The organism is Streptomyces sp. NPDC043680 (assembly GCF_056436685.1).
In genome coordinates this window covers 1-56,453 of the sequence record NZ_JBWKCE010000023.1, presented here as the reverse complement: position 1 = coordinate 56,453, position 56,453 = coordinate 1, and the positions used below count along the sequence as shown (strand labels likewise).

The window sequence follows — 56,453 nt, the reverse complement described above, 5'->3', positions numbered from 1 at the left end:
CACGAGCGGGGTGCGGCCGCCGAGGCCGTCGTCCACGTAACCCACCGTGTCGCCCTTGCGGACGAGCGGGATGGACGCCAGGGCCGTCCGCACCGCTTCGATGATCTTCTTGCTGTTCGTCTGCACCAGGGCCAGGCTCTTGGTCGCGTTCGGGTCCGGGCCCTCCACGCGCTGCTCCATCAACGTGCCGAGGATCAGCGGGGTCTCGTCGCCGACCGACTTGTACGCCGCCCACATCAGTGCTCCACCGGCCGGTGTGCTGGAGCCGGTCTTGATGCCGCGTACGCTCAGGCCCTGCACGCCGAGCAACTCGTTGTTGTTGATGAGCGGCTGTGCCAGCCCCTTGATGGGTGCGCTGGGCATGGCGACGATCGCGCGGAAGACCTCGTCCTTCATCACCGCCTCGGCCAGCTTCAACTGGTCGGTGGCGGTGCTGACGGTGCCGGCGTCCAGGCCGCTGGGGTCCGTGTACGTGGTGTCGTTCATCCCGAGGTCCCTGGCGGCGGCGTTCATCTTCTCCACGAACGCGGCCTCGGAGTCACTGCCGGTGTCCCAGCGGGCCAGCAGTCGGGCCGCGTTGTTGCCCGACGGGATCATCAGCATCTTGAGCATGTCCTGCTGGCTGAACTTCGTCCCGGCCGTGAGCCCCTGGATCCGGGACTCGTTCTCGGCGTTGCCGTCGGCCACGGCCTTCGCGTCGATGGTGATGTCGGGACCGGGATCGTTCTTGCGCAGGGGGTGGCCCTTGAGGATCACGTAGGCCGTCATCACCTTGGCCACGCTGGCCGTGGGGACGGGCTTCTGCTCGCCGAACGTTCCGACGTCGCCGGAGCCGGGGACGCGGACGGCTCCCTGGCCCTTGGCGGGCCAGGGGATGGAGAACTGCCCGTCGACGGTGTCACCGGTCTCGGTGGCGACGACCTGGGGGGTGGGGAGCGGACGCAGCAACTGGGCGCCGGCGTAGGCCCCGGCGAGGAGCAACAGGATCGGCGTCCACACCTTGACGCGGCGCAGCGCGGTCCGGCGGGGGGTCTCCGGCGGGGCGGGGGTGGTGGTGAGCTCGGCCAGTAGGTCCAGCGGTGGCTTGGGCGTCGCGGGCGCGGGGGCCTGGGGTTGCGGCTGGGGCCGCGGAGCGGTGGGCGCCGGCACGTCGAGCGGCTTGAGGGCGACGAACTGGCTCGTCCGCTCAGGGTCGTGGTCCTGATCCTGAGCCCAAGCGGGCACCTTCCGTGCCTCACCCTCGGCCGTGGGCTTGGGCGTGGGCGTGGGCTTGGGCGTGGGCTTGCCCTTGGTGCTGGGGGCGGGGCTTGTGCCGGTGTCGGTGCTCGTGTCGGTGTCGGTGTCGCGCTGGTCACCAGGGGCGTCGGAACGGTCGCCCGGCTCTTCAGCGCTCTCTGCTCCGACCGAGGGCCGAGCTTCCTTGTTCGCATCGCGACGCGCCTTGCTGCCGTCCCCGGACGTCTCCGTCGCGGCGTCGGCTGTGGGTGCTGGAGCTGCCCCGGCCTTGGTCCCGTCATCCGGCGCTTCCGCGCGCGTCGCGGGCTTGGTTCCGGCCTTGGCGGTGTCGCGTGCCGGCTTGCTGAGCGTCAGCGTGCGGTCGGCCTTCTCGTCGGCCTCGGCCGTGGTCCCGGTGCGGTGCGCGGGCGCCTCGTCCGGCTCGGGCTCGGTGGGCCGGGAGTCGCACTCGGGTTCGCTGCTCGCCGCGGCGGCGTCGGGTGCGGGAGCCTCGGCGTCCGAGGCCGGCTTGGAACCGGCCCCCCCGATGTGGGATGTGGGCTTGGTGAGCGTCAGCTTGCCGTCGGCCTGCGCGTCGGCTTCGGTCTCAGGGGTGGGTCGATTCCCGCTCTTGGGCTTCTTGCCCGGTGCGGAGGCCTTGGGCTCGGGGGACGCGGCTCCCGCGTCATCGGCCCCGCTGTCGCTGTTGGGCTTGGCGGCGGTACGTACGGGCACGGCGAGAACCTGCGTGTCGTCGGCCCCCTGCCCGGCCTCGGCTTCGGTGTCCTTGTCCGCCGCGGCCGCGGCCGCGGCCGCGGCCGCGGCACCAGCCTCGGGCTCGGCCTCGGCGGCGGAAGGAGGTTCAGCCGCGTTGTCCGCCGTCGGCCGCGCCACGGCTGGGGAACGGTCGGTCGTTCCCCCGGATGTGATTTCGGCCTTGGCCTTGGGGGTGTCGGCGGGCGTGGCAGTACGGCGCGCGGACTGCGTGCCGCCGGTCGTCTCCCCGGTTTCGGTTGCGGCGTTGGTGCGGCTGCCGGCCGAGGACCCAGCCTTCGCCCCGCTGCTCGCGGCTTCGGTGCCTCCTGCGTCAGGCTGGGGTTCGGGCGTCGAGACCGCGCCGGTGCGGTCGGCCCCGGCCTCTGTCTCCTGCCGGGCGGTATCGCGCGCAGGCTCGGGCTCGCCGGCCTCGGCCCTGTCTTCGGGCTCATCGCCTGGTGCATCAGCACCGCGGGTGAGGAGCGCCCCATCGGCATCGGCATCGGCCTCTGTGACGTCCTCAGTGTCCTCTTCCCTGGGTGTGTCGTCGGGGCCCGCCCCTGTGGTGGTGGGTATCTCCAGCTCCGGGTCGTCCGAAGAACCGCCCGCCACCGTCATCGCCTTCATCCCAGCCCCGCCTTGCCGCTCACACTGTGCAGATACCGTGCGGCGATGCCCTACGGAGCTTCGCCGGACTGCTAGACGCACGCAGCGCACAGCTCGTTCCACCTGCTCGATCTTGGGATGGTTCGGCACCACATGCCGGACGAGTTCCGTTCCCGCGCCGCGGCGATGACGAGGCCGATGAGGCGGTGTCCTCCAGCCGCCCTGTCTTTACGTCACACGTCACCCGTCAAGCCGGCCGCCACCGTCGCGGGCGGGCGGCCCTGTGCGGCACGGCTTCCCGCCCGGTGGGCACGTGGTCGTCCTCGCAAGAAGAGGTGAACCGCCAGGCGACCGGCGCGCTTGACGGCAGGCTCTGGGCGAGGCCGGAGTCCACCACTGTGTCGTGCTCGACCAGTTCGACCTCGCCGCAGGAATCTCCAGGGATCTTCGAGAGGGCCCAGGGCCCCGCTGCAGAAAAGACGCCACTGCGGCGCAGCCCCGCCCGGCCCCGGCGATACCGCTCCCGGGGCAGCCGGGCCCAGACGCGATGCGCTGCCTGCAAGAATCGGCTGCGGCTGATCGACGAGCGATCGACCGCCTTCCGGCCCGCGGTCGCCTACGCGCCCAGCCTCGACATGCAGGTGCCCTCCTGCCCCGAGTGGACGCTGTTCGATCGGGTACAGCACCTTGGCGAGGGGCGCCGGTCCTGGGCCGCCACCGTCGCCGCGGGGCCCGCTTCGGCCAAGGCCGCGCCGGAGGGCGTCCCGGCTGCGCCCTGGGAGCGCGGCCCTGCCGGCCTGGTTGGCCGCATCGACGCAGCAGCTGCTGGACGCACTGCGGGAGGCCGGCCCGGATCGCGGTTGCTGGACGTGGTGGGGTTCGTCCCAGTCGCCGCAGACGAGCGGTGTCGACGAGTTCCTGTTCACCTGCTGCGCGACGACGGCCGCCTGGCCGCACAAGCCCGCTGCCGTCGACTACGGGGCATGGCCCGTCCCTCGTTCAGCTGGCGAAGGACTCGGGGCGGAAGCGGCCCACATGCGCAGGTCCACCCGCCGGGCCCCTCCCCCGAGCTGTCGGGCCGCGCACGGTGGAGCCGGGGCGGTGCGGCCACGTCGGTACGAGAAGGCTGCAGCCGCCGGCGTCGAAGGCCGCCTGGTGAAGCCCGGCCACGACGGGCCGAGAAGCCGAGAAGGGTGGGCCCGCCGGTCGGCGGCCGCCTCCGTCACCGACAGCGCGCGATACCTGTGACCGGTTTCGCGGGAAGGGGGTAGAGCACGCCGGTGAGCTGCTCCGAGAGGCTCCACAACCGGTGTGCCGTGGTGGGGTCCTGGATGGCGCGCTCCCGGCTGCGGAGGACGGGTTCGCCGCGGAGCTGGAAGGGCCCGTCGGGTACGACGTAGCTCCCTCCGGGCAGATCGGGGACGGTCGCGGCGTACAGGGAGGTCTTGGCGCCCTCCGGTGTGGGGCGGAAGGCGCTGCGCAAGAGCAACCGCATGAGGGTCGCGTAGGCGCGGCCCCGGGTGCTGTTGGCGCCGCCGGTGAGTACGTTGGAGCGCGTGAGTCCGGGGGCGACGGCCATGCTGCGCAGCCTCAGCCCGGCATTGTCGGCCCTTCTTTGCAGTTCCGTGGCGAAGTACAGGTTGGCCCGCTTCGACTGCAGGTAGGCGAACATCGCGCGGTAGCTGCGCTCGGCGTGGAGGTTGGTCATGTCGAACCGGGCGAATCGCTGGCCCTCGCTGCTGACCGTGACCACGCGCGGGTCCGGGGCGGTCAGCAGGTGCGGCATGAGGAGGCCGGTGAGCGCGAACGTGCCGAGGTGGTTGACGCCGAACTGGGACTCGAAGCCGTCGGCGGTCCGAGAGAACGGCACCATGGCGATACCGGCGTTGTTGACCAGGAGATCGAGCCGGTCGTGACTCCAGTCCTCGGCGAACCGACGGACGGACTCCAGGTCGGCGAGGTCGAGCAGGCGCAGTTCGGCGCGGGCGTTGGGGACTTCGGTCCGCAGCCGCTCCAGCGCGTCCTGCCCGCGCTCGCGGCTGCGGCAGGCGAGTACGACATGGGCGCCGCGGCGGGCGAGTTCGCGAGCGGTGACGTACCCGATGCCGCTGTTGGCGCCGGTGACCACGGCCCGGCGCCCGGATTGACCGGGGATGGAGTCCGGCGTCCAGCGTTCGCGCAGGGAGGCTCGGGCGGATGCCCGGAGGTGAGGGGTCATGGGACCTCGATCCGTGGGTGGGTCAGGGGCATGGGGGCGCAACAGGCTCACTAGGACGCAGGAGAGCGCAGGAGAGCGCAGGCGCATTGCAACTTCGAGTTGCAATATGCTGATGCTGTCGCAAGTCCGCCACTAACGCAACCAGGAGTTGCAATGGAGTCCTCCCGGTCGCCCTCAGGGCGTGGACCCGCTGTCGGGCGGGGCAACAAGATGCGTGCCGCCGTGTTGGAGGCGACCGTCACCGAGCTCACGGAGACCGGGTACGCCGCACTGACCGTCGAGGGCGTCGCCCTACGGGCCGGCGTGCACAAGACGACGATCTACCGGAACTGGAAGACCTCCGACGGCCTGATCGCGGACGCGCTGACCCGCCACTTCGCCACCGCCATCACGATCCCCGACACCGGGGCAGTGGAAAGCGACCTGCGCGCACTGGCCCGCTCGCTCGTCGCCACGATGACCTCACGCGCGGGCCACGCCCTGCTGGCCACCGTCCTCTCGGACGCCGGACGCCTGCCGCAGCTCGCCGAGATCAAGCGCGCACTCTTCGAGGACCGCTTCCGACGGGCGGAACCCGTGGTGACCCGAGCCGTCGAGCGCGGCGAACTGCCCACGGAAACCGACCCCGACGAACTCCTCAAGGCCCTCGTTGCGCCGATCTACTTCCGGCTCGTGTTCACCGACGAACCGGTCGACGAGACGACTGCCGATCGGGCAGTGGCCGTTGCCCTGGCCGCCGCGCACGCCCGCGCGCTGCCGGCTACATGACCGAACCCGAGCGCCGGGGCGAGGAGCTCGGCGGCGAGTGCGGGCGCAGCAGCGCGACCGGGGAGCGCACCGGCATTCGGAGCCGCGGTTCCCCTCACCCGCGCTGGTCCGCCCCGTCCGCATCGGCCGGCTTCCCGGTCCGTCAGGCGCGGCTCCGTGTCGTTTCCGGCTCGCGCAGCGGCGCTGCCGCGCGGCGCGGCAGCAGCAGGGGCGTCGCCAGGAGCAGTACGCCGGCCAGGCCGATGGCCGTACGCGGGCCGAGCAGGACGCCCAGCACGCCCCAGACGGCCGTCAGGAGCGCGGTCGAGGCCCTGGTCGTCACCGCCCAGGCGGACAGCGTGCGGGTCACCCGGTCGGACGCGGTGCGCTCAAGGCGGTAGGTGGCGTAGACGGGGTTGAAGACCGCGCAGCAGAAGATGATCCCGAACTCGACGCCCATCACCAGCAGCAGTCCCCCGGTACCCGGCCCCGGGAGGGCCAGCCCGATGGGCCAGAGCGCGCGCAGCGTCCCGGCCGCGACCAGGACCCGGTGCTGCCCGAATCGGGTGGCAAGCGGTCGGGCCAGCCGTGAACCGAGCAGGCCGCCGATGGAGGGCACGGCGAAGGCGAGGCCGTACTGCCATGGCGTGAACCCGAGTCGGCCGAGCATCAGGACGACCAGCAGCGGCTCGGCGGCCATCAGCAGGCCGTTGAAGCAGGCGGTGTTGAAGAACAGCGGACGCAGCGTCGCATCGGCGAGGATGTACCGCCAACCGTCGAGCAGGTCCCCGGCCCGCATGCGCGCGGCGTCCGGGCGCTCGGGCCGCGGCTCGTGGCCGCCCGTCGCGCGGATGCCCAGGGCCGAGAGCAGGTAGCTGACCGCATCGGCCGCCACCGTCGCCACCGGGCCGAGGAGCCCGATCGCCGCGCCGCCCAGCGGCGGTCCGATGATCGTGGTCGTCCAGGTCGTGGACTCGAACCGGGCGTTGGCGACGAGCAGGTCCTCGGCCGGCAGCAGCGTCTTCAGGTACGCGCCGGAGGCGGCGCGGAAGGTGATGTCGGCCGCAGCGACGACGACCGAGACCAGCAGGAGCTGAAGGAAGCCGAGCACGCCGAGGGCGAAGGCGGTGGGGATCGTCAGCAGCGCCGCGAACCGCACCAGGTCCACCGCGATCAGCACCGGCCGCTTGCGGCGGAACTCCACCCAGCGGCCGAGCGGCACCGCCACGGCCGCGCCCACCGCAGCCCCCGCGGAGGACAGCGCGGCGACTTCGGCCGGCCCGGCGTGCAGCACCTGGACGGCGATCAGCGGGAAGGCGCCGAAGGCGAGCCACGTGCCGAGCGCGCTGGTCCCGTACGCGCCCCAGAGCCACCCGAACCGCCGGCCCAGACGGTGTCCGAGCAGATGTCCCCGCCGTCGCCCGCTCCTCATGCCCGACACCCCCCGCCACTCACCCGCACGCTCATCCGCGACCGGAAGCATCAAAGCGGGCAACAGGCCTGGGGACCAAATGACCAGCCTGCGGACCAGACGACCAGAGGGAAGCGACCACGACCAACGGTTGTGTCGTGGAGGCATCGGCCTGCCGCATCTCGGCCGGCTGCCGCCCGGAATGGCGTGGTCGTCCCGGGCCGGGCAGGGTGGTGCTGCCCCCACGCCCTTCGCCTCGGACGTCTCGGAGGTACGTCGATGCCCCAGAAGGCAGTAGCGGTGCCCAGTCCGCCGAGCGCCCGGGCCGGCACCATCACGGTCCGCGGCCGCTCGGGCGACCTGGTCCGGCTGGGGTCCGTCGCCGCCGGGTACGCCGTCGTCCAGCTCCTCCTCGCCGTACCGGGCACCGGCCTGGGGTGGGATGAGACGGTGTACGTCAGCCAGGTGTCCCCCGCCTCCCCGGCCGCGTTCTTCAGCGCTCCCCGCGCCCGCGGAATCACCTACTTGGTGGCCCCGGTCGTTGCGATCACCTCCTCCGTACTGGCGCTGCGGGTCTACCTGGCAGTTCTGTCGGCCGCGGGACTACTGCTCTCGCTGTGGGTGTGGAGGCGGCTGCTTCCCACCCCCGTGCCGGCTCTGGCGGGCGCCCTGTTCGCGGGGCTGTGGACGACCGTGTTCTACGGCCCCCAGGCCATGCCCAATCTCTGGGTGGCCTTCGGGGCGCTTTTCACCGTCGGGTGCTTCCTGAGGGCCGCCCGCCATCCCGCGGACCGCCTTGCCCTGGCCGGCGTCGCCTCGGGGGTGGCATTCACCGCACTCATGCGGCCAGGTGACGCGGTCTGGCTGGTCCTGCCTCTGCTCTGCGTCGCCCTGGCCGTTCCCCCCTGGCGACGGGCCGCCCTTACGGCGGTGCTGGTCGTCGGCCTCGTCGCGGGCTGCGCGGAATGGGCCGTCGAGGCCCACCTCCGCTACGGCGGCGTCCTGCCCAGGCTGCGAAGGGCCAGTGAGATCCAAGGCGGTCTGGGCTGGAACCCGGCGTTCGCCGACCAGATGCGCTCGCTCGACGGGCGGACCCTGTGCCGCCCGTGCGATGTGCCGTGGTCCCGGCCTGTCACGGCCCTGTGGTGGTTCGCCGTGCCACCGCTGACCGCGGGCGGCCTCTTCGCCGCATTTCGCAGCGGGAGGCTGAAGCAGGTCGCCGTGCCCACTGCGGTCGCGCTGTTCCTTGCCGTGCCTTACCTCTTGATGATCGGATATGCGGCCCCGCGTTTTCTGCTGCCCGCATACGCACTGCTCGCCCTTCCGGTCGCACTGTGCCTGGCACGGCTGATCACCGCGTGCCGCACCCGCCCGCTGGCCCTGAGCGCGCTCTGTGCCGCCCTGGTCGCCCATCTGGCTCTGCAGTTCGCGATCGCCGGTGGCGCAGCGGCCCGCAGCCGCGCCGACCGGGCGGCATTCACGGCAGTCGCCGGCGAACTCCGCCGCCTGGGTGTGCGCCCGCCCTGCGTCCTCAGCGGCACGGAGGCGGTCCGTGCCGCGTTCGCCACCGGATGCGCCGCCCGGCAGGTGTACGGGGGCCACGACGGCAGCATCACCGCCCGCGGGCTCATCTCCCTGGCGCGGACCCGACCGACGGCAGTGCTGGTGTCGGGTGGCCTTCAACCGCCGCCTTGGGCTCACGACTGGCGCCCTCACCGGCTGCCCGACGTGCCGGGCCGGCCCGGTTACCGCGCGTACCTGGCACCCTGGGCGCGCCAGGAGCCCATGCCCGCTCCGACAACTGGGGCACCCACATGAGGGATGCGATAGGCTGAACGCGTTCAAATCGCCGAGGATCGAGGAACGCATGACAGTCGCCGCGGACACCGCATCGGGTGCAGGGCGAGCCGGCCGGTCGGGGGGCGGTGCCGCTCACCCGTGGCAGACGAGGATCGGGCTGACGGCTCTGGCCCTCCCGCTGCCCTGCGCCCTCGCGGTCGCCGTCGATGGCGGCCCCGTCTTCCTGCTCGTGGTCCCCGCGCTCCTGCTCGGCGTGCCGCTCATCCTCCGTGGGAACCGTGCCTGGTTCATGACGTCCTGTGTGGTCGCCGCCGTCCTGGTACTGGGGTGGTCGGTCATGGGCGTCCTCGAAGGAACCTGGATGTACCTGCCGTCGGCGCCCCTGCTGCTCTGCGCAAACTTCGCCGATCCCCGCGCGTACCGGACACCGGCGACGATCGCCACTGTCCTGGCGTGCCTGATCTCCGTACCGTGCGCACTGCTCGCCTACACCGCCGCCATGACGCTCATCAAGCCGTAGGACGGGGCGCTCACCGTCGGGGACCGGGACTGCTACCGCCTGGTGCTCTGCTCCCGTGCCGGGTGCTGAGCCGCGGGGGTCGACAGGCCCGCCTCCTGGGCGTCGATGAGCTCGTCCCAGTGCTCACGCGTCCACGCGCACGCCGCGTCGAGGGGGCCCAGCAGCCCGCGGCCGAGCGCGGTGAGCGCGTACTCGACGCGGCGCTCGGGTGTCTCGTGCTCGGTGCGGACGACGAAGCCGTCGCGCTCCAGCCCGCGCAGCGACTGGGTCAGCGACTTGGAGGTGATGCCGCGCAGCGGGACCTTCAACTCCGAGAAGCGGCGCGGGCCGCCCTCCAGGCAGCGGAGGACCAGCGTGGCCCACTTGTCGCCGATCCGGAACGGCACCAGCGGAGACGGGCAGACGGGGTCGAACATCTCTGGATGCAACGGCTCGCTCATGATCCACACGGTAGGCCGGTATCCGGTCGGTCACCAACCTCCTCGCGGCCCCTGTCCCGACGGCGCCGCCGTAACCGGGGCACCGGCTGCCATTTCACTCCGGCGAGGGATCGACGCCCGTCCTGCGCCGAACCCGGCGGCAGCGCGGCACGGCCACCGTGGTGGCACGCGGGCCGCGCCGCGCTGCCCGGCCGGGGGATCAGCCCCCGATGGGCCGGAAGATCCCGCCGGGAATGACCACCGGACGGTCGATCGCCTTGAAGCGGTACTCCATGCTCACGTCGTCGATCAGGAACGGCATCCGGTTCGCCGAGTCCTCGATCGCCATGAAGCTGATGTTCACCTTCTGCGGAGACGAACCGTAGAAGGCGTCGGGCAGCGTGACCGTCACCTTCTCGTAAGAACCGCTGGTGCCCGCCTTGTTCATGCGGTCGTGCAGCTCGTAGGGCGTGCCGTCCTCCGCCGTGGCCTCCACGATCAGCTGGCGGAAACCGAAGCCGCTCGCCCCGCCGCTGACCACGTCGCTGCGCACCCAGAACGACAGCACCGGGACCCGGTACGCCGGGACCGTGACCTGCTGCGAGATGCGGCTGACGCCGGTCAGGCCCTGACCGCCCAGCTCCGCCTTTCCGGTGCCCGAGTGGGCCGGCCACGCGGAGGCGTTGTTGATGGGGTGCCCTGCGAACGGGGTCACCTTCTCGTTCCAGGACAGGTTGCCGTTCTCGAAGCCGGGGTTCACGATCTCGGACGTGCCCGCGCTGGCGGTCGGTGCGGCCATGAACATGCCTGTGGCTGCGACGGCGGTGGCGGCGGCGAGAATGCTCGCTCTCCGCGCTCTCTTTCTCATGGGTCTCCTGGCTGTTTCTCGATTCCGAACGGGGACCCGCCGCAACAGCCGGGCGGCCGACCCCCGCACGCCCCTGACGACATGTCAAGAGGACGCTGCGGCGGGCCCTGCCCGAGGAGTACGGTGGTCAGCCGCCTCAGCCGCGGCGCACACTGTAACGCCTCGGTGTGACAATCCGGCCAGGAGCCCCGGTTGGCCGGTTCTGGCACTTGTCCTACCGGCCTCCAAGCCCGGCATGGCTTCTCCCCCGCCACTCACGGGAACGCAGGACGCGTGCGCCCGGTGTCACGGGCCTGAAGATGGGCACGAGCGGTTGCATGACTCTCTTGCTGCTGTTCCTGCTGCCTCTCGGGCTGGCCCTCGTGCTGCTGACGACCGGCGAACCGCACAAGCACGGCCGGCACCGCCACCCCCGCTGAACACCCGCCGGGACCTGTACGCGCCGCGCGCCGTCCGGCAGCCGCGTGGGGCCGGGCGCTGCGTGCTCGGGGATGGTGGCGGTCCTGCACAACCGGCCCCGGCCGCGGGCTCGGGGCGGCAGTGCCCTCGCCATGTCCGGCGGCGGCGGGACGCGACGGGTTCGGCCACGCGTCCTCGGCCGTGCCCCCGGCCCGGATCCACGCATCCGTGAGTGCGCGCTGCGCGGCCGCCGTCGCGGGCCGTCGGCTCGCCTTCGCCGTGAACGCAGCCGCTCCGCGGCTGCGAATCACCGACGAGCCAACCCAGCCGATAGGGCCGGGTTGGCCCGCGAGATCCTCGGTCAGGCGGTGCAGCGGATCATGGTCAGCGGCCGGTTCGCGGCGTAGTCCGTCCAGAAGTCCTCACCGAACTCCTCCACCCCGGCTTCCGAGACGTCCAGCGGAACCCACTCGATCCCGGTGAATCCGGCAGCCGTCAGCGTGTGCTCGTACGTCTCCTTCGACGGCGTGGTCGCCTCGAACGAGACCGGCGGATCCAGCAGGGCCGTGAGCCGGATCCCCCGGCCGATCTCGTTGTCCTTGCCGGTTGCCTCGCACAGGAACCCGTACTTGGCCAGCGACGGCCCGTCGAAGTCGAAGCCCGGGTCCTGCACGAACAAGAAGAACGCGCCGCCGGGAACGAGGCTGCGCCGGACGTTGTGCATCATCTGCTCGATCTCGGCAACGTCGCTCGCGTAGTTGAAGGCCTGTACGGCCACGGCGACGTCGAATGGTTGATCGAACTCTCGCAAGGCGACCGTGTCACCGACTTCGTATTCGACGCCGAGGGGCTCGGACTGCTCGCGGGCCTCGGCGGCGTCGATCATCGCGCTGGAGATGTCGAACCCGAAGACACGGGACGCGCCTCGGCGCTTGAGTTCGCGGCTGTAGAAGCCGGTACCACAGCCGACGTCCAGTACGGACTTGCCGGTGACGTCGCCGACCAGGGCGAGGAAGCCCGGTACCTCGGTATAACGAATGATGGGCAGGGTCTTGAAGCCTTCGAATGCTTCGCCGATGCCGTCGTACAACTGACCACTCATCGTGGTGTTTCCCCTCGATTTGTGGCGTCGGCTCCCAGAACGAGCCGCGGCCCTCGGCAGGAAGTCTCCTCCGTCATCCAGGTGACTTCGTACTGGTGGAAGGTACAAATATGCGGGGGGCATGACCGAGGTGAGTCCAAAAGGGTCCACGAGCAGGACCAGCAGAAGAAGGCGCTGTGGAGTGGGAGTTGGAGGAACGGCGCAAGACGCTCCTGGATGCGGCCGACGCCCGACGCCGCAGTGGTGTGGGAGCCCGGCCTTCCGTGGAGACGGACACACCTGACCGGACCCCGGCGTCCTCCGCTTCTGGAGATCACTGCAATGCTGCCGCCAGCAGCGCGGCCGCAGCGGCGATCAGCGGTTCATCGGCCGGCGCGGCGGGATCGTGGTGGGCGGAAAGGACCGCCATCGTGATCGGTCCGCGGCCGGGCGGCCAGGCGATACCCACGTCGTTGGTGGTGCCGTAGCCGCCGGTGCCGGTCTTCTCCGCCACGCTCCAATCCTTCGGCAGGCCGGCGCGCGACCGGTTGCCGCCGGTCGTGTTGCCCAGCAGCCACCCGGCCAGCCGCTCCCGATCCGGCGTACTGAGAGCATCTCCGATGGTGAGCCGGGCATAGGTGCGGCCGATGGCCCGCGGGCTCGTGGTGTCGGTCACCCTTCCCGGCTCGGCGGAGTTCAGTGCGGGCTCCCACCGGTCGAGCCGGGTCACCCGGTCGCCGAGGGACCGACAGAAGCGGGTGACCGCGTCCGGGCCGCCGAGCTCACGCAGCAGGAGATTGGCGGCGGCGTTGTCGCTGTGGTCGATGGCCGCCGCGCACAAGTCCTCGGCGGTCATACCGGCTTCGAGGTTCTCGGACAAACCTGTGACCGGCGCGTAGCCCGACTCCGTGACGTCCGTCTTCGTGTACCGGATGCGCTTGGCGAGAAACCTGCCGTCGCGGTCGAGGTCCCTCAGCACCGCGGCCACGGCGATCGTCTTGAAAGTCGAGCACATGGGAAACAGCTCGTCCGCGCGGTACAGCACTGCCCTGCCGGTGACCGCGTCGGCCGCGAAGACGCCCAGTCGTGCCGAATGCGCCCGCTCAAGCGCACGCAGCCGGCCGGTGATCCCGTCCTCCCCCGCGCCCTTCGCGAAGGCCCTTCCCCCCGTGGGGAGAGCGACAGCCAGAGCTGTCGCGGCAACCCCGCTGAGGACCCGACGCCGACCGGGGAGCACATCCATGAGCACTTCCTCTTGTTCGTGTGGCCGCCCGCGACCAGCCGTCCGTTTCTGGGCAACCCATCCCATTCATCCCCTATGGAGACGCGGCTCCACACGGAATCGTTCCGTCCTGTTGACTGCCGCAGCCCCTTCGCCAGACCCGACCGGGCGTACGAGCGCGGCCGGTGAGCCGACCGGCCCCAGGCCGGACCTGCGACGGCGCCCTCCCCCGTCCCCGGCCCTTCCTGTTACGTTGCCCGCTGTGGTGTTCACTGCTGTGGTGATCGGCTGCCGATGAGGGCAGCACACGGGTTGCCCGTCACGATCGTGGGTGCCTGTCTGCGGGACGGTCGCGGCGGGAGCCCGACCGCGGTGCTGGAGGAGACGGCGCTCGGTGACGACCAGCGCCGCCGTGTGCCGGAGCTGGCCGGGACTTCTCACGCCGTCTTCGTCTCCCCGCCCGGCCGCGGGCCGGACGGTGCTCCGGTCTCCTTGCGCTTCTTCACGTCCGAGAGGGAGCTGCCCGCCTGCGGTCACGGAACAGTCGCTGCGCTGGCCTACCTTGCCGCGAGGGCCGGGAGGGAGCGGTACCGGACGACCCTGCACGCTTCGGGGCGCGTCTTCGAGGGCTGGGCCACCTGGAACGGGACGGAGGCGAACGCCGCCTTCGCATCGGGTGCCGTGGACCTGCGGGAGCCCGTGGTCGGCGCGTACGAGGACGTGATCGCCGCCCTCGGTGTCACCGGGCGCACGCCGGAACCCGGCTCCGTGATCGCCTCCGTGGGACGGCCGCGTCTGCTGGTGCCGCTCACCAGCCGGTCCGCCGTGGCCACGCTCGCCCCCGACGTCGGCGCGCTCCGCGCCGCCTGCGACCGGCTCGGTCTCCTCGGCTGCTACGTCCACTCCCTGCCGGACCCGACGGGGCGGGCCGTTGCCCGTATGTTCGCCCCGTCGATCGGTGTCCCCGAGGACATAGCCAACGCCAACAGCACGGCCTGCCTCGCCGCCCACCTGGCCGGACAGGGCACGGCACGTATCGCCGTGGACATGGGCGACTCCCTCGGCAGCCCCGCCACGATCACCGCCGGCGCACGGTCCGGGCCCACGGGCCCGGTGGTCCACCTCGGTGGCACCGCCCGGCTCATCCGCGTGGTCCGGCTTGCCTGAGCGGGCTGCGCGGTGAGATGGGCTCTCCGGTGCTGTGGCGGTCCGGTTGTGCCGGCGCAGAGGCTCCGACACCGCGAAGCTGCGCCTCTTCAGGTCCGGCTCGGCAGGAGGGAATCAGCTCCGGTGCCGATCGATATCCTGCGCGGCATGATCACATCGTATGAGGGCCTTGACGATGCCGGGGTTGCGACGGCTGCGGTGCGTGCCGGGATGGACGTCGTGCGCGGCTCGTACGGCCGGCGGCTCAACCGCATCGACAAGGGCGCCGGAGACTTCGCCACCACCGCCGACGTCGAGGCCGAGAAGGCGATCCTCGGCGTCATCCACGCCGCTCGGCCCGACGACGCCGTGCTCGGGGAGGAGGGCGGCCAGCAGGGTGCTGCGGAGGCTGCACGCCAGTGGCTCGTGGACCCGTTGTGCGGCACGCTGAACTACGCCGTCGGCAACATGCTGGTGGCCGTCAACGTGGCGCTGCGCGGCGGTGCGGCGGCGGTGGGGGACCCGTTCAGCGGCGAGGTCTTCTGTACCGACGGTGCGACCGCCTGGGTGCGGCACGACGACGGCGACGCCGAGCTGGTGCCCACGCCCGCCACCCACCTCGTGGACGTCAACCTGGACCCGCCCTTTCCCGGCGCGCCGGCGTTCCGGGCCGTTGACCTCTTGGCCCACCCCGAGTTCATCGCACGTTTCCGGCCTCGGGTGGTCTCCACGACCCTCGCGTTGGCCTGGGTCGCCGCCGGCAAGCGGGCCGCGTACGTCACCGATGGCGGAGATCTGTCACAGAGCGTGCATTTCGCGGCCGGTATCGCTCTGTGTCGAGCCGCTGGCTGCGTGGTAACCGGAGTCGACGGCGCCCCGCTCGGAGAAGCCGGCCGCGGGCTCGTCGTGGCCGCCGACCTGGAGACCCACGAGCAGCTGATCTCGATGATTTCCGGCCGAGGCCGGCGCCGCGCCTGATGGGTCATCCCGCACGCGGGGCCCGTAGACCCGCTCCGGGCGGTCCGATGGCGCCGGTCAGCTGACGCCGCGCCGCCGACGGCGGCGTCGGCCGGCCTCGCGGGCTCCGACCGGGGTGACTACGCCACCGGGGTCGGTCCCGGACACCGCCCTGCCCGGAGTCTGACCGCGCGCAACCGACCGAGCAACCATGGCGGTATGGCAGCTGCGACGCGCGCCACGCCGCCGGACGGCGACGAGGCGGTGCACGTCCGCCGGACGCGAGGAGGAACGCCGTGATCGTCGACTGTGCGCACTACCGCGACGGGCGCCGGCAGCAGGAAGGCCCGATGTCGCTGGAGCAGGCGGCCGCATGCCGAGAGCAGGGCGGCTTCGTCTGGCTGGGGATCTTCGAACCCGGTCCCGAGGAGATGGACAAGGTGCGGGAGAGCTTCGGACTGCACGAACTCGCCGTCGAGGACGCCCGGACCTTCCACCTTCGCCCCAAGGCCGAGCAGTACGAGGACGGCACCGAGCTGATCATCCTGCGCACCGCACGCTACGACGACGAGCGCGAGGAGGTGGACACCGGCGAGATCAGCATCTTCCTCTCCGAGCGCTTCGTGATCACCGTGCGCCAGGGCATCGCCAGCGAGCTGCACGGGGCCCGCAGCCGGATCGAACGCCGACCCGAGCTGCTGCGTACCGGCAGCGTCTCGACCTTGTGGGCGATCCTCGACCAGGTCGTCGACAGCTATGCGCCGGTCGTCGCGGAACTCGACCGCGACATCGAGCAGATCGAGGCCACCGTCTTCTCCGGGGCGGTCGCCCCGACCGAACGGATCTACTTCCTGAGGCGTGAGGCCACCGACTTCTACCGCGCCGTGCACCCGCTGCTCGCGGTGCTCTCCCGCCTGCTCAAGCCCGGCAAGTCGCCCTCCGAACTCCTGCCGTACTTCCACAACGTGCACGACCACCTGCTGCTGGTCAACGAAGAGGTGGCCGCCCAGCGCGACCTCCTGGCCACCGTCCTGGAAGCGAACATCGCGGTGATCTCCGTCGAGCAGAACAAGATCAATCTGCGGCAGAGCGCCACCATGGAGCAGCTCACGATCCTCGCGACCGTCTTCCTGCCCCTGTCCTTCGTGGTCGGCTTCTTCGGCCAGAACTTCTCCTGGCTGGTCGGGCGGATCAGCGGCTTCACCGCGTTCTTCACCCTCACCGCCATCGGCCTGCTGCTGCCGTGCCTGGCGCTGTACGTCTGGCTCCGCCGCCGACGGCACCCGGCGGAGCCCAGCCCGGACATCCCGGCAGGACTGCGGGACGAACACCCGTAGTCCCGGTCGGCCGAGTCCCCCTCCGGAACGGGACAGGGCTTGGTCGGCGCGAGCCTGCCCCGGCGGCGGGCCCCGCGGTAGCGGCGCGGCCGGAGCGTCAGCCCCGGGCGGCGACCGCCGCCTCAAGGAAGGTCCAGCCGTCGAACCTCGCCTCCCGCCTCTCCCCCGGTTCCCACCCGCGGGCCAGTGCGGTGTCGAGCAGGAAGCGTACGGTGCCCGGTTCGTGGAGGTTGAGGGCGCCGACACCGACGGCCCCCACCTCGCCCGACCCCGTGGTGAAACCCGAGACGTACCGACCGGGGCCCTCGTCGAAGACGAAGCGCAGCAGGCCGCCGGCGCCCGACGGATGCGGGCGCAGGGTGAGGGTCTTGCGGCAGCCGCCGTTCTCCAGCACGCAGTGGCCGTGGCGGACCGTCCACAGGTAGGTGCGCCCGTCGGCGACGAGCCGGCGGGACTTCTTCGAAGAGCGGGGCATGCGGCCGAGCCTATGCGGGCGGGCGCGAAGTTCCCCAAGGGGTTTCCTCCACCGCCGAAGCGGCGCACCCGAGGTTCGGCACGATAGTCTGATGATCATGGCGGACTGGGGAATCCGGCCGGCTTCGGCGGCGGACGTCGAGGCGGTGGCCGAGTTGCGGGCCGTGGTACTGCGGGCGGATCTGGAACGGCTCGGGCGGTACGACGAGCAGCGGGTGCGGCAGCGGCTGCGGGAGGGCTTCGTTCCGATGCACACCTCGGTGATCGAGGTGGACGGCGCGTTCGCAGGATGCGTATCACTGCGGCCGGCGGAGGACGCCCACTGGCTTGAGCACTTCTACCTGGCCCCTCACCTGCAGGGCAGCGGTATCGGCGCGGCCGTGCTGCGGCAACTGCTGGAGCGGTGCGACCGCGAGGGCACCCTGGTCCGGCTGAACGTCCTGCAGGGCAGTCCGGCCCGGCGGCTGTACGAACGGCACGGATTCACAGGGGAGGCCGAGGATCCGGTGGACGTGTTCATGGTGCGCGAGCCGACCTCGACCGTGCACGGCTCCTGATCGGCATCGTCCTTCGGGCGGTACGACATCCGGCCACCGCTGCAAAAGGCAGGGCGGACACCGGATCACTTGTCGTCGTCGCAGCGGACGCTAGCCCAGGGGCGGCTTCGGCAGGGCTTCGCGCAGACGATCGAGGAGCGCCTGGGCCGCCGGGCCCGCGGGTCCGGTGGCCCGCCAGGCGAGCGCGATGCGGGCGCGCATCTCGGGTCGGACGATGCGCAGCGTGCGGAGCTGTCGTCCGTCGCGGGTCCGGTCGTCCTCGCCGGCCGGCAGCACCGCAACGCCCAGGCCGCGCCCGGCGAGCTGCGCGAGCACGTGGGGGGCTGCCGCCTCGAAGGTGACGCGGGGACGGAATCCGGCCTGCGCGCAGCCACGTTCGAGTGCAGCGCGCACTCCGGTGCCGCGCGGCAGGCAGATCAGGGGCCGGTCCCGCAATTCGGCCAGCGGCACACTCGTGCGGTCGGCGGGGTCGAGGAGGGGGTCTGCGGGTGCGACGGCGGCTGCCAGCGGAACGTCGATCACCGTCTGGAAGGCCACTCCGGGCGGAGGTGCCTCCTCTGTCGCCCCGAGGAGGGCGATGTCGAGCTCGCCGGCCAGGAGCGCGGCCTGCATCCGCTCCGAGGTGTCTTCGATGAGTGCGACCTCCAGAGTGGGATGGTCGTCGTGGAAGTCGGCGAGGAACGCGGCGATGTCGAAGGCGTGTCCGGCGGCGCCGGACACCAGCCCGAGCGTGACCCGGCCGCGTAGCAGCCCCGTGTACGAGTCCACCGTCTGCTGCACCGCATCCGCCGCGGCCAGTGCGGCGCGGGCGTAAGGCAGGACGGCCCGGCCCACCTCCGTCAGGGTCACCGACCGGGCGGATCGGTCGAGTACGGGCTGCCCCAGCTCCTTCTCCAGCTGACGGATCTGGGCGCTGAGACCCGGCTGGGCCAGGTGCAGCCGGGCGGCGGCGCGGGTGAAACCGCCCTCGTCGACGACGGTGACGAAGTAGCGCAGTTGTCTGAGCTCCATAACCAGGGATTCTAGGTCGGAGCAGAAACATCTATTGGAGATATCGAACGGCGGCCCGCACGCTGGATCACATGGAGAACGTGACTGCGCGCAAGGCGACGAAGGCCGAGGTGAGGGCCGCGATCGCGAGGGAGCGCCGGGAGCTGGCCGATGTGCTGGACGGCTTGCGGCCCGACCAGTGGAACGAACCGAGCCTCTGCACGGGATGGCGAGTGCGGGAGGTCGCAGCCCACATGTCGATGGGGTTCCGGCTCTCCCTGCCGGCGACGTTCGGCGAGCTGGCAAAGGCACGCGGGAGCCTGCACCGTATGACCGACCGCGTGGCACGCAGGGACGCGGCCGCCCACTCCACCGCCGAACTCGCCGCCTTCGTACGGGACAACGCCGACCACCGCTGGACCCCGCCGGTCGGCGGGGTCGCGGCGGCCCTCGGCCATGATGTGGTGCACGGACTGGACGTCACCGTCGCTCTCGGCCTCGACCGGCGCGTCCCCGAGGACCGGCTGCGGATCCTCCTCGACGAGGTCCGGCCCAGCAGCCTGAGGTTCTTCGGCGCCGACCTCGACGGCGTACGGATGTGCGCCGAGGACCTGGACTGGTCATACGGCTCCGGCTCGCCCGTGTACGGCGCCGCCCAGGACCTCCTCCTGCTGGCCTTCGGGCGCAGGCTTCCGGCCGGACGGCTCCGAGGTGAGCCGAGCAGCCGTTTCGTCCGAGCCGCCGCGGAGGGATGACCCATGGGCACCCCGAGGTCGGCCGTTCACCTGCCCCAGGGCAGTCGCGGCCCGTGGCCCTGGAGGTGGGAGACCGTGAGGACCGCGCCGATCCAGGCCATCACACCGCCCCACGCCAAGGGTTCGGATTCCACCAGACTCGCCGAAACGAGCAGCATCACCGCCGCCGGCAACAGCACTGCCGTCACGCCCAGACGACGTGCTCTGCCTGTTCCCGGACGTCGCGTTCGGGTGGACTCCGGCGCGGCGGAGCCATCGTCCAGCTCCGCGACCAGCTGGTCCCAGAGCGCGGATTCCCGTGCGGTCAGTTGGGTCCCGGCCATGTCCACCTCCTTGAACGCCACACAACGGCTGTGACGGAACGGATGCCCTCCATCCCCGGGCTCATGCCACGGCGCGCCCTGAAGACGCTTGTCGCGCGCCTCGTGGTGGGGCGCGCGGGGGTGTCACACGGCGGACGCCGGCCGGGTGCACTGCCGCGCACAACGTGCGACCGGTTGCGCGCCGTTGTGACGACATGGCTGGTTCCTTACCGTGCTGCGTGCCGGTCTGGCGGGGGAAGCGGATGCGCGCTGCGAGCCGCCGGCGGACCGTCGCGTTGACGGGAACCCAGGGGGACACATGCCGGAACCGCAGTCGACTCCGAGCGGCAGGCCGGAGCCACAGGAACCGCTCGTCCGGCCGCGGGGCCGGATCTTCCAGGCCTCCACCATGACGGCCATGCTGGAAGGCGTCTACGAAGGCACGACGAGCATCGCCGAGCTCTGCCGCCACGGCGACTTCGGCATCGGGACCTTCGACCGGCTCGACGGCGAGATGATCGTCCTCGACGGCCGGTGCTACCGACTGCGCGCCGACGGGACCGCCGGGGAAGCCGACCTCGCCGCGCGCACTCCCCTCGCGGCGGTCACCTACTTCCACGGCGAGTACGACTGGCGGGTGACCGAGCCCGTCGACGCCGCAGGGCTGAGGGCGGTGGTCGACAACGCGCTCCCCAGCCCCAACATGTTCTACGCGGTCCGTGTCGACGGACACTTCGACCACATGGTCACCCGCATGCTCCCCGAACAGCACCGCCCCTACCCCCGGCTGATCGACGCGGTCGCGGGTCAGATCATCTCCACCCACACCGACCTGCACGGGACCATCGTCGGTTTCCGCAGCCCGACCCACATGCTCGGGGTGGCCGCCGCCGGATACCACCTGCACTTCCTCTCCGGCTGCCGCACGCGCGGGGGACACGCCTACGACTTCGTGCTCCGCTCCGGGCGGGTACGGGTCGACGTGGGCTACGAGCTCGTCCTGCGCATGCCGCGCACGCAGGACTTCCACACCGCTCAGCTCGGCCGCGGTGACGTAGCGGGGGAGATCGAGGCGGCGCTCCAGGGCGGCCCGAAGCGGCCGTAGGCAACACCGCGTGCCTACGCGGGATCGCGGGATGACGGGGCCCAGTAGCCGACTCCGAGGCGCGTGCGGGAAACGGCGGTATGAACCGGCCGCGGTCGCTCGTCAACCAGTGTTGACACAACAGTGTCGTCAACGTAAGTTGACAGCATGACCGATGCGACCGATCTCGCCGCGCGGGCGGGCGACCGCGACCCTCGGGTCGGGTTGCGGGCCGTCTCCGCCCTACGGCGACTGCTGGAACAGCTGGAAGCCGTCCAAGTGCGCAGTGCGCGCAATCAGGGATGGTCGTGGCAGGAGATCGCGACCGAACTGGGAGTCAGCCGGCAGGCCGTCCACAAGAAGTACGGGAGGCAGTGATGTTCGAACGGTTCACGAAAGCCGCACGTGACGTGGTGAAGGGGGCGGTCGAGCACGCGGATCGGGCCGGAGCGGCGGCCGTCACCGAAGAGCACCTGCTGCTGGCCCTGCTCGACCGAGACGACACCCGGGCGGCAGCGGCGCTCCGGGAGCTGTGCCCGCCGGACCGCCGCCCGTCCCTGGCCACCGCCCTGGCCGACGCCAGGCGCCGGGCAGGCTTGTCCCGGGCGGACACGGAGGCGCTGGCGGACCTCGGCATCGACGTCGGCGCGATCGTGGCCCGGGTGGAGGAAACCCACGGCGCAGGCGCACTGACGGGCGATCGCAAGGACGCGGGGTGGCGGTCGCGGCGCCCGTCGTTCTCGCGGGAAGCCAAGACCGTACTGGAGAAGTCCCTCCGGGTGACGTTGGCACGCAAGGACCGGGAGATAGGCGACGAGCACATCCTCTTGGCGCTCACCACGACCGGCGGGATCGTTGCGGAGGCACTGGCCGACCATGGCGTGACGTACGCCTCCGTCGACGCGGCGGTCTCCAGCCCGGCCGCCCCCTGATCGAGGATGACCACCGGACCGGCGACCTGACGGGCAGGCGGAGGCCACCGCCCGATTCCACCGTTGATCACTCCACGGTCAGCGCGTCCAGAAGTTCGCGTCCGTGCGGCCACGCCCCCAGGCCACTGGCGGAGTTGAGGGCTCCGTACGCGCCCGCAAGGTCCGGCTATCGGACCGTGGTCAACCCGGCGGCACTCGGTCTGAACATCCACGCACTCCTACGGCTGCGCACCACCCACGCCCTCCTCTCCCGCGCCCTGGACTTCGCTTCGAAGACCCCGAGGTCACGTCCATCCTGGGAGTCACCGGGGAAGACTGCCTCATCTTCGACGTCCACTGCCTGCAGGCCGAACGACTCGAAGAGGTTGTCGACGCGCTGGCGCGCTACGGCCCCGTCACCCCATCTCTCGTACTCCGCAGCTATGCCCCGAAGCCGCTGCCGGACGCCGCCTCAACACCCTCATGACCCGCAACACCCGGGCATGTCCGGTTCCTCCGGATCATCCTCGCCCATGGTGCCTGCGGCTTCCTGGGCGGCCATGAGTTCGTCGCCGTGCTCGAAGGCCCATGCTCCGACGGCGTCGATGGGTGCCAGCAAGGTCTGGCCCAGCGAGGTGAGCCGGTACTCGACGCGCGGCGGCGTTCCGGGGTGTGCCTGCCGGTCCACGAGTCCGTTGGCCTGAAGACGTCGCAACGTCTCGGTGAGGACCTTGGAGCTGATCCCCCCGATCTGCTCGCGTAGTTCGACCGGGCGTCTGGGACCTTCGCGCAGTGCCCAGAGCACGACGGCGTTCCACGTGTTGGACAGGAGGTCGAAGGCGAGGCGGGCACGGCAGTCGGCGAGGAAGGCGTCGGTCGTCACGTACCACATGGTGCCTGACGGGCCTTCTAGCGTCGTGGCGAAAGGTCCGAGCAAGTTCTGAGAGGAAATGCGTGATGCGAATCGGTGTACTGGGCACGGGCAACATGGCGGAGGCGCTCGCCACCCACTGGGTCCGGGCCGGGCACGACGTGGCCGTCGGTGGACGGGACATGCACAAGGCGGAGCGGCTCGCGACACGGCTCGGGGGCAGCGCCAAGCCCGCCGGTCCGCGGGCGGCGGCCGACTTCGGGCAGGTGGTACTGGCCGCGCTGCCCTTCGACGCAGGCGCGGGCGTGGTGCGGGACCTGCGGGCGGCCCTGGACGGCAAGGCGCTGATCGACTGCTCCAATCCGGTCGGTCCCGGCTTCCGCCTGTTGACGCAGGGCGGCATCTCGGCTGCACGGCAACTGGCCGCAGCCGCACCGGAAGCCCATGTGGTCAAGGCGTTCAACCTCTGCCACGAGGACGTGTGGCGCATGTCGCCGCCCCTGTTCGACGGACGGCCCCTGGCCGTTCCGGTCTGCGGAGACGACGAGGAAGCCCTCACGCTCGTCCACCAGTTGGTGCGGGATGTCGGCTGCGAGCCCCTGGTCGGCGGCGGTCTCGAACGAGCGGGGCTCCTTGAGGCGACCGCCGCGCTCTTCATCGGGCTGTGGGTCGGCGAGGGAGCCGATGCCCAAGCCATCGCGCCTCCCCTGGCGTATGCCACCGGCCCGACACGCGAGGCAGGAGAAGAAGCCGCCGGCGTACTGCGTTGAGGGGTGCTCAGTCGCCTTCCCCGAGTCGCCGCCAGGCGTCATGGCCGGTCGTGGGGTGATGTGACCTCCACCAGGCGGGGGGTGGAGAAGCTCCAGCGCAGCCACAGCACTGACTCGACGTCCCAGTACGGCGCCACGGCCAGGCCGTCCGCCACCGGGATCCGGAACCCCTGGGCCGCGACGATCGCGCGCAGCGTCATGTGCACCGCGGCGAAGTCCCGGGCGGCCCTCGTCCAGTCGGGGTAGACGTCGTCGCCGCGGACGAGGGGATAGCGCGTGACGAAGGCCGCCCAGTCGCCCGCGCCGCCGACTTCGAGGATGTCGGTGGCGCGGGCGGTGACCGGCAGCTGCCACGTCTGCCAGGGCCGGGGATGGAGACTCGATCCGAGGTCGAGGTACATCCGCCACATGCCCGGCCCGTCAGACTGTGCCGTGGACGTGTAGAGCCCCAGGTGGAACGGCTTCGCGCTGGGTGGAGCCGGGTCCTGGCCCGGCGCGGTGAACCGCTCCCGGGCCAGCACTGGCTGCCGGTGGGGCACCAGTTCGTGGGGGCTGGTGCCGATCCAGTGCTGGCGGGCCCGGTCGAGGGGCCCCCGTACAAGGCTCTCCTCGTCCCGGGCGAGCCGGCCCAGCAGCAGGCAGCTGTCGGCGACCTCGTCCGCCTCCCCCACCTCGGAGGCGGCGAGGACCGCCGGACCGCCCGCCAGGGCCGTCATTTCGGGCTCGGTCCACCCCGTCATGACCGAGGTGAAATGGCGCAGACCGTGGTCCGTGTCGGCGGTGAGCTGCGCCGCGGTGTCGAGCTGCGCCACTCGCCGGCGCAGGATCCGGGCGGGGACGGGGCGCACGCCGGAACTCCTTCCTCGGCGGCGCGCCCGTGCACCACGGGGTTGCCCTGCCGACGGCCGCGGATCAGCAGCTGAGGGCCACTTCCTCGCCGAGGCCGTTGCCGGAGCCGGTCGGCGGCTGGTAGCCGGGCGGGAAGACGACCTTGAAGTACATCCAGCCGCGGTAGTTGCCGGGAGAGCAGCGCACCGCCGCGTTGTTCTGGCCGCTACGGGCGTTCCTCTGCGTCCTCAGCGCGGACTGGTTGACGAGCCGTCCGTTCTCGTAGAGGGCCGCCCGGGTCGTGATCTCCGACACCGGTGCGGTGCACGAGACCGTCACGACCACGTTGACGGTGCCCGGCACGTGGGTGGAGTTGTGCGGTCGCTGCACCTGGCCCTCGCAGCGGATCGCCGCGGAAGCATCGGCGTCCGAGCCGGACCTCCCGGCTTCGACACCGCCCTCGTGAACGGTCCCTGCGGACACGGTGGCCGAAGCGGAGGGGTTGGTCGCCGCCCCTGTCGCCGCGACGGGGGAGGTGGCGCCGATGAGCGCCAGGACCGCCATCGACGCGGCGCCGGCCGCCGTCCTCCATGTACGCATGACTGCTCCTCCGCGTTCGCCTGCTCATGACGTGTGCGAGCACACCAGAGAAGACCATACACAAAGTAATCGATCCAGCACCCAGGGTGACGGTGTGTTCGAGGATGCATCCGGCCAGTCCGATACGGATGCGCTCCGCTGCTGCGGGCGGGGGCCGGGACGGCCGCATGGGGGCTACCTCCCGCTTCCGAACTCGATGGAGCGCTGCACCCTGAACATCTCGGAATAGGCGGAGTCGTCGCCGAAGCGCTCGACGACCCGGTGGTGGACGTGCTGGCGGTACGCCACCGCCCCCAACTGCCGGAAGACGTCCATGTCCAGCTGCCGCTGCGAAGCGAAGGACTCCAGGGCCTTGACCTTCACGTCCATCAGCTTCTCCGTACCGACGAAGAACAAGTTCGGCTCGAATCCGGTGCTGTACGGGGAGCGGAAGTAGCGCAGTCCCAGTGCGTGTAGACGATGTCCGGTCTTGTAGAAGTAGTAGAGATGTCGGTGGTATCCGGGCTGGTGCACTACCACGCGCACGGCGGTCTCCCTGTCTCAGGCAGTACGTGTGTTGCCGGGCTCGGAGTGCTGCTCTGCGGCCACAACCGCGATCACGGTGAGGAACAGCCCCCGGCCGGCGGTCCAACGGTCGGCGAAAGCAGGACGGCGTCCGCGGGGTCGTGGAACGTCTCCGCGCCCACGACGGGCGGGAACAGGATGCGCTCCAGCCCCTCACACCTCCCCGCCCGGTGCCGCGAGCCGTGCATAGCGCCCGCGGTGCCGCAGCAGCGGGTCACCGCCCGAGGAGCCCGTGTGGTGCAGCCGGACGACGACGATGTGGTGGTCTCCGGCGCGGTGCTCGTCGACGACGGAGCACTCCGGTCACGCGACGGATCCCCCCAGCACGGGCATGCCGCCCGGTGACGGCGTCCACGACACGCGGGCGAACCGGTTCTCGGCGCCGGCGAACTGCCGGGAGAGGTCCTGCCGGCGCTCGTTGAGGATGCTGACGCACAAACCGCCGGCCGCTCGGAGCTGCGGCCACGTGCGGCTCGTGAGCGCCGGGCAGAACAGGGCCAGCGGGGGTTAGTCGGCTTTCCACTGCATGCGCGATCCCGCGAACCAGAGGGTGACCCCGGTGAGCCCCGCGAGGACGAGCAGGTCGACCCAGAGGCGTCCGGTCACCGGGCCCACCAGGACCTGCCGCAGCGCCGAGGCCGCGTACGTCGTGGGGCTGACATGGCTGATCGTCAGCAGCCATTGCGGCATCCGGCCGGCGGGGATGACCACAGGCCCGAAGAACAGCAGAAGCATGGTGACGAGCAGGGTGAACGAGCTGGACTCCTCCTGGGTGCGGGCCAGCACTCCGATGACCGCTCCGATTCCGGCGAGGGGAAGTACACACAGGGGAACGACCACGAGGACGAGCCAGCTCACGGAGAGACTCACACCGAGCAGCGTGGACCCGAGCAGCAGAGTGACCACGAGTGCCGGTGCGGAGAGCACGAAGAAGGCGAGAACCGTCGCCAGAATGACCATGTAACGGCGCACCGGGAGGGTACCCAGGAAATCCAGCGTCCCCATCGCCTTCATGAAGGCGAAGTTCTGCGCCACCTTGTTCTGGTTCTCGAACATCAGCGACAGCAGGATGCTGCCGGTGAGTACGTACGTGAGCGCTTCCTGGCCGCGCCCGTGGGCGAATGCTCCGAGCGCGGCGATGCTCATCATGGGAGCGAAGATTCCCGTGACGACCATGGCGCGCCAGGACCATCGCCAGTTGGACAGCTGCATGAGCCACAGGTCAAGGAACTGGGCTCCTATTCCCGGGCGTTCAGTCTGACGTCGCATAGTGAAGGTACAAGTCTTCCAGGGTTGCCGAGTAGAGCCGGTAGTCGACGGATTCGTGCAGCCGCAGTTCGGACAGCAGGGCCGGCGCGCGATCGCGCGGGACGGACAGGACGACGTTGTCGTCCGATTTCCAGTGCTGGGGGATGTCCGGCGGGAAGACGGGTGCCTCACCCGGAGCCAGCCATACTTCGAGACGCATGTGTTCCAATAGTCCACGCTTCAGTTGGGCAGGCTGACCGGTGGCGAGGAACCGGCCGTGGCGCATGATCCCGACCCGGTGGACGATCCGCTCCGCCTCGATTGCGTCATGGGTGATGAACAGGATGGTCGTGCCGTATTCGGCGTTGGCCTTCGTCAGCACTTCCCAGACGTGCTTCCGGTTGACCGGATCGAGGTCGTTGGTCGGCTCGTCCAGCACGACGACGGGCAGCCGTCCGGCCATGGCGAGGGCGAGCTGCAGCAGGCGCTGCTGACCGCCGGACAGGCGGGAGCTGGACTTGTCCCGTACCGCTCCCAGCTGCCAGGTCTCGATCATGGCGTCGCGCTCCAGGCGCGCGTCCCGGCGGGTCATACCGCGCAGGTGAGCAGCGAAGTAGATGGCCTCGCCCACCTTCAGCCGGTTGAGTGCACCGCTGCTCTGCGGCATGAAGGCGACGGACCGGCTCACGTGCAGCGGGTGCTGGGAGATGGGCCGCCCGAACAACCGGATCTCACCCGATGTCGAACGCAGTAGGTTGACCATCTGCCGTACCAGTGTGGTCTTTCCCGCTCCGTTGTCGCCGAGGATCCCGAACACTTCCCCGGTACGGATATCGAGCGAGACGTCATTGGTCGCGGGTTCGGTCTGGTGCGGGTAGATCTTCACGAGGTGTTCGATCTCGTATGCAAGGTCGGTCAATTGGCTCTCTTTCCGTCGGCGCACGGCACGAACGATCGCGAATCACAGTTCGTAGTAGACGCTGTGACTCTTGTCGAGGGCCAAACGGTCCTCGACGATGTGTTCGCTGTATTTCCGTGCCTGCTTCGCGTAGTGCTCGAACTTGAGATGCATGTCGATGTTCTCGGTGGCCACGAGTCCGAATATCTGGTTCGGTGTGATGTCCATCAGGTCGAACCGTTCGAGCGCCAGCGTCTTCTCGACCTCGGGGTTGTAGTAGTACCCTCCCTCGATCAAGCGGGTTTCCCGGCTGCCGGAGTCCATCATCCAGACGCGTCCGCCGAGGTCGATCTCCATCGCGATGTGCGCCGTGGACAGGCCGAAGCCCGGCACCCTCCGCTCGTGGTGGACGATGGTGGGCCGGATGCCGTGGTGCCGGAGCACCGCGGAGGCCACCCAGGTCCGGTCCGGGCAGGGGCCGAAAGCCGTGACGTCGCCATCGGCAAGGGTCATCGGCACCGTTCGGTTGCCGAAGGACTTCTGAGCCGCTCCATGTCCCAGACGCTCTTCGGGACACTCTGGTGGATGAGGTCCACCACGCAGAGCAGGAGGCCGGCACCGGTCTCGCAGAAGGTCGGGATCCTGAGTTCGCCGGGCATGTCTCCTCGTTCCAGACGTCATTGCGGCAGGTCATTGCTGCTGGGAGTTGCCGCAGGTCGTTGGCGCCTTCCCGTCACCCGGCGACGGCCAGGGGCGGCGCGAGCCCCCCGCGTAGGACGTCCCGCCGGCGAACGCGCAGCGTAACCCCTCCGAAAACGGCCACGCACAGACACATTGCGCACGAGGGCAGATCGTGGCCGGAAACCAACGCGGTCGCCCTTTGGCCGAGTCAGGAGGGCGGGGCAGCAGGCGTGTCCACTGCTGTCGGGCCGCACTCGCCACAACCCGTCGGCCCCGTTCCGCGTCCTCTTCGCAGAGCCATCTCCGACCGACGGGTGCGGAGCAGCGCCGAACCTGGAGGAACCTCATCGCCACTTTCACGCCTGGCCGTCCCGACCAGGCCGCGCGGGCCCGCCGGACGACCGGAATCGGCAGGATGCTGCTGGGCGGCGTGGCGGGGGTCCTGCTGACCGTCGTCCTCATGACCGTTCTGTGGTGGCCGCGGACCGAGGTGACGTACCGCAGCAGTGCTCCCTCAGCGATCGTCTACGACGACCGGTCACCCTACTTCCTGGCGCTGGTGCACACCTACAGCCTGTCCGGGCGAGACTCCTACAGGCTGGCCATCGGCAGGTCCCCCACCCCGTCCTACGGACACTGGGTGGACGTCGACACCGCTCTGGGCGCCGGGGGAATCGAATCCACCGCATGGAGCGACTCCGGTGTACGCGTCCGCTTCCCCACCGGCCACGAACTCTTCGTCCCGGCCCGCTCCTTCCTGGGCGGCAGGTGACCCCGAGAAGCCGTGGATCCGTTATCAGGCGTCGCGTATTCCGAGAACGTACGCCGCAGTCAGCGCAACGGCGCGGTCTTCGTCGTGCGACAGATCCGTGAGGGCACGTGACGCCGTGCTCCCCGGGATGTCCGCGAGCGCCTGGGTCAGCCGGCTGCGTACAGGGGGTGCAACGGTGCCGTGGGCGAGGCGGTCAACGAGCCGGGTGGCGATCTGGTCCGCCACACCGGGGCGAGTCGCCAGCGCGCTCAGTGCGTCGGCTGCATCGGCGTCTTTCGTCCCGTCGACGATCATGTCGATGAGCGTGGGGACCGCGTCGGCTACCCCGCGTGCCCCGAGCGCCAGAGCTGCATACCTGCGGACCACGATGTCGGAATGCGTGAGGGCGGCCTGCAGCAGTGCGGTGGCCTCGCCGTTCGGAATCTCGGCGATGGCCTGGACGGCACGTTCGCGCACCTCGGCTGCCCGTGAGCCGAGGCCCTCCGCCAGCAGTGCCGCTCCGCCGCCGTCGCCGTCGCCCGATTGCGCCAAAGCCCATCGCAGGGCTCCGGCGACGTTCGGGTCCGTCTCGCTCAGCGCTGCCTCGACCAGTGCTTCCACCGGCAGCGGAGCCGTCCCCCCTACGGAGAGGGCTGCACGCTGGCGCTTCCCGGCGCTCTCCGACCCCAAGGCCTGGAGGAGTGCGACGGTCTGGAGGACGTCCTCCCATTCGGCCGGTTCCGCGGCACCGATCCGACGGAGGCGTGTGAGCAGCGCCGTCTCGCGCGCGATGCGTTCTCGCGTCTGGCGGACGAGGTCGTCGACGAGCTCCGAGGGCTTGAAACCGGGATCATCGAGCGCGCGCCCGATGTCCCGCAGCGACAGCCCCAACGACCGCAGGCTCTCGATGTGGAAGATGCGCCGGATGTCCTCGCCGGCGTACTCCCGATAGCCCGCCCCGGTACGACCCGTTGGCCGCACCAGGCCGAGTGACTCGTAGTGCCTGAGCATGCGGGCGCTGACCCCGGACCGTCGCGCCACCTCACCGATCAGCACTGCCCCTCACCCCTCCCCGCCGGTGGTGCCGAGGGCCATGATGCGCTTCGCCTCCTCGATCGCGCACTCGAACCCGGCGTCCGGGTTGCGCAGCAGCCTTTCCGTGGCGAGGGCGTGTTGCCGTACGCCAGGGTCGGGATCCTTCGTCGCGGCGAGCAGCGTCGGCGTGATCACCTCCCCGAGCGCGACCAACGCCCGGCTGAGGCTCAACTGCGTCTCACGCCCGCCACGTCCGAGCTGGTTCACCATCACTGCGGCCAGCTCGGGTTCTTCGCCTTCGGGCACGAGTACGACCGCTGCTCTCCAGGCGCTCCGCGCCACCTCGTCGTCGGCGTCGGTCAGCAGTGCCCGCGTGATCGCCGGCCAGGCTTGCCGATCGCCGATCTTGGACAGTGTGTGCAACGCCTGACTACGGGCCTGGGCGCGCTCCGAGCGGACTTCGTTGAGGAGCTCGGGGACCGTCATGGACGCCGCGTGGCGGGTGAGCGCCCACGTCAGCATTTCGCGCACGTGAAACTCGGGCTCGATCGCGCATCGTCGGATGAGCAGGTCGATGTACCGCGGGTCAGGGGTCGTACCGACCGCCAACGCTGCCCGTAGCCGCAGCGACGAGCTGGCGCTCTCCAGCCCCTGGAGAGCGCGCGTCAGATCCGTGTCCTGCTTTGGTGTGGGCATCGGGACCACCTCCTTGGCCCCAGTGAAGACCTTGTCACCGTGTCAAGGTCAAGCGGGTCACGCCGCGACGTGACGAGCCGGTTGCCCGCATCGACTTCGTACCTGCCGGTGGCGGGGTGAGGGCACTCCGCCACCGGCGCCGTGCCGTGCTCTAGGAGGTGATCAGGGCCTCCAGCGCGGGCACCGTTTCGGCCGGCGTCGGCAGGGCGGCGTTCTCCGCCTGGAGGTTGGCGGCGGCCTCGCGCAGGGCCGGGTCGGTGATGAGGCGGGTGAGGAGCGGGGCGTCGACCTCGTCGGAGGCGGAGCGCAGGGCGGCACCGGTCGCGGTGAGGGCGTCGGCGTTGGTGAAGTGGTCGGCGCCCTGGGGCAGCAGGAGCTGCGGCAGGCCGGCCTGCAGGGCGGTGAGCAGGGTGCCGGAGCCGCCGTGGTGGATCAGCGCGTCGGAGGCGCTCAGCAGCTCGGCGAGCGGGACCCAGGGCAGCGGGCGTACGTTGTCCGGAAGGGTGCCGAGCGGGGTGAGGTCGGCGTCGCCGACGGCGAGCAGGAACTCGGCGTCCACCGAGGCGGCGGCCTCGATCAGCCGGACGATGGCGCGGACGCCGTCCATCTCGGTGAGCACGGTGCCCAGGGTGACGGCGACGCGCGGGCGGCTGCCGCGGCGGAGCAGCTCGGCGGGGACGATGCCGCCGCCGTTGTAGGGGAGGTAGCGCATCCGCAGGCCGCCAGGGTCGCCGCCGAGCGAGGCGGGGACGATGTTCAGCGCGGTGGCCTCGGCGGGGCCGGCCACCCCGTACGTCTCGTACGCCTCCGTGAAGTTGGCGGCGAGGCGGCCGACCATGTCGAGGCCGGAGCTGACGCCGAAATTCTGTATCACCGACGGGATCTTGAGCTTGGCGGCGACCAGTGGGGCGGACGCCTGGAAGGAGTCGTAGACCAGCAGGTCGGCGCCCCAGTTGTCGGCCACCTCCAGAAGGCCGTCCACGGTGGCGCGGGAGACGAGTGCGAAGCCGAAGGCCGCCCTGTCGAGGATCTGGTCCGGGGTCATGTCGGGCGTGACGTAGCGCACTTCCTCGCCGGTGGTCTGCTCGAACGCCTCCCGGATGGTGCGGCCGTCGCCGATCTCGACGATCGGGAATCCGGCCTCACGGAGCCGGTTCAGCGGCTGCGAGCTCGCGAACAGCACCTCGTGGCCGGCGGCGTGCAGGGCCTGAGCGGTCGGGATCATCGGGAAGAGGTGGCCGGCTGCGGCCGGTCCGGTGAAGAGTATGCGCACGGTTTCTCCTTGCCAGTGGTCTGCCGGTCGAGGACGAGTCGTGCGGGCCCGCCCCGGTTCCGTTCGTTGAACTGACGGGTAGGCGCACGGTGTTCCCGCAAAGGGGGGCGATAATCGGACGTTCTGTTACGGGCCTTGTCGGTGGGGCGCGATGTGTTCCTGGGACACCGCCGTCAGGCTGCGCGGAGGCTTCGGCGGTTGAGCGTCCCGCTCCCGGCGTCGTAGGTGAGCCAGGTCCCGTCGCCGAGCGCGCGTATGCAGCCGTCCACGGGTCCTCCGGGATACGTGACGGCTCCCCGTAGCTCCGGCGTGCGGGCGTCGAGCGGCCAGTGGCCGCCGTCCTCCTCTGTCGAGGCGATGACGGCGTCGGCGGCGGCGTCGGCGTCGGCGAAACCGCAGCCGTAGTCGCGGGCAGCCGTCATCCCTCGCGCCGCCTGCGGCGGAACCGGGCCACGCTCCAGCCCAGCAGCCACGGCAGGACCGTCAGCAGGCCGACCTCCATCACGAGGGAGCCGATCACGTCGCCCCGCGTCGGCATCACTCCGTCCGGTTTGTACTTCGCGACCGCCGGCGCCGCCATCACAGCCACCGGAACCACGACGGACGCGATCCGCGCCTTGGTTCGGGACCGGCCGCTCGCCCGGCCGCACCACACTCCCAGGCCGCCCATCACGAACGGCCCGCAGAGCCACCACAGCACCACCAGCAGGAACAGCAACGCCGTCCAGTCACCGGCGTATCCGAACATCACAGGCGTCTCACCCGCCCCAGCCCGCGGCGGCGGACCCCGCCGCGCCTGCGTACCCGATCCCCACCCGGCACAGCCAGCCCCCCGTCGACCCTCGCGACCGCCAGAGCCGGCCGGCGCGTCCCACCCGTACGAGCAGCTGCAAGAGTGCCACGGCAGGAGCCGTACGGGACCGTGGGGCGGGTGTCAGTGCCCCTGTTGCCATTGCTGCGGTCGGTGACGGCCAAGAGCGCGGCATGGCGCAGATTCCGCCACCCCGAAGCTCAGAACACGTCGTGGCTCCCCCAGTCGTGGTGGCAGGAGGTCTGCTTGCAGTCGTCCATGCCATCCGACCCCTTTCGCGGCGACGCCGTACGGACGAGCACGAAGCTTCCCCTCATGAGGGGGCCGTCGCCGTCCAGTCCGGGTGACTGCAACATCAGCGGTTCGTCGTCTTCTTGCTTCCCGAGGAACAGTCCTGCGCCCCCCCTCCCTGATCCTGCCACCCGAGGTGCCGCTGCGCACGCGGCTCGCGCCCAGGTGTTGCGCGGTTCGATCCCCGGGCGCGGGTTCGGCAGACCCGGGGGTCATGCGGCGTTCGCCGCTGTGCCGGCCGTCAGCGGGCGGCCTGCGAATCCACCCGGACTCGCCGGTGGAGCTTCGAAGACGTGCAGAACACCAACCGGCAAACTGTCGCGCGCGGTCAGCGTGCCGGTCTCCCTCCAGTGGAACGGATCGCTGTCTTTGCGTTCCTTGGGCCCTGGCGCCCGCAACGAGAGGGACTTCTATGCGACGAACCGCGAAGTGGCTGCACACCATGGCCGCTCTGGCGGGATTTGCGCTCCTACCGGCATTCGTGTCAGCCCCCGCGCAGGCGGCGGGCACCCGCCCGTTCTCGGTGACCATCACCCATGTCGGGTGCGTCGAGCCGTGTTCCGCGGAGGGGCTTGAGGCCGCGTTGGAAGGGCACCCCGACTTCTACGCGAAGGTGTTCATCAACGGCGTGGAGCACCGGACGCCCACCGTCGACAACGTCTCGGGGGTCGACCCGTACTGGGTGGTCTCCACCGAACTGCCCGACACCATCCTGAACGTTCCCGTCACGATCCAGATCTGGGACGCGGACGACACCTCGGGCGACGACCTGGGCGACGACACCCCGCACGACCACGACAACAACCTCGACTTCGTCGTCTCCTACACCGACGGCAAGTGGCGCGACACCGGCCTGAACAAGACCGACAACGTGAACTGGCCGCAGTCCTGTTCGTCCGGCGACGGCGGGGAGGACGACGAACCTTCCGTCAAGGTGTGCTGGGACGTCAGCACGGCTTCGACGAGCGGGGACGCGGACGGCGACGGTCTGCTCGACGGCTGGGAGCGCAACGGGTACAACGACGACGGTGACGGCACCATCGATGTGGACCTGCCGGCGATGGGAGCCGAGCCCGACCACAAGGACGTCTTCCTCGAACTGGACTGGGTGGCGGGGCGGGCTCCTGCCCGGGCGGACGTCCAGGCCATGAAGAAGGCGTTCGCCGCGGCGCCACCCGACGCCGGGGCGAGCGCGGCGAGCAGGAACGCCGACAACGGCGGTTCAGGTGTGAACGCACCGCCGAACCCCGACGGCAGGCCCGGCATCAATCTTCATGTCGACACCGGCGGCCTGCTCGACCCGGGGGGCCGCGAGGGCGGGCCGGTCGGTACGTGTTCCGACGGCATCGACAACGGTGCGGACGGGCTGATCGACGGCCTCGACCCCACCTGCAACACGCGGCTGACCGATTACCTCGACGCGAGCGTCGAGAACCCGCAGCCGACGAACTGCGGGGACGGCGTGAACAACGACGGCGATGCCTTCACCGACGCGCAGGACCCCGACTGCCTGGTCGGCGACAGCCTCGGCGGCGGCAGCGTCATCCCCGCGTCCGGCGCCTGCGGCCTCGACACGAACTTCTACGCCTCCAGGGACCTGAACTTCACCCGGAACCGGCGGCTGATCTACCACTATGGCCAGATGGCCCCCCGGCCGGCCACATGCCCGCGTCGGACCGGTGGCCAGGGTGAGATCGGGGGCAACGACTTCATCGTCTTCAACCTCGATGCCGGCTCGATCATGCATGAGCTCGGGCACAACCTGAATCTGCGTCACGGCGGCGCCGAGGACCGGCCCAACTGCAAGCCGAACTACGTGAGCGTCATGAACTACGACCTGCAGGGCGGCATCCCCCGCGTCGGAGGCGGGACCATCCTCGACTACTCGCCGCCCAGGACCACGGTCGACGGCACGGCGCGCGGACGCGCTCCCCTGGGCACTCTGGTGGAGAACTCCCTCACCGAACCGACGGTCCTCGACGCGACCGACCCGGTCAACCGGTTCGTGTTCGTCAACAGTGCGGGCCAGAAGGTCCCGAACAACCTCGACACCAGCCCGGACTGGAACAACGACGGCGATCCGCCGTTCGAGGCGAGCGTGCCCGCCACGAACCTCGACAACGCCGGCCCCGGCCCCACGCCCAGGCCCCCCGCCTGCGTCAACACCTCGACCAACGAGACCCTGAAGGGCTCCGACGACTGGACCTTCGTGTCGCTGCCCTTCCGTCAGTTCGGTGACTCCGCGAATGCCGCGGTCAACCCGGAGAGCGAGGACGTCCCCACCACCAGCGATCTGCTCGCGATGTACGAGGAGCAGAACACCACCGACGTCGGGGTCACCGTCACCGACAATCCCGACCCGGTCGCGGCCGGCACGGACCTCGTGTACACCGCCGTCGTCACCAACCACGGCTCAAAGCCCGCCGCCGCGGTGACCCTGGTCGACACCCTGCCGTCGCAGGTCTCCTACGTCGGCGACGACGCGGCGTGCCACGCGTCCGACGCGACGGTGACCTGCGGTGTCGGCGACCTCGTCGCCGGTGCCTCGCGCACCGTCACCATCACCGCCCATGTGCCGGCGGACCTCGTGCACGACGCCGGCGGCCCGGTCACCCTCACCAACCATGCCACCGTGGACAACCTCATGGGTCCCGACCCGGTGGCGGACAACGACACGGCCACCACCGACACCCGGGTGGTCGCGGTGGCCGACCTCGCCGTCACGTCCTTCGCCGCCACGGCCCCGCCCACGCAGGTGCTCATCGGGCAGACCCTGGACGTGACCCTGCGCAGCACGGTGGCGAACAACGGGCCGTCCAGCCCGATGGACGCCGTGGTCGTCACCGATGCCACGGCCGACCCGGGGGCCACGGTGACGCCTTCCTCGTCGACCCGGGACGTCCCGGCCCTCGCGGTCGGGACCCCGCAGTCGTTCGACAACACCTTCACCGTCGGCTGCGCAGAACCGGGATCGCACACCTACCGGTTCACCTCGTCCATCACTCCGGCCCGGCCGGACGACACCGACCCCGTCGCGGCGAACAACCACCGGCCGGCCGAGTTCACCCTCGACTGCGTCGTGCCCGTCGCGATCAACATCAAGCCGGGTGCCAATCCCAACTCCGTCAACATCCCCGCCGACACCGTGCCCCTCGGCGTCCTGACGACGACGGCCGGCGAATACGCACTTCCGCTGGCTTTCGACGCCACCACGATCCAGCCGCTGACCGTGCGCTTCGGACCGCGCAGCGCCGTGTTCGGCGGTACGGGCGGGAGCGCTGAGGTGCACAACAGGGGCCACATCGAGGACGTGCCCGAACGCACCACGACTCCGGTCGAGCGCATCAGGGACGGCGACCCCGACATGGTGCTCCACTTCGCCTCGGCGACCTCCGGTCTCCAGTGGGGAGACACCGAGGCCTGCGCGAAGGGTTCGTTCATCGACGGCGCCACCGGCCGCACCTATCGCTTCTTCGGCTGCGACTCGGTGCGGATCGTACGGTCCTGAGCGCCCTCGACCCCCGCTGACCAGGGCAGCGGACGGCGCAGCGGCTGCGCCGTCCGCTGCGCCGCGGCCTGCCCACGGCGCGGGCGCGGGGCGCCGCGACCGGTGAGTCGGCGGTTGAGGTCGGCGAACGCGGGCAGCCGCCGACCATGAGCGCGAGAGAGATCCTCGCGGGGCAGGACGGCTTCCCGGAGCCGGACGCCTTGGACGCCCTGACGCAGTGGGTGAAGGTCCCGTCCGTGTCGTCGGACCCGGACCGGGCGGCCGACGTCGGGCACTCCGCCCGCTGGCTGGCGCGGACACTGCACCGGATGGGTTGTCCCCGTACGGACATCTGGCAGACCGACGGCCTGCCGGCCGTCTACGGCTGTTGGCCGGCCGCCGATCCCCACGCCCCGGTCCTGCTGGTGTACAGCCACCACGACGTCCACGCCGTCGCCCCCTCCACATGGCGGGTCACCGCTCCGTTCGCACCGCTACGGCGCGACGGCCTGCTGTACGGCAGGGGAGCCTCGGATGCCAAGGGCCAGATCATGTGCCATCTGTGGGCCTTGGGTGCGCACCTGGCGGCCGCCCCCGGCCGCGTGCCGGCGGTGACGGTGAAGTACCTGATCGAAGGGGAGGAGGAGATCGGCTCCGTGCACCTGGCCGACCTGCTGTCGGAACACGCCGACGAGCTCACCGCTGACGTGGTCATGGTCTCCGACACCATGCTCTGGTCCCTGGACGAGCCGGCCGTCTGCACCACGGTGCGCGGGTCGGTCACCGCGACCCTCACCGTCCGCGGCGCCCACCGCGACATCCACAGCGGGGCCGTTTCGGGCGCCGCCACCAATGCGGCGTCCGAACTGTGCAGGCTGCTCGGCACCTTGCACGACGGAGCCGGCCGGATCACGCTCCCCGGGTTCTACGACGCGGTGGCCGCGCCCGGTCCCGCCCTGCGGGAGTCACTGGACACCCTGCCCTTCGACGAGCGGACCTGGCGCGCGGACACCGGTACGTTCGGAGCCGGCGGCGAGGCCGGTTTCAGCGTGCCGGAGCGGCTGTGGACCCGCCCCTCGGCCGAGGTCGCCCGCCTTCTGGCCGGCCGTACGGACGCACCGGCGCTCGGCCTCATCCCCGCCGAGGCCGACGCGGACCTGCTGCTGAGGCTCGTTCCCGACCAGCGGGCCGACGAGGTCGCCGAACAGCTGCGCGCCTGGCTGGGTGAGCACCGCACCTCCGATTTCAGCTACGACCTGGAGGTCTCCCCCACGATCTCCGACCCGTACCGGACCCCCGCGGACCATCCGGCTCTCGCAGCGCTCTTCCGCTCGGTGAACCGCGCCTGCGGTTCCCCGGCCCGGTGCATCGGGAACGGCGGCGCTGCCCCCGCCGCGCAGCTGGCCCGTGCCTGTGAGGCGCCCGTGCTCTTCTTCGGGACAGGACTGCCCGGGGACCGCTGGCACGGCCCTGACGAGAAGGTGGAGACCGCTGCGCTCCGTCTGGGGGTCAGCGCCCTGAGCGCGTTCCTGGGGGAACTGGCGTCGGTGCCGGTCACCCGGTGAGCCGGTGAGCCGGTGACGGCCCGCCTCAGGGGACGGACGCCCATGACGCGTGCAGCATCGCCTCGTACCGCGCCAGCGCCGCATGGCCGTCGGCGATCACCGCGTAGCGCCAGGTGCGGCCGTCCGGTGGCGCACCGGCGTACAGGACGACCCCTTCTCGGCTCGCGGGATCGTAGGCAGTGCCATCCGCGCGCAGCCGGGCCACGGCCTCGTCGAAGCGGTACGGACGTGGTGCCTGCACCTTGCCGGTCGCCCAGGCCGGCTCCCGGGCCCCGGCGGCGGCGGATGCGGCCGTGGCGGCGAGGCGGGTGACCATGGCCTGCGGCGTGGTCGTCGCCGTGCGCCTGACGTTGCTCTCGCCCGCGAACAGGAAACCGTCGGCCGACACCATCGCATCAAGGCTGAAGGGGCCCGCGTAGCCGTGCTCCGCCAGGAAGCAGCCCAACGCCCGCCCCCACTTTTCCAGCGTGGCCCCGGCACGGGCGAGCGGAGGCGTCAGGGGTGACACGTATCCGGTGAAGGAACCCTCGTCGGTCCGCATTTCTCCGCTGAACACCGGCCGCGGCCCGTGCGGCCCCGTCTCCAGCTGGATGCTCACCGAGCAGGCCACGTCGATCCGCTCCTCGACGACCCACGAGCCTCCCGCCCCGCCCACCGGCGCCAGATCGTCGGGGGTCCACTCCCCCGCCGCCGCCGAGAGGAAGCGCAGCCCGTGGCCGCCCGCCGACCGGTCGGGCTTGACCACCACCCGCTCGTGCGTGAGCAGCAGGTCCCGTACGGCACCGGCCAGCTCTTCACGGCGGCAGACACGGCCGTCGGGCAGCCTCATGCCCAGCTCCCGCGCCGCGTTCCGGAACCCCGCCTTCGTGTTGAGCAGCCGGGTCACCTCCAGCGCGGCCCCGGCTGCGGCCGCAGAGGCGTACGGGGCCAAGGGGACCCCCAGCCCGTCGGCGAGCGCCACGGCCGAGGCGTCCAGAGCGGTCGGGAGCACCGCGCCCACCGGCCGGCCTCCCGACGCCCTGCGCACCCTCGCCACGGCGCCGTGGTGCCGCGCCTCCCCGTCGACCGCGCCGAAGGCCTGCGGCAGGTCGACCACCGTCACCGATTCCCGCGGGACCCCGGTCAGGCCGCAGGCGTACGCCAGGAACTCCTCGCCGACCGGCACCGGGGACACCAGCACGTCGCCCGGGTACAGCATCCACACCTCGCGCGGTGCCTGCTCGGCCCAGGTGCGGAGCACGTCGCGCTCGTCCAGGTCCACCGCGAGGTCGGAGACGAGGTTCGCGTAGAGGAGCAGAGGGCGGCTCATCACACGAGTATGGGCCCGCGCAGGGGCGCTGCTCACGTCGATCGTCCGCGTCCCGCCCGGTCGGCGCGCGCCGCGGTGACCGATGGTGCGGCCCTCGTGGCTGATGGCGACCGTCCGCCACGGGCTCGCGGTACGAGGCACCGGCCGCTCAGCCGCGCCGGGCACATCCGAGCCGTACGGGGCCGACCCCGGGGGACGTGTGGACGAGGGGGTACGCGGCCGGTTCGGGCAGTCCGGCGGCGGCCAACAGGGACTCCTCCAGGCGCACGAGCGTTCCACGGAAGAGCGGCCAGGGCTCGTGCGCGGCCGGGGTCCGCCAGAGCACGCCGGCCGACACCGAGTACACGTGGAAGCGGTCGGTCAGCCACGAGTCCAGGAGGTGCGGCGCTTCGATGCGCTCGTCGGTGCGCACCTCAAGGTCATAGCCGGGACCTGCGCGCCCTCGTCGGCCGGTGTAACGGCAGGCGCGGCCCCGGCCCTGTACGGAGAGGTGCCCCAGCGCGTACGGGATCCCCACCAGGCGCGCGGCCAGCATGGCCGGGTGGGTGACGTCGAGGGCGAGGAACCACACGCCGCTCGGCCCGCCCTTGCGCCGCACATAGGTGCGCAGGTTCGTCTCGGGGAAGGTCCCCCCGGGCATCGGCACGCCCAGGACCCGCGTGGACGACATGACGAAGGGCGTCAGACTCACCCAGCCCTGCCCTTCGAAGACATCGACATCGAGGTGGGGCGGCAGGAGGCGCTGGAGGAGCGCCGGCGGATAGGGCCAGTGCAGGAAGGCCTGCCGCGTCCAGTGCACCGACAACAAGGGGACCCGTACGTACGCCACCGCAACCTCCCCTGCCGGCCACCACCAGGACGCTCGGGGGCCTGCTCGTACTCGGAAGAATGCTCAGGCACCTCATCGTAGGCGTCCGTACGCCCCGGAACACCGGGGTGCGGCCGGGTCGCCCGGTGGAGGCCGGGCACACGCGGCCGTTCGTGCACCGGGATGAACCGTACCGGTGAGGTACGGCGAGGTGTCGAGAAATGGCGCCCGGCTCCGACGTCTCCTGTGCAAGGGCCCCGGTAGGGGCGGCCCACGGAGGAGGGAACGCGATGAAGTACCTGGTGATGGTGCAGGGCGCGCAGGCCGACTACGACGCCATGAACGGCAAGGCGTCCGCCCACAGCCCGGCCTGGAGCGAGCAGGAGCTCAGGGCGATGTTCGCGTACATGAGCGCGATCAACGACGATCTGGCGGAAACCGGGGAGTTCGTCGACGGGCAGGGGCTCGTCGAGCCCGCGAGGACACGGTTCGTGACCGCGGACGCGGAGGGGCGGCCGGTCGTCACGGACGGGCCCTACGGAGAGACGAAGGAGGTGCTCGCCGGGTACTGGGTCCTCGACTGCGCGAGCCTGGAGCGGGTGACCGAGATCGCGGCGCGGGTGGCGCAGTGCCCGGCACCCGCCGGTGCTCCGGTGTACCCCGTTGTGATCCGGCCGATCGACGAGGCCGGTGGCAGCGAGCTCGGCGCGGGTGGGAACGCTTGACGGCACCCGGGACCGTCGAGGACCTGCTGCGGCTGCACGCCCCGCAGGTCCTCGGCGCGCTCGTGCGCCGGTACGGGCACTTCGACGCCGCCGAGGACGCCGTACAGGAGGCGCTGCTCGCCGCCGCCGGGCAGTGGCCGCGGGACGGGGTGCCCGCCAATCCGCGCGGCTGGCTGATCCGAGTGGCCTCCCGGCGCCTCACGGACACCCTGCGGGCTGAGGCGGCGCGGGTCCGGCGGGAGGAGACGGTCGCACGTCTTGAACCGCGCGAGGTCCGTGCCGCACCCGCCGAGGACGACACGCTCACCCTGCTCTTCCTGTGCTGCGACCCGGTGCTCCCGCCCGCCGCCCGGATCGCGCTGACACTGCGCGCGGTGGGCGGTCTGACGACGGCGGAGATCGCCCGCGCCCATCTCGTACCGGAGGCGACGATCGCCCAACGGGTCAGCCGTGCGAAGGCGAAGCTGCGCGCGGCCGGGGCCGACCGCCCCTTCCGCCCGCCGGACGCGCAGGACCGGGACGCACGCCTCGCCTCCGTCCTCCAAGTGCTCTACCTGATCTTCAACGAGGGCTACACGGCCACCTCCGGGCCCGCTCTGCACCGCGCCGACCTCGCCCGCGAGGCGATCCGCCTGACCCGGGCGGCCCGCCGGCTGCTGCCCCGCGAGGGCGCGGTGACGGGCCTGCTCGCCCTGATACTGCTCACCGAGGCCCGCAGCGCGGCTCGTACGGGACCTGACGGCGCGTTGATCCCCCTCCACGAACAGGACCGCACCCTCTGGGACCGTGCGGCGATCGCCGAGGGCACCGCGCTGGTCGAGGAGGCCCTGACGGAGGGGCCGCCCGGCCCGTACCAGCTCCAGGCCGCGATCGCCGCCCTCCACGACGAGGCTTCGGGCCCCGACAGCACGGACTGGCCCCAGATCCTCGCCCTCTACGACGTCCTGGTGGCCCACTCGCGGGCCCCCGACCCGATGGCGCGGCTCGGGCGCACGGTCGCCCTCGCGATGGTCGAGGGCCCGGAGGCCGGCCTGGCCGCCCTCACCGCCCTCGAACCCGGCTTCCCCCGCTCCCACCGCCTCGCCGCCGTCCGCGCCCATCTCCTCGAACGCACCGGCGCCCGCAAGGCCGCCGCCGACGCCTACCGCCTCGCCGCCCGCACCACCCTCAGCCTCCCGGAACGCCGCTACCTCCGGACCCGCGCCGCCCGCCTGGACCCCTGACACGAAGTCGGTGCCCGTCATCCGGGCGTGGACGCTCCGCCGCACGGTTCCAAGGCACGGTTCCAGCGCGCGGTTCCCGCGCTGGGACGTCATCGCCGGGGAGGAGTCCTACGGACAGTGACGTGGATCACGGCAACCCGGCTGCGCTCGGCGGCAACTGAGGGTGTGCAAGGTCGACGCGCTGAAGAGGCGCGCCCCACAGGTGTCGGCCGAAGACCTCCCGCACCCCTCACAAAGGATCGATCCGCATGCCCACCGTCTCGCACCAGCGCCCTCGTATGCGCCGTTTCACCGTCCTCGCGGCCACGTCCGTCGCCCTCGCGTGCGGGCTCAGCGCCGTGCCCTTCGTGGTGTCCGCCCATGCGGCACCCGACCTCGACCACTCCGTACTGCCCGCCCGCGACGGCTGGGCGGCCCAGGGGACGGGTACGACCGGAGGGGCGAAAGCACGGGACTCCCGTGTCTTCACCGTCTCCACCCGGGCGCAGCTGGCCGAGGCCCTCAGCGCCGGCCCGGCCACAGAGCCGCGCCTCATCCGGGTCAAGGGCACCATCGACGCGAACACCGACGACAACGGGCGCCGCCTCGGCTGCGAGGACTACGCCGCCGGCACGGGCTACTCGCTGGCCTCGTACCTGAAGGCCTACGACCCGGCCGTGTGGGGCCGTTCCAAGCTGCCGTCCGGCAGCCAGGAATCGGCCCGGTCCGCCGCGCAGAGGAAGCAGGCGGCGCGCGTGGTGCTCGACGTCCCGTCACACACGACGATCGTCGGCGTGCCGGGGACGAATGCCGGCCTCACCGGCGGCAGCCTCCAGCTGAAGAACGCGGACAACGTCATCATCCGCAACCTCACCTTCTCCGACACCCGCGACTGCTTCCCCCAGTGGGACCCGACGGACGGGTCGACCGGCAACTGGAACTCCGCCTACGACGGGATCTCCCTGCGCGGCGCCACCCACGTGTGGGCCGACCACAACACGTTCACGGACAGCCCCCACTTCGACCAGGCCAACCCGCGCTACTTCGGCCGCGAGTACCAGGTCCACGACGGGACCCTCGACATCACCAACGCGTCGGACCTCGTCACCGTCTCGTACAACCGGTTCAGCGACCACGACAAGACGATGCTCATCGGCAGCAGCGACAAGGACACCAAACTGCGCGTCACCCTGCACCACAACGTCTTCCAGGGCACCGTCCAGCGTGCCCCGCTGACCCGGGTCGGCCAGGTCCACCTGTACAACAACCTCTACGACACGACCGACCGCAACGGCTACTCCTTCGGGTACTCCATCAACTCGCGGGCGAAGGCGCAGATAGTGGCCGAATACAACTACTGGACGGTTCCCGGCGGCGGGGCGGCGTCCCGCTTGCTGACCGGTGACGGTACGGGCTCCCTCGCCGGAACCGGGAACCTGGTGAACGGCACGGTGACCGATTTGGTCGCGGCCTACAACGCCGCGAACCCCAAGAAGAAGATCCAGCCCACGGTGAACTGGAAGCCGGCGCTCACCGCCGGACTGGAGCAGTCGGCGGCCGCGCTGCCCCGTACGCTTCCCCGGACGGCGGGAGCGGGGGTCCTCACCGCCTCGGGAGCCCTCACCAAGAACCCCACGCGCGCCTCGTGAGGCCGGGTTCCGCCCAGGGGCCGGCGGCCGCCGCCACGCCGTCACCGGGGATCAGCACTCACCACGAGGGCTCCGCGACGGTTCTCGTCCATGACGACCGGTCGGCGGAGTTCCATGCCTTCTTCGAACGGCACCACGCCGAGCTGTCCCGACTGGCCGCCATGCTGACCGGGGACCCGGACTGCGCCGACGACGTGGCCGCGGACGCTCTCGTCGCGTTGTGGCACCGCTGGGACCGGATGCGCCGCGCGGACCATCCCCTCGCCTACGCGCGCGGCGTCGTCGCCAACATGGCCCGTACCAGGATCCGCGCGGCGGTCCGTGAACGGCGGCGCATCACCCTCTTCTGGTCGCACCGGCCCGAACGGGTCGACGCCCCGGACGTGGCCGCCGCCCTCGACGTACGGAGAGCGCTGGCCCGGCTACCGTTCAGGAAGCGGGCCTGTGTGGTCCTGCGCCACGCGCTGGACCTGTCCGAGAGGGACACGGCGCTCGCCCTGGGCATTTCGGTCGGCACGGTGAAGAGCCAGACCTCCAAGGGCATGGCGCAACTGCAGGATCTGCTCGGCTCCCGAACGACCGAGGAACTCGTGGGACGGAGGAGCCGATGAACGACATCCACCGGGAACTGCGCGACGCGGCGCAGGCCCATCGGCCTGACCGCGACAAGATGCTGGACCGCGTACGGCGGGGGATGGCCGACGCTCCGGACACCCGTCTGCAGGCCCGCCAGACGGCACACCACCGGCCCCCGGCGGTCTCCTGGGCCCGGGTCGGCCTCGCCACCGCCGCGGTGGCCACCGCCCTGGTGGCCGTTGCCTTCGCCTTGGCGCCGGCCGGACCCGAGGGGGAGCGGTCCGGCCAGGTGGCGACGGCATCGCAGGACACGGCATCTCCGACCGCCCAGAGCGGACCGCTGTGGTCCAGCGGCGCCGTCGACCCGCACAGCAACCCGTACTGGGCGCAGGGCAACATCACGCTCCAGAACGGCCAACCGCTCTCCACGCTCACCCTCCAGGTCCGCATCGCCCAGACCGGCGGCGTCGCCACCACCGGCACCTGGCAGACCCGGCCGGGCGAGGACTTCAAGGTCAGCACCGTCCAGACCGACGGCGCCACGGTCTACCGCTGGACCCTCAAGGCCGGCAGGACCGTCCCGCCCGGCCGGCACGTCTTCGCGGTCCAGTACAACCATGCCGAAGGCGACCGCGATGCGCGCCAGGACACGTACGAAGCGACGGCGACCACGGCCGCGGGCCGGCTCCACGAGGTCGGAGGCACGTTCCCGTGACGGGCGGCGGTCCCGCCCGTTCGGGTGGGCGGAGGGGCGGTCGCGGATGCATGGCGGCCGCCCCGCCGTGGTGGCATGCGGAGGCTTCTCCTCGTCCGCTCGGGAGCGGGGCGGGCGAGAAGCACGAGCACAGGTCGTGAACCAGTGGGAGCGCTCCCACTGTGCAGAGCCAACCGAATGGCGTCAAGAGGTTCGAGGAGTCGAAGGCATCCGCCGAGGATTTTGTTCAACTCCTCTGTTGCTTGAAGCGTGTTGCCGCTACGGTCGCCTCACCAGTGGGAGCGATTCCGTCAGTTGGCGCGCCGTCGAGGTGCGCCCTCGCTGCAAGGAGTCGCTCATGCGACACCCCCCACGTCTGTCCGCGCTGTCCTCGGTGTTCGCGGGAACAGCGCTCGTGATGGCGAGCTGTGCCTTCACCGTCATGGCGCCGGCCACAGGCGCCGCGGCCGCACCCCCGTGCACGGTGAAGTACTCGGTCGTCGGCCAGTGGTCCGGCGGATTCCAGGGTGCGGTCACCGTCACCAACCACGGTTCCGCACTGAACGGCTGGACTCTCGGCTTCGACTTCTCCGCCGGTCAGCACGTCAGCCAGGGCTGGGGTGCCACCTGGTCCCAGACCGGGGCGGCCGTCACGGCCGGGAACGAAGGCTGGAACGCCGCACTCGGCACCGGCGCGAGTGTGACGTCCGGCTTCATCGCCTCGTGGTCGGGCACCAACACGACGCCCGGGCCCTTCAAGCTCAACGGAACGCCGTGCACCACCGAGGGGTTACCCGATCCGACCCCGACCCCGACCCCCACCACCACCCCGACCCCCACGCCCACGGGCCCGACCCCGAAGCCCACTGATCCGACCACTCCCCCCGACCCGGTCCCCGGGGCGCCCGAGCTGAGCGTCGCCGGCAACCGGCTCACCGACCGGAACGGCGCCACCCGCCGGCTCCTGGGCGTCAACCGCTCCGGGGGCGAGTACATGTGCGTCCAGGGGCACGGCATCTTCGACGGCCCCGTCGACGACACCTCGGTGCGCGCCATCGCCGACTGGAAGGCCAACACCGTACGCATTCCCCTCAACGAGGAGTGCTGGCTCGGCCTCGACAACATCAGACCCGAGTACCGGGGCACTCCCTACATCGACGCCGTCAAGGGCTTCGTCGACCGGGTCCTCGCGCACGGCATGACCCCCGTCGTCGAACTGCACTGGACGTACGGCCAGTACACCGGCAACTCCTCCGGCTGCGCCGACGTCCACGCCTCCTGCCAGAAGCCGATGCCGAACGCCCGGTACACCCCGGCGTTCTGGACCTCGGTGGCGAACACCTTCAAGAACGACCGGCGGGTCGTCTTCGACCTGTTCAACGAGCCCTATCCGGACCGGGCGACCTCCACTCCCGCGCAGGCGTGGAGCTGCTGGCGCGACGGCGGCAGCTGCCCCGGCATCGGGTACGAGGTCGCCGGCATGCAGGACCTCCTGGACGCCGTCCGCGCGACGGGAGCGCGCAATGTGGTGCTCGTTCCCGGCATCGCCTACTCCAACGACCTGAGCCAGTGGCTCGCCCACTCCCCCACCGACCCGACGGGCAATCTGGCGGCGGCCTGGCACGTCTACAACTTCAATGCCTGTGCCAACGAGGCGTGTTGGGACAGCACACTCGCGCCGGTCGCCGCCCGGGTCCCCCTCCTGGCGGGCGAGATCGGTGAGAACACCTGCGGACATGCGTTCATCGACCGTGTCATGACCTGGTCCGACGCCCGCGCCCTCTCGTATCTCGGCTGGACCTGGAACACCTGGGACTGCTCCTCGGGTCCAGCCCTGATCACCTCGTACGACGGCACACCCACCGCATTCGGCACCGGGCTGCGCGACCATCTGCGCGCCCTGAACTGAAAGGCACCCTGGACATGAGCCGCACAACCCGCCGTACCGCCCTGGTGGCGGCCCTCGGACTGATCACCGCGACCGGCGCCACCGCCACCGTCATGACCACCACCGCCGGAGCCGCCGCCACCGGCTGCAAGGTCGAGTACCAGATCACCAGCCAGTGGAACACCGGCTTCGGCGCCAACGTCGTCGTCACCAACACCGGCGACCCGGTCAGCGCCTGGACCCTGGAATGGTCCTACGCGGGCGACCAGAAGGTCACCCAGGGTTGGAACGCCGCGATCAGCCAGTCGGGCGCCGCCGTGACCGCCAAGAACGTCGCGTACAACGGGAGCCTGGCCACGGGAGGTTCGACCTCCTTCGGCTTCAACGGCTCCTACAGCGGCACCAACTCCGTGCCCGCGACCTTCAAGCTCAACGGAGTCACCTGCAACGGCGCCACCGAGCCGCCGACCACTCCCCCGACGACGCCGCCCACCACCCCGCCGCCGTCGGGCAGCAAGGCCGACAACCCCTATGCCGGCGCCAAGGTGTACGTGAACCCCGAATGGTCCGCCAAGGCCGCCGCCGAGCCGGGCGGCACCAAGGTGTCGAACCAGCCCACCGGCGTTTGGCTGGACCGCATCGCCGCGATCAGCGGCGGGAACGGCGTGATGGGCCTGCGGGACCACCTCGACGCGGCCCTGGCGCAGAAGGGCAGTGGCGAGCTCGTCGTCCAGCTGGTGATCTACGACCTGCCCGGACGCGACTGCGCCGCGCTGGCCTCCAACGGCGAACTGGGCCCCACCGAGATCGACCGGTACAAGACCCAGTACATCGACCCCATCGCGGCGATCCTGGCGGACCGCAAGTACGCGGGGCTGCGGATCGTCACCACGGTCGAGATCGACTCGCTGCCGAACCTGGTCACGAACGTCTCCGGGCGCCCGACGGCCACCGCCAACTGCGATGCGATGAAGACCAACGGCAACTACATCAAGGGCGTCGGCTACGCACTGAACAAGCTGGGCTCGATCGCCAACGTCTACAACTACGTGGACGCGGGACACCACGGCTGGCTCGGCTGGGACGACAACTTCGGCGCCTCCGCGGAGATCTTCAAGCAGGCGGCCACCGCCGAGGGGTCCAGCCTCTCCCGCGTGCACGGCTTCATCGTGAACACGGCCAACTACAGCGCACTGAAGGAGGACCACTTCTCGATCGGGGACTCCGTGGGCGGCACGTCCGTACGCCAGTCGAAGTGGGTCGACTGGAACCGGTACACGGACGAGCTGTCGTACGCCCAGGCCATGCGGGCCAAGCTGGTCTCGCTGGGCTTCGACCCGCAGATCGGCATGCTGATCGACACCTCCCGCAACGGCTGGGGCGGCACCGCCCGGCCGACCGGCCCCGGCGCACTGACGAACGTCGACACGTACGTCAACGGCGGCCGCTACGACCGGCGCATACACGCCGGCAACTGGTGCAACCAGTCGGGCGCCGGGCTCGGCGAGAGGCCGCAGGCCGCCCCGGCCGCGGGAATCGACGCGTACGTGTGGATGAAGCCCCCGGGCGAGTCGGACGGGGCGAGCATGGAGATCCCGAACAACGAGGGCAAGGGCTTCGACCGGATGTGCGACCCGACGTACCCGGGCAACGCGCGCAACGGCAACAGCATGTCGGGGGCCCTGCCGAACGCTCCGCTGTCGGGCCGGTGGTTCTCGGCCCAGTTCCAGGAGCTCCTGAAGAACGCCCATCCGGCGCTGTGACGCACCGCCGATGAGCACCCCGGAGCCGTACGCGATCCCCGGATTCCGTACGGCTCCGGGCCGCGTACCGCCGCTCTCAGGAGCACGCGCAGGAGGACGCCCAGGAGGACTCTCAGGACGAGGCCCGCACGATGAGCTCCGTCGGAAGGACCCGGCGGGGCTCCTCCGCCGGCGCGCGACCGCCCGCGGCCACGGCCTCGGACCCGGGCGGCTCCGTGATCTGCTGGAGCAGCATGCGGGTCATCGTGCGGCCCATCTCCTCGATCGGCTGGCGCACACTCGTCAGGGGCGGGTCCATCAGCCGGGCCACCGCCGAGTCGTCGACCCCGACGAGGGCCACGTCGTCGGGGACCCGGCGCCCGGCCTCGCGCAGCACGCCGCGGGCGCCGGCCGCCATCACGTCGGAGGCGGCGAAGACGGCGTCCAGTCCGGGGCTGCGCGCCAGGAGTTCGCGCATCGCCAGCCTGCCGCCCTCCTCGGTGAAGTCCCCGGCCGCCACGAGCGACTCGTCGGGCGCGAGCCCCGCCTCGGCGAGGCCCTGCCGGTAGCCGCTCAGACGCGCGCGGGCCACGTACATGTCGAGCGGCCCGCTGATGGTCGCGATCCTGTTCCGGCCACGCGCCGCGAGGTGGGAGACGGCCGCCCGCCCTGCGCCGATGTTGTCGGAGTCGACGTAAGCGACGGGTTCGGCCTCGGAGCGCCGCCCGTTCATGACGACCGGCAGTCCCATCTCGCGTATCCGATCGGGCAGGGGATCGTCACCGTGCACGGACGCCAGCAGCACGCCGTCCACCCGCTGGGCGGCCAGGTACTGTTCGAACCGCTGCCGCTCCCGCTCGGTCCGCACCAAGGTGAGCAGCAACTGCCGGTCGGCCTCGGCGAGTTCGGCACTCACCCCGCGAATGAGGTCGAGGAAGTACGGTTCCGAGAAGAGCCGGGCCTCGGTCTCCGGGATGACGAGGGCGACCGCGTCGGTCCGACTGCCGGCCAGCGCGCGTGCCGCCTGGTTGGGTACGTACCCCAGTTCGGCGACGGCGCGGGCGACGGCCTCCCTGGCCTGCGCACTCACCCGGGGCGAGCCGTTGATCACCCGTGAGACCGTGCCCCGCCCGACGCCGGCCAGGGCCGCGACCTCTTCCAGGGTGGGCCTGCCGTTGTGCCGTCCGCTCACGACCCTCGAACTCCCCTCGTGCGACATCGCGCGCCGCACCGGTCGGCTCGCGGTTGATCAGGCAAGGCGGTGGTGGCTCTTCCTTGCGGTTGCTTGCTCTTCCCCGTCGGCCGCCCTTCCCCGCCGGCACCGGCACGCTACACCGACCGCGGGTGGGAGCGCTCCCACCCTACTCGCGATCTACGCTCGGAGCCATGGGCCGCGCCCGGGACCTGCACGATGCCTCGGAGGTAAGCCCAGCCGCGCGACTCCGCTCCGACGCCCTTCCACCCATCAAGCAGCGTTCAACTCTTGACACTTGGACCCGCGAGGCAGCAACCTTCCCGCAGCGGTGGGAGCGCTCCCACCTTCGGAGGGGCGCGGCCTTCACGGACGGATCCGGTCCGGGCCGGGCCGGGCCCGGCCCTTTCGCCAAGTCGCAGGAGCCCGCGGGCTCCCCTGGCGCACACAGAGCACCACCTTGGACGAGGAGAGTGGAATGCGCACTTCCAGCAGCAGACGCCGCCGCACCGCGATCACCGCGGCCGCCGTCGTCGTGATCGGCTCGACCGTGCTCACCGCCTGCGGCGACGACGGCGGCGGTGGCGCGGCCGGCAGCGAGAAGATCACGCTGCGCATAGGCACGTTCGGGTCCTTCGGCTACGACAACACGACCGGGGCCAAGCTCTACGCCGAGTACGAGAAGACCCACCCCCGGATCCGCATAGAAGAGTCGAACGTCGCCGACGGGCAGAAGTACTGGGACACGCTCAAGCTGCGCCTGTCGCGCGGCAGCGGTCTCGCCGACATCCAGGCCCTGGAGGTGGGCTACATCGCGGAGGCGACCGGGCCCGCCATGGCGGACAAGTGGATCGACCTCGGCAAGACGGGCGGCGCGGACCTCGGCGCGTTCCTCGACTGGAAGGTCAAGCAGGCCACCACGGGCGACGGCAAGGTCATCGGCCTCGGCACGGACATCGGCCCCATGGCCATCTGCTACAACAAGGACCTGTTCGCCCAAGCCAAGCTGCCGACGGAGCGCACCGAGGTCGCCAAGCTCTGGGCCGGCGACTGGGGGAAGTTCCTGGCGGCCGGAGAGGCGTACAAGAAGAACGCGCCGGCCGGAACGGCATTCCACGACTCCGCGAGCGGCCTGTTCAACGCCGTGGTCTCCAGCGAGCCCGTGCAGTACGCCAATGCCAAGGGCGAGCTGGACTACGAGAACAGTCCCGGCGTGAAGAAGGCCTGGCAGACCGCCGTGGCGGCGGCTCAGAGAGAACTGACGGCAAAACTGCGCCAGTTCGACGAGAAAGGCACCTGGAACGCGGCCTTCAAGAACGCGCGGTTCGCCACCGTCGCCTGCCCGAGCTGGATGACGGGCATCATCAAGGAGCAGGCCGGCCCGGAGAACCAGGGGAAGTGGGACATCGCCGCGCCGCCCGTCGCCGGCAACTGGGGCGGCGCGTTCCTCGCCGTGCCGAAGTCCGGCAAGCACGCCAAGGAGGCCGCTGAGCTCGCCGCCTGGCTGACCGCGCCGGCGCAGCACGCCAAGGTCTTCGGTGTGAACGGCAACATTCCGTCCTCCAAGGACACGCTCACCTCCCCGGCGGTTCAGGACGCCAAGCTGCCGTACTTCGGCGACACGCCGGTCGGCAGGATCTACTCCGAGGCCGCGGCCGGCATCAGGCCCGCGCCGATCAGCCGCTGGGACGGCCAGGTGAAGACCTTCCTCACCGACAACGGCATCCTCGACATCGAGCAGCGCGGCACCGACCCGGCGAAGGCCTGGGAGAACGTCAAGAAGCTGGTCGACGACAAGATCGACCAGTAGCGGGAGCCGTGTGACGGCCGACCGCCGCCTGCAACGCGTGACGGCCCGACCGCCGCCTGCAGGCAGCAGGCCGTCCCCGTACGCAGCACCCCACCCACCACCCACCACCCACCGACCTGGAAGGACGCCCCCGTGGCTACCTCCGTACGGGTGTCGAGTGGCAGCTCCCCGCCGCCCACCGGACCACCCTCCGCCAGCAGCTCCCGCCGCTCCCACCGGGGCCCTTCCGGCCGGGACAGCCGGCGCAGCACGCTCCACCGCCTGGACCTGAAGGCGACCCCGTACGTCTTCGTCGCCCCGTTCTTCCTCACCTTTGCGGCCTTCGGCCTCTTCCCGCTCATCTACACGGGCTGGCTCTCGCTGCACCGGGTCGAGCTCGGCGGAAACGCGCAGTGGAAGGGACTGGAGAACTACAGCTCTCTGGCGACCAGTGAGTTCTTCTGGAACGCGCTCGCCAACACCTTCACGATCGGTGTGCTCTCGACCGTCCCCCAGCTGCTGATGGCCCTCGGCCTGGCGCACCTGCTCAACTACAGGATGCGCGGCCGCGGCTTCTTCCGGGTCGCGGTCCTCGCCCCGTACGCGACCTCGATCGCCGCGGCGACGCTCGTCTTCGCCCAGCTGTTCAACACCGACTACGGCCTGATCAACACGGCCCTGGAGTGGTCCGGCTTCCGGCCGGTCGCCTGGGAGTCCGCCAAGTGGCCTTCGCAGATCGCGATTTCGGTGATCGTGACCTGGCGCTGGACGGGCTACAACGCGCTCATCTACCTGGCGGCGATGCAGGCGGTCCCGCAGGACCTGTACGAGGCCGCGGCGCTGGACGGGGCTTCGCGCCTGCGCCAGTTCCTCAGTGTCACCATTCCCTGCATCCGGCCGACGATCCTGTTCACGATCGTGGTCTCCACCATCGGGGCCACCCAGCTGTTCGGCGAACCGATGCTCTTCGGCGGCAGCGTCGGCATCAGCGGCGGCAGCGGAAACCAGTTCCAGACGCTGAGCCTGCTCATGTACGAGAAGGGGTGGGTGACCGGCGCGCTGGGCCAGGCCTCCGCCATCGCCTGGGTCATGCTGCTGCTCCTGCTGCTCATCGGGGCCGTCCAGGCGCTGATCTCCCGCTCGAACCGCAGCACGCAGGGGAGTTGAGCTCATGCCCGCCCGCACACCCGACACGACCACCACGCCCATGCGGCCGCGCGCCCGGGGGCTTCGCCCGACGGCAGGCCGCCAGCACCACGCGGGTCCGCTGACCTACGTCCTGCTGGGCCTGGCCGCAGTGGTCTCCCTCTTCCCGCTCTACTGGAACGTCGTCGCCGCCTCCCACTCGGGCGAGCGCGTGGTCGAAGCACCGGCCCCGCTCCTGCCCGGCCCCCGGCTCCTCGACAACCTCACCTTCGCCTGGAACCAGGTCGACATGGGCCGGGCACTGTTCAACACCACGATCGTGGCCGGGCTGGTGGCACTGTCCACCGTGCTGTTCTCCACCCTGGCCGGCTTCGCCTTCGCCAAGCTGCCGTTCAAGGGCCGGAGCGCCATGCTCGCCCTGGTGGTGGCGACCATGACGATCCCGCCGCAGCTCAGCGTGATCCCCCTCTACCAGATCATCACCGACCTCGGCTGGGTCGACCAGCTCCAGTCGGTCGTCCTGCCCTCGCTGGTCGCCGCCTTCGGCGTGTTCTTCATGCGCCAGTTCCTCACCGAGGCGCTGCCGGTGGAGCTGGTGGAGGCGGCCCGGATGGACGGCGCGCACAGCCTGCGGATCATCTGGCACGTGGTGTTCCCGGTGGCCCGGCCCGCGATGGCGGTCCTCGGAATGCTCGTCTTCGTCCAGGCCTGGAACGACTTCTTCTGGCCGTTCATCGCGCTGACCCCGGACGGGAACCCGACCCTCCAGGTCGCCCTGGCCGGCCTCGGCGCCGGCAACCACACGGTCGACCAGGCCGTGGTGCTGACCGGGGCGCTCCTGTCCACGCTGCCGCTGCTCCTGGTCTTCGCCGTACTCGGCAAGCACATCGTCGGCGGCATCACCGCCGGCGCCGTCAAGAACTGACCGGCTCGTCCGCCCGTACCGTATCCGTACTTCGCGTTGGGAGCGCTCCGCCATGACCGCCTCCGAGAGCCGGCCGCTCACCGCCATCCGCTCGTTCCCGTCCGACTTCCTGTGGGGCACGGCCACCGCCGCGTACCAGATCGAGGGCGCCGCCCGTGAGGACGGCCGGACGCCGTCCATCTGGGACACCTTCTCGCACACGCCGGGCAAGGTCTTCGGCGGCCACACGGGTGATGTGGCGGTGGACCACTACCACCGGTTCCGCGAAGACGTCCGGCTGATGTCCGAACTCGGCTTCGGGGCCTACCGTTTCTCCGTGTCCTGGTCCCGGGTCCAGCCGACCGGCCGCGGCCCGGCCGTCCAGCGCGGCCTGGACTTCTACCGCCGGCTCGTCGACGAGCTGCTCGCCGCCGGCATCGAACCCGCCCTCACCCTCTACCACTGGGACCTGCCCCAGGAACTGGAGGACGTGGGCGGCTGGCCGGAGCGCGCCACCGCCGGACGGTTCGCCGAGTACGCCGGACTCGTCGCGGACGCCCTGGGAGACCGGGTGAGGCGCTGGACCACCCTCAACGAACCCTGGTGCAGCGCCTTCCTGGGTTACGGCTCCGGGGTCCACGCCCCGGGCCGCACCGACCCGGTCGCCGCTCTGCGCGCGGCCCATCACCTCAACCTCGGGCACGGTCTGGCCGTCCAGGCCCTGCGGGCCGCGCTGCCCGAGGGCCGTCAACTGGCGGTTTCGCTCAACCTCCATGAGATCCGCCCGCTGACCCCCGCGGAGGAGGACCGGGAGGCGGCCCGGCGCATCGACGCCGTCGGCAACCGGATCTGGCTGGGCCCGATGCTGGAGGGCGCCTATCCGGAGGACCTGCTCGCGGACACCGCGCACCTCACGGACTGGTCGTTCGTCCAGGACGGCGACACCGCCACGAGTCACCAGCCGCTGGACCTGCTCGCCCTCAACTACTACACCCCGACGATCGTCTCGCACGTCGCGAAGGGCGAAGAGAAGCCGCAGGACGACGGCCACGGACACAGTGCGCACTCGCCCTGGCCCGGTGCGGACGACGTCGCCTTCCACCGGGCGCCGGGCGAACGCACCGCCATGGGCTGGCCGGTGGACCCGGGCGCACTCCACGACCTGCTGACCCGGACGGCCGCAAGGTATCCCGGCCTGCCGCTCCTCATCAGCGAGAACGGCGCGGCGTACGAGGACGAGATCGGCCCGGACGGCACGGTCCACGATGCGGAGCGCGCCGCCTACGTCCACGCGCACCTTGAGGCCGTACACCGGGCGATCGCCGCCGGGGTGGACGTGCGCGGCTACTTCCTCTGGTCGCTGCTCGACAACTTCGAGTGGGCGTACGGCTACGCCAAGCGGTTCGGCGCGGTCCACGTTGACTACGACACCCTGAAGCGCACCCCGAAGTCGAGCGCACGCTGGTACGGGACGGTGGCGCGGACGGGCGAGCTGCGTCCCCCGGGCGACCTCTAGCGGGTCGGCCCACGCCTCCGGACGTGCCCTCAGACTCCGGCGAGGAAGGACCGGACGGCGGTGTGGACGCCCTCGGGGTCGCGCAGCTGGAGAAAGTGGTCGGCGTCCAGGGCGGCGTACGTGGTGCGGGGGCGACGGGCGACCATCTCGGCGGCGTGCTCGGCGCTGAGCACCTGGCTGGAGGTTCCGTGCAGGAGGAGGGCGGGGCAGTCGACGGCGAGCCACTGCTCCCAGTGGTCGCCGTGGACGGCGTTCTCGGAGGTGACGGTGTCCTGCGGGTGGAAGGGCAGCCGCCAGCCTCCCTCGGACAGCGGACGCAGGGCGCCGCCGAGCATGGGGGCCGCCGGGCCCAGGGCGGCGAGGAGCTCCTCCCGGCTGTCGGCGGTGTAGGGGAAGGGCAGGACGAAGGCGAGCGGGCTCACGTCCGCGCGGGGGAGGTCGGCGGGGGTGTCGAGGTTGATCAGGGCCTCGACGCGGTGGGGGAGCTCGGCCGCCAGGTGGCAGGCGTTGACGGCGCCGAGGGAGTGGCCGAGCACGGCGAACCGATCGAGACCCAGGTGGTCGACGAGGGCGCGGAGGTCGGCGACGTAACCGGCTCGGGTGTAGTCGGGGGCGCGGTCGGAGTCCCCGTGCCCGCGCTGGTCGGGGGCGATGACCCGCCGGCCGGGGCCGAGAGCGGCGGCCAGGGCAGCGAAGGAGGCTCCTTCGGAGAGGTGGCCGTGGAGGGCGAGCAACGGACGTCCGGTGCCGCCGTAGTCCAGGTAGGAGAGGGTGCGGCCGTCCAGGTCCAGGGCGGCGCGAACGGGCTGGGCGGTCGGCGTCGTGGTGGCGGTTGCGGTTGCGCTGGTGGCGGTCATGGCGGGCTCCTCGTGGCGTGATGGGACGGCTCGTGGCCGCGGGGACTGCGACCAGAGCGGCTGCTTCCCCCGGCGCCAGAACTATACGCACGTCTATGACATTTGTTCAATACGCTTGTATGGATCCATGGAAGGGCGCGCCGGGCGGGGACGGTTGCACCAGGCGGGCCGTGTGACACGCCTGTGACAGTTCGCGGACGGCGTCATGAACTCCCGGGGCCACTCTTTTGAGTAGGGACAAACCAGACATTCCGGTAAATGTCCCCCTGCTTCCGAGGGTGTGAGCAGAGATGACCTGACCGATACGTCGGA

Annotated in this window: 53 protein-coding genes and 1 pseudogene (1 of these 54 running past the window's edge); 27 read left to right on the top strand and 27 right to left on the bottom strand. The window is 71.0% G+C overall.

The window, feature by feature from the left end; all coding sequences use genetic code 11:
• Positions 1–2,109 carry the 5' portion of a serine hydrolase gene (locus AC0666_RS30440; RefSeq protein WP_478708789.1) on the bottom strand. 222 nt of this gene lie to the left of the window's left edge, so only the first 2,109 of its 2,331 coding nucleotides appear in the window; it begins with the start codon at positions 2,107–2,109; its stop codon lies off the left edge, out of view.
• 1,037 nt (positions 2,110–3,146) lie between these two features.
• Between AC0666_RS30440 and AC0666_RS30435 the strand changes: the two are divergent.
• A pseudogene (locus tag AC0666_RS30435) lies at positions 3,147–3,561 on the top strand (maleylpyruvate isomerase N-terminal domain-containing protein); the annotation flags it as partial.
• 238 nt (positions 3,562–3,799) lie between these two features.
• On the opposite strand, the gene AC0666_RS30430 reads toward AC0666_RS30435, so the two are convergent.
• Positions 3,800–4,795, bottom strand: coding sequence for an oxidoreductase (locus AC0666_RS30430; protein WP_478708788.1), 996 nt, complete (start codon positions 4,793–4,795; stop codon positions 3,800–3,802).
• A 210-nt stretch (positions 4,796–5,005) separates the two neighbouring features.
• Between AC0666_RS30430 and AC0666_RS30425 the strand changes: the two genes are divergently transcribed.
• On the top strand, positions 5,006–5,563 hold the full coding sequence (locus tag AC0666_RS30425; protein WP_478708787.1) for a TetR/AcrR family transcriptional regulator: 558 nt from the start codon (positions 5,006–5,008) through the stop codon (positions 5,561–5,563).
• A 142-nt stretch (positions 5,564–5,705) separates the two neighbouring features.
• Here the strand turns inward: AC0666_RS30425 and AC0666_RS30420 are convergent, their stop codons facing one another.
• Complete coding sequence (locus tag AC0666_RS30420) at positions 5,706–6,974, bottom strand: MFS transporter (RefSeq protein ID WP_478708786.1); 1,269 nt, start codon at positions 6,972–6,974, stop codon at positions 5,706–5,708.
• 258 nt (positions 6,975–7,232) lie between these two features.
• On the opposite strand from AC0666_RS30420, the gene AC0666_RS30415 reads away from it, so the two are divergent.
• Complete coding sequence (locus tag AC0666_RS30415) at positions 7,233–8,771, top strand: hypothetical protein (RefSeq protein WP_468964082.1); 1,539 nt, start codon at positions 7,233–7,235, stop codon at positions 8,769–8,771.
• A 49-nt stretch (positions 8,772–8,820) separates the two neighbouring features.
• Positions 8,821–9,273, top strand: coding sequence for a hypothetical protein (locus tag AC0666_RS30410; protein ID WP_468964081.1), 453 nt, complete (start codon positions 8,821–8,823; stop codon positions 9,271–9,273).
• 32 nt (positions 9,274–9,305) lie between these two features.
• Here the strand turns inward: AC0666_RS30410 and AC0666_RS30405 are convergent, their stop codons facing one another.
• The 4 genes from AC0666_RS30405 to bla all read right to left on the bottom strand — a co-directional run bounded on the left by AC0666_RS30405 (position 9,306) and on the right by bla (position 13,283).
• Positions 9,306–9,713, bottom strand: a complete 408-nt coding sequence (locus tag AC0666_RS30405) for a winged helix-turn-helix transcriptional regulator (protein ID WP_468578705.1) — start codon at positions 9,711–9,713, stop codon at positions 9,306–9,308.
• A gap of 199 nt (positions 9,714–9,912) precedes the next feature.
• Positions 9,913–10,560, bottom strand: coding sequence for a hypothetical protein (locus AC0666_RS30400; RefSeq protein WP_478708785.1), 648 nt, complete (start codon positions 10,558–10,560; stop codon positions 9,913–9,915).
• A 760-nt stretch (positions 10,561–11,320) separates the two neighbouring features.
• Positions 11,321–12,061 carry a class I SAM-dependent methyltransferase gene (locus tag AC0666_RS30395; RefSeq protein WP_478708784.1) on the bottom strand — a complete coding sequence of 247 codons (741 nt, stop codon included), beginning with the start codon at positions 12,059–12,061 and terminating at the stop codon, positions 11,321–11,323.
• A 313-nt stretch (positions 12,062–12,374) separates the two neighbouring features.
• Positions 12,375–13,283: a class A beta-lactamase gene (bla, locus tag AC0666_RS30390; RefSeq protein WP_478708783.1), complete on the bottom strand. Its 909-nt coding sequence runs from the start codon at positions 13,281–13,283 to the stop codon at positions 12,375–12,377.
• 273 nt (positions 13,284–13,556) lie between these two features.
• Between bla and AC0666_RS30385 the strand changes: the two genes are divergently transcribed.
• The 3 genes from AC0666_RS30385 to AC0666_RS30375 all read left to right on the top strand — a co-directional run bounded on the left by AC0666_RS30385 (position 13,557) and on the right by AC0666_RS30375 (position 16,702).
• Positions 13,557–14,429: a PhzF family phenazine biosynthesis protein gene (locus tag AC0666_RS30385; protein WP_468964069.1), complete on the top strand. Its 873-nt coding sequence runs from the start codon at positions 13,557–13,559 to the stop codon at positions 14,427–14,429.
• 147 nt (positions 14,430–14,576) lie between these two features.
• Complete coding sequence (locus tag AC0666_RS30380) at positions 14,577–15,386, top strand: inositol monophosphatase family protein (protein WP_478708782.1); 810 nt, start codon at positions 14,577–14,579, stop codon at positions 15,384–15,386.
• A gap of 275 nt (positions 15,387–15,661) precedes the next feature.
• Positions 15,662–16,702, top strand: a complete 1,041-nt coding sequence (locus AC0666_RS30375) for a magnesium and cobalt transport protein CorA (protein WP_468964065.1) — start codon at positions 15,662–15,664, stop codon at positions 16,700–16,702.
• Positions 16,703–16,799: 97 nt separating this feature from the next.
• On the opposite strand, the gene AC0666_RS30370 is transcribed toward AC0666_RS30375, so the two are convergent.
• Positions 16,800–17,177 carry a hypothetical protein gene (locus AC0666_RS30370; protein ID WP_468964063.1) on the bottom strand — a complete coding sequence of 126 codons (378 nt, stop codon included), beginning with the start codon at positions 17,175–17,177 and terminating at the stop codon, positions 16,800–16,802.
• A gap of 97 nt (positions 17,178–17,274) precedes the next feature.
• Between AC0666_RS30370 and AC0666_RS30365 the strand changes: the two genes are divergently transcribed.
• Positions 17,275–17,733 carry a GNAT family N-acetyltransferase gene (locus AC0666_RS30365; RefSeq protein ID WP_478708781.1) on the top strand — a complete coding sequence of 153 codons (459 nt, stop codon included), beginning with the start codon at positions 17,275–17,277 and terminating at the stop codon, positions 17,731–17,733.
• Positions 17,734–17,823: 90 nt separating this feature from the next.
• Here AC0666_RS30365 and AC0666_RS30360 read toward each other — a convergent pair whose 3' ends face one another.
• A complete protein-coding gene (locus AC0666_RS30360) occupies positions 17,824–18,744 on the bottom strand; it encodes a LysR family transcriptional regulator (RefSeq protein ID WP_468964058.1) in 921 nt (306 codons plus the stop codon).
• 71 nt (positions 18,745–18,815) lie between these two features.
• On the opposite strand from AC0666_RS30360, the gene AC0666_RS30355 reads away from it, so the two are divergent.
• The gene (locus tag AC0666_RS30355; protein WP_478708780.1) at positions 18,816–19,478 is read left to right on the top strand and encodes a maleylpyruvate isomerase family mycothiol-dependent enzyme; all 663 of its coding nucleotides are present in this window, start codon (positions 18,816–18,818) and stop codon (positions 19,476–19,478) included.
• A gap of 26 nt (positions 19,479–19,504) precedes the next feature.
• On the opposite strand, the gene AC0666_RS30350 is transcribed toward AC0666_RS30355, so the two are convergent.
• Positions 19,505–19,801 carry a hypothetical protein gene (locus AC0666_RS30350; protein ID WP_468578719.1) on the bottom strand — a complete coding sequence of 99 codons (297 nt, stop codon included), beginning with the start codon at positions 19,799–19,801 and terminating at the stop codon, positions 19,505–19,507.
• A 298-nt stretch (positions 19,802–20,099) separates the two neighbouring features.
• Between AC0666_RS30350 and budA the strand changes: the two genes are divergently transcribed.
• The 3 genes from budA (at position 20,100) to AC0666_RS30335 (ending at position 21,796) form a co-directional block, all read left to right on the top strand.
• Complete coding sequence (gene budA, locus AC0666_RS30345; RefSeq protein ID WP_478708779.1) at positions 20,100–20,885, top strand: acetolactate decarboxylase; 786 nt, start codon at positions 20,100–20,102, stop codon at positions 20,883–20,885.
• A gap of 147 nt (positions 20,886–21,032) precedes the next feature.
• Complete coding sequence (locus tag AC0666_RS30340; protein WP_030315760.1) at positions 21,033–21,242, top strand: helix-turn-helix domain-containing protein; 210 nt, start codon at positions 21,033–21,035, stop codon at positions 21,240–21,242.
• Positions 21,242–21,796 (top strand): Clp protease N-terminal domain-containing protein, encoded by a 555-nt coding sequence (locus AC0666_RS30335; protein WP_468578721.1) that lies wholly within the window; start codon positions 21,242–21,244, stop codon positions 21,794–21,796. Before AC0666_RS30340 ends, AC0666_RS30335 begins: the two co-directional genes overlap by 1 nt.
• A 460-nt stretch (positions 21,797–22,256) precedes the next feature.
• Here AC0666_RS30335 and AC0666_RS30330 read toward each other — a convergent pair whose 3' ends face one another.
• Entirely contained in the window at positions 22,257–22,658 is a 402-nt protein-coding gene (locus AC0666_RS30330; protein ID WP_468964050.1) for a winged helix-turn-helix transcriptional regulator, read from the bottom strand.
• Between the two features lie 74 nt (positions 22,659–22,732).
• Here AC0666_RS30330 and AC0666_RS30325 point away from each other — a divergent pair, with 74 nt between their 5' ends.
• Entirely contained in the window at positions 22,733–23,416 is a 684-nt protein-coding gene (locus tag AC0666_RS30325; protein WP_478708778.1) for an NADPH-dependent F420 reductase, read from the top strand.
• A gap of 38 nt (positions 23,417–23,454) precedes the next feature.
• Here the strand turns inward: AC0666_RS30325 and AC0666_RS30320 are convergent, their stop codons facing one another.
• From AC0666_RS30320 to AC0666_RS30290, 7 genes are all read right to left on the bottom strand, one after another.
• Positions 23,455–24,264, bottom strand: a complete 810-nt coding sequence (locus AC0666_RS30320) for a hypothetical protein (RefSeq protein ID WP_468964047.1) — start codon at positions 24,262–24,264, stop codon at positions 23,455–23,457.
• A gap of 64 nt (positions 24,265–24,328) precedes the next feature.
• Entirely contained in the window at positions 24,329–24,844 is a 516-nt protein-coding gene (locus AC0666_RS30315; RefSeq protein ID WP_478708777.1) for a hypothetical protein, read from the bottom strand.
• A gap of 174 nt (positions 24,845–25,018) precedes the next feature.
• Positions 25,019–25,369 carry a hypothetical protein gene (locus AC0666_RS30310; protein WP_468964044.1) on the bottom strand — a complete coding sequence of 117 codons (351 nt, stop codon included), beginning with the start codon at positions 25,367–25,369 and terminating at the stop codon, positions 25,019–25,021.
• Between the two features lie 342 nt (positions 25,370–25,711).
• Positions 25,712–25,903, bottom strand: a complete 192-nt coding sequence (locus AC0666_RS30305; protein WP_468964321.1) for a flavin reductase — start codon at positions 25,901–25,903, stop codon at positions 25,712–25,714.
• A 12-nt stretch (positions 25,904–25,915) separates the two neighbouring features.
• Positions 25,916–26,620 (bottom strand): ABC transporter permease, encoded by a 705-nt coding sequence (locus AC0666_RS30300; RefSeq protein ID WP_478708776.1) that lies wholly within the window; start codon positions 26,618–26,620, stop codon positions 25,916–25,918.
• Positions 26,621–26,660: 40 nt separating this feature from the next.
• A complete protein-coding gene (locus tag AC0666_RS30295; RefSeq protein WP_478708775.1) occupies positions 26,661–27,575 on the bottom strand; it encodes an ABC transporter ATP-binding protein in 915 nt (304 codons plus the stop codon).
• A gap of 42 nt (positions 27,576–27,617) precedes the next feature.
• A complete protein-coding gene (locus AC0666_RS30290) occupies positions 27,618–28,067 on the bottom strand; it encodes a hypothetical protein (RefSeq protein ID WP_478708774.1) in 450 nt (149 codons plus the stop codon).
• 583 nt (positions 28,068–28,650) lie between these two features.
• Here AC0666_RS30290 and AC0666_RS30285 point away from each other — a divergent pair.
• Positions 28,651–29,007 (top strand): hypothetical protein, encoded by a 357-nt coding sequence (locus AC0666_RS30285; RefSeq protein WP_468964037.1) that lies wholly within the window; start codon positions 28,651–28,653, stop codon positions 29,005–29,007.
• Positions 29,008–29,031: 24 nt separating this feature from the next.
• Here AC0666_RS30285 and AC0666_RS30280 read toward each other — a convergent pair whose 3' ends face one another.
• The 5 genes from AC0666_RS30280 to AC0666_RS30260 all read right to left on the bottom strand — a co-directional run bounded on the left by AC0666_RS30280 (position 29,032) and on the right by AC0666_RS30260 (position 32,738).
• The gene (locus tag AC0666_RS30280) at positions 29,032–30,042 is read right to left on the bottom strand and encodes a HEAT repeat domain-containing protein (RefSeq protein ID WP_468964036.1); all 1,011 of its coding nucleotides are present in this window, start codon (positions 30,040–30,042) and stop codon (positions 29,032–29,034) included.
• A 6-nt stretch (positions 30,043–30,048) separates the two neighbouring features.
• On the bottom strand, positions 30,049–30,717 hold the full coding sequence (locus AC0666_RS30275) for a HEAT repeat domain-containing protein (RefSeq protein WP_478708773.1): 669 nt from the start codon (positions 30,715–30,717) through the stop codon (positions 30,049–30,051).
• 151 nt (positions 30,718–30,868) lie between these two features.
• The gene (locus AC0666_RS30270) at positions 30,869–31,990 is read right to left on the bottom strand and encodes a nucleotide disphospho-sugar-binding domain-containing protein (RefSeq protein WP_468964034.1); all 1,122 of its coding nucleotides are present in this window, start codon (positions 31,988–31,990) and stop codon (positions 30,869–30,871) included.
• A gap of 173 nt (positions 31,991–32,163) precedes the next feature.
• On the bottom strand, positions 32,164–32,412 hold the full coding sequence (locus tag AC0666_RS30265; RefSeq protein WP_478708772.1) for a hypothetical protein: 249 nt from the start codon (positions 32,410–32,412) through the stop codon (positions 32,164–32,166).
• Positions 32,409–32,738, bottom strand: a complete 330-nt coding sequence (locus AC0666_RS30260; RefSeq protein WP_468964032.1) for a hypothetical protein — start codon at positions 32,736–32,738, stop codon at positions 32,409–32,411. Before AC0666_RS30260 ends, AC0666_RS30265 begins: the two co-directional genes overlap by 4 nt.
• Positions 32,739–33,573: 835 nt before the next feature.
• Between AC0666_RS30260 and AC0666_RS30255 the strand changes: the two genes are divergently transcribed.
• Positions 33,574–36,600, top strand: coding sequence for a hypothetical protein (locus AC0666_RS30255; RefSeq protein ID WP_478708771.1), 3,027 nt, complete (start codon positions 33,574–33,576; stop codon positions 36,598–36,600).
• Positions 36,601–36,746: 146 nt separating this feature from the next.
• Positions 36,747–38,144 carry a M20/M25/M40 family metallo-hydrolase gene (locus AC0666_RS30250; RefSeq protein WP_478708770.1) on the top strand — a complete coding sequence of 466 codons (1,398 nt, stop codon included), beginning with the start codon at positions 36,747–36,749 and terminating at the stop codon, positions 38,142–38,144.
• A gap of 25 nt (positions 38,145–38,169) precedes the next feature.
• Here AC0666_RS30250 and AC0666_RS30245 read toward each other — a convergent pair whose 3' ends face one another.
• Positions 38,170–39,453: a preATP grasp domain-containing protein gene (locus tag AC0666_RS30245; protein ID WP_468964027.1), complete on the bottom strand. Its 1,284-nt coding sequence runs from the start codon at positions 39,451–39,453 to the stop codon at positions 38,170–38,172.
• 148 nt (positions 39,454–39,601) lie between these two features.
• On the bottom strand, positions 39,602–40,282 hold the full coding sequence (locus AC0666_RS30240; RefSeq protein WP_478708769.1) for a YqjF family protein: 681 nt from the start codon (positions 40,280–40,282) through the stop codon (positions 39,602–39,604).
• 269 nt (positions 40,283–40,551) lie between these two features.
• On the opposite strand from AC0666_RS30240, the gene AC0666_RS30235 reads away from it, so the two are divergent.
• From AC0666_RS30235 to AC0666_RS30205, 7 genes are all read left to right on the top strand, one after another.
• Positions 40,552–40,986 carry a YciI family protein gene (locus AC0666_RS30235; protein WP_468578764.1) on the top strand — a complete coding sequence of 145 codons (435 nt, stop codon included), beginning with the start codon at positions 40,552–40,554 and terminating at the stop codon, positions 40,984–40,986.
• The gene (locus tag AC0666_RS30230; protein WP_478708768.1) at positions 40,983–42,209 is read left to right on the top strand and encodes an RNA polymerase sigma factor; all 1,227 of its coding nucleotides are present in this window, start codon (positions 40,983–40,985) and stop codon (positions 42,207–42,209) included. Before AC0666_RS30235 ends, AC0666_RS30230 begins: the two co-directional genes overlap by 4 nt.
• 248 nt (positions 42,210–42,457) lie before the next feature.
• The gene (locus AC0666_RS30225) at positions 42,458–43,837 is read left to right on the top strand and encodes a pectate lyase family protein (RefSeq protein ID WP_478708767.1); all 1,380 of its coding nucleotides are present in this window, start codon (positions 42,458–42,460) and stop codon (positions 43,835–43,837) included.
• A 50-nt stretch (positions 43,838–43,887) separates the two neighbouring features.
• The gene (locus AC0666_RS30220; RefSeq protein ID WP_468964319.1) at positions 43,888–44,448 is read left to right on the top strand and encodes a SigE family RNA polymerase sigma factor; all 561 of its coding nucleotides are present in this window, start codon (positions 43,888–43,890) and stop codon (positions 44,446–44,448) included.
• Positions 44,445–45,128, top strand: coding sequence for a hypothetical protein (locus tag AC0666_RS30215; protein WP_468964021.1), 684 nt, complete (start codon positions 44,445–44,447; stop codon positions 45,126–45,128). Before AC0666_RS30220 ends, AC0666_RS30215 begins: the two co-directional genes overlap by 4 nt.
• Positions 45,129–45,465: 337 nt before the next feature.
• The gene (locus tag AC0666_RS30210; RefSeq protein WP_478708766.1) at positions 45,466–47,016 is read left to right on the top strand and encodes a cellulase family glycosylhydrolase; all 1,551 of its coding nucleotides are present in this window, start codon (positions 45,466–45,468) and stop codon (positions 47,014–47,016) included.
• A 14-nt stretch (positions 47,017–47,030) separates the two neighbouring features.
• Positions 47,031–48,758, top strand: coding sequence for a glycoside hydrolase family 6 protein (locus AC0666_RS30205; RefSeq protein ID WP_468964019.1), 1,728 nt, complete (start codon positions 47,031–47,033; stop codon positions 48,756–48,758).
• Between the two features lie 112 nt (positions 48,759–48,870).
• Here the strand turns inward: AC0666_RS30205 and AC0666_RS30200 are convergent, their stop codons facing one another.
• Positions 48,871–49,956, bottom strand: coding sequence for a LacI family DNA-binding transcriptional regulator (locus AC0666_RS30200; protein WP_478708765.1), 1,086 nt, complete (start codon positions 49,954–49,956; stop codon positions 48,871–48,873).
• Between the two features lie 451 nt (positions 49,957–50,407).
• On the opposite strand from AC0666_RS30200, the gene AC0666_RS30195 reads away from it, so the two are divergent.
• From AC0666_RS30195 to AC0666_RS30180, 4 genes are all read left to right on the top strand, one after another.
• Positions 50,408–51,739: an ABC transporter substrate-binding protein gene (locus AC0666_RS30195; RefSeq protein WP_468964016.1), complete on the top strand. Its 1,332-nt coding sequence runs from the start codon at positions 50,408–50,410 to the stop codon at positions 51,737–51,739.
• 132 nt (positions 51,740–51,871) lie between these two features.
• A complete protein-coding gene (locus AC0666_RS30190) occupies positions 51,872–52,885 on the top strand; it encodes a carbohydrate ABC transporter permease (protein WP_468964015.1) in 1,014 nt (337 codons plus the stop codon).
• A gap of 4 nt (positions 52,886–52,889) precedes the next feature.
• Positions 52,890–53,789 (top strand): carbohydrate ABC transporter permease, encoded by a 900-nt coding sequence (locus AC0666_RS30185; RefSeq protein WP_468578776.1) that lies wholly within the window; start codon positions 52,890–52,892, stop codon positions 53,787–53,789.
• Positions 53,790–53,841: 52 nt separating this feature from the next.
• Positions 53,842–55,284 (top strand): GH1 family beta-glucosidase, encoded by a 1,443-nt coding sequence (locus AC0666_RS30180; protein WP_468964014.1) that lies wholly within the window; start codon positions 53,842–53,844, stop codon positions 55,282–55,284.
• A 29-nt stretch (positions 55,285–55,313) separates the two neighbouring features.
• On the opposite strand, the gene AC0666_RS30175 is transcribed toward AC0666_RS30180, so the two are convergent.
• Positions 55,314–56,141 carry an alpha/beta fold hydrolase gene (locus tag AC0666_RS30175; protein WP_468964012.1) on the bottom strand — a complete coding sequence of 276 codons (828 nt, stop codon included), beginning with the start codon at positions 56,139–56,141 and terminating at the stop codon, positions 55,314–55,316.
• Between the last annotated feature and the right edge of the window lie 312 nt (positions 56,142–56,453).

Bases quoted from the DNA above. Each gene is read 5' to 3' on its own strand.
- AC0666_RS30210 (WP_478708766.1), top strand. From the start codon at position 45,466: ATGCGACACCCCCCACGTCTGTCCGCGCTGTCCTCGGTGTTCGCGGGA.
- AC0666_RS30285 (WP_468964037.1), top strand. From the start codon at position 28,651: ATGCTGCTGGGCGGCGTGGCGGGGGTCCTGCTGACCGTCGTCCTCATG.
- AC0666_RS30430 (WP_478708788.1), bottom strand. From the start codon at position 4,795: ATGACCCCTCACCTCCGGGCATCCGCCCGAGCCTCCCTGCGCGAACGC.
- AC0666_RS30425 (WP_478708787.1), top strand. From the start codon at position 5,006: ATGCGTGCCGCCGTGTTGGAGGCGACCGTCACCGAGCTCACGGAGACC.
- AC0666_RS30360 (WP_468964058.1), bottom strand. From the start codon at position 18,744: ATGGAGCTCAGACAACTGCGCTACTTCGTCACCGTCGTCGACGAGGGC.
- bla (WP_478708783.1), bottom strand. From the start codon at position 13,283: ATGGATGTGCTCCCCGGTCGGCGTCGGGTCCTCAGCGGGGTTGCCGCG.
- AC0666_RS30405 (WP_468578705.1), bottom strand. From the start codon at position 9,713: ATGAGCGAGCCGTTGCATCCAGAGATGTTCGACCCCGTCTGCCCGTCT.
- AC0666_RS30225 (WP_478708767.1), top strand. From the start codon at position 42,458: ATGCCCACCGTCTCGCACCAGCGCCCTCGTATGCGCCGTTTCACCGTC.
- AC0666_RS30205 (WP_468964019.1), top strand. From the start codon at position 47,031: ATGAGCCGCACAACCCGCCGTACCGCCCTGGTGGCGGCCCTCGGACTG.
- AC0666_RS30415 (WP_468964082.1), top strand. From the start codon at position 7,233: ATGCCCCAGAAGGCAGTAGCGGTGCCCAGTCCGCCGAGCGCCCGGGCC.
- AC0666_RS30400 (WP_478708785.1), bottom strand. From the start codon at position 10,560: ATGAGAAAGAGAGCGCGGAGAGCGAGCATTCTCGCCGCCGCCACCGCC.
- AC0666_RS30275 (WP_478708773.1), bottom strand. From the start codon at position 30,717: ATGCCCACACCAAAGCAGGACACGGATCTGACGCGCGCTCTCCAGGGG.
- AC0666_RS30385 (WP_468964069.1), top strand. From the start codon at position 13,557: ATGAGGGCAGCACACGGGTTGCCCGTCACGATCGTGGGTGCCTGTCTG.
- AC0666_RS30395 (WP_478708784.1), bottom strand. From the start codon at position 12,061: ATGAGTGGTCAGTTGTACGACGGCATCGGCGAAGCATTCGAAGGCTTC.
- AC0666_RS30370 (WP_468964063.1), bottom strand. From the start codon at position 17,177: ATGCCCCGCTCTTCGAAGAAGTCCCGCCGGCTCGTCGCCGACGGGCGC.
- AC0666_RS30350 (WP_468578719.1), bottom strand. From the start codon at position 19,801: ATGGCCGGGACCCAACTGACCGCACGGGAATCCGCGCTCTGGGACCAG.
- AC0666_RS30200 (WP_478708765.1), bottom strand. From the start codon at position 49,956: ATGTCGCACGAGGGGAGTTCGAGGGTCGTGAGCGGACGGCACAACGGC.
- budA (WP_478708779.1), top strand. From the start codon at position 20,100: ATGCCGGAACCGCAGTCGACTCCGAGCGGCAGGCCGGAGCCACAGGAA.
- AC0666_RS30300 (WP_478708776.1), bottom strand. From the start codon at position 26,620: ATGCAGCTGTCCAACTGGCGATGGTCCTGGCGCGCCATGGTCGTCACG.
- AC0666_RS30235 (WP_468578764.1), top strand. From the start codon at position 40,552: ATGAAGTACCTGGTGATGGTGCAGGGCGCGCAGGCCGACTACGACGCC.
- AC0666_RS30180 (WP_468964014.1), top strand. From the start codon at position 53,842: ATGACCGCCTCCGAGAGCCGGCCGCTCACCGCCATCCGCTCGTTCCCG.
- AC0666_RS30195 (WP_468964016.1), top strand. From the start codon at position 50,408: ATGCGCACTTCCAGCAGCAGACGCCGCCGCACCGCGATCACCGCGGCC.
- AC0666_RS30355 (WP_478708780.1), top strand. From the start codon at position 18,816: ATGGAGAACGTGACTGCGCGCAAGGCGACGAAGGCCGAGGTGAGGGCC.
- AC0666_RS30185 (WP_468578776.1), top strand. From the start codon at position 52,890: ATGCCCGCCCGCACACCCGACACGACCACCACGCCCATGCGGCCGCGC.
- AC0666_RS30245 (WP_468964027.1), bottom strand. From the start codon at position 39,453: ATGAGCCGCCCTCTGCTCCTCTACGCGAACCTCGTCTCCGACCTCGCG.
- AC0666_RS30335 (WP_468578721.1), top strand. From the start codon at position 21,242: ATGTTCGAACGGTTCACGAAAGCCGCACGTGACGTGGTGAAGGGGGCG.
- AC0666_RS30420 (WP_478708786.1), bottom strand. From the start codon at position 6,974: ATGAGGAGCGGGCGACGGCGGGGACATCTGCTCGGACACCGTCTGGGC.
- AC0666_RS30365 (WP_478708781.1), top strand. From the start codon at position 17,275: ATGGCGGACTGGGGAATCCGGCCGGCTTCGGCGGCGGACGTCGAGGCG.
- AC0666_RS30260 (WP_468964032.1), bottom strand. From the start codon at position 32,738: ATGTTCGGATACGCCGGTGACTGGACGGCGTTGCTGTTCCTGCTGGTG.
- AC0666_RS30175 (WP_468964012.1), bottom strand. From the start codon at position 56,141: ATGACCGCCACCAGCGCAACCGCAACCGCCACCACGACGCCGACCGCC.
- AC0666_RS30340 (WP_030315760.1), top strand. From the start codon at position 21,033: ATGACCGATGCGACCGATCTCGCCGCGCGGGCGGGCGACCGCGACCCT.
- AC0666_RS30380 (WP_478708782.1), top strand. From the start codon at position 14,577: ATGATCACATCGTATGAGGGCCTTGACGATGCCGGGGTTGCGACGGCT.
- AC0666_RS30315 (WP_478708777.1), bottom strand. From the start codon at position 24,844: ATGCGTACATGGAGGACGGCGGCCGGCGCCGCGTCGATGGCGGTCCTG.
- AC0666_RS30410 (WP_468964081.1), top strand. From the start codon at position 8,821: ATGACAGTCGCCGCGGACACCGCATCGGGTGCAGGGCGAGCCGGCCGG.
- AC0666_RS30215 (WP_468964021.1), top strand. From the start codon at position 44,445: ATGAACGACATCCACCGGGAACTGCGCGACGCGGCGCAGGCCCATCGG.
- AC0666_RS30250 (WP_478708770.1), top strand. From the start codon at position 36,747: ATGAGCGCGAGAGAGATCCTCGCGGGGCAGGACGGCTTCCCGGAGCCG.
- AC0666_RS30265 (WP_478708772.1), bottom strand. From the start codon at position 32,412: ATGACGGCTGCCCGCGACTACGGCTGCGGTTTCGCCGACGCCGACGCC.
- AC0666_RS30325 (WP_478708778.1), top strand. From the start codon at position 22,733: ATGCGAATCGGTGTACTGGGCACGGGCAACATGGCGGAGGCGCTCGCC.
- AC0666_RS30290 (WP_478708774.1), bottom strand. From the start codon at position 28,067: ATGACCCTTGCCGATGGCGACGTCACGGCTTTCGGCCCCTGCCCGGAC.